At 68.6% G+C, this 54055-nt stretch carries 62 protein-coding genes (2 of these 62 cut by a window edge); 27 read left to right on the plus strand and 35 right to left on the minus strand.

Features of this window, described 5'->3' with window-relative positions; translation table 11 throughout:
• Together ACLKM7_RS02630 and ACLKM7_RS02635 are read left to right on the plus strand one after the other, a co-directional pair.
• A protein-coding gene (locus ACLKM7_RS02630; RefSeq protein ID WP_436445463.1) for a hypothetical protein crosses the window boundary here: on the plus strand, positions 1–784 show its 3' portion. 3074 nt of this gene lie to the left of the window's left edge; the window shows 784 of its 3858 coding nt (coding positions 3075–3858); its start codon lies off the left edge, out of view; its stop codon occupies positions 782–784.
• A 45-nt stretch (positions 785–829) separates the two neighbouring features.
• Positions 830–2713: an alginate lyase family protein gene (locus ACLKM7_RS02635; protein WP_436445464.1), complete on the plus strand. Its 1884-nt coding sequence runs from the start codon at positions 830–832 to the stop codon at positions 2711–2713.
• Positions 2714–2776: 63 nt separating this feature from the next.
• Here ACLKM7_RS02635 and ACLKM7_RS02640 read toward each other — a convergent pair whose 3' ends face one another.
• From ACLKM7_RS02640 to erm, 5 genes are all read right to left on the minus strand, one after another.
• Complete coding sequence (locus tag ACLKM7_RS02640; protein ID WP_436445465.1) at positions 2777–3178, minus strand: PPOX class F420-dependent oxidoreductase; 402 nt, start codon at positions 3176–3178, stop codon at positions 2777–2779.
• Between the two features lie 26 nt (positions 3179–3204).
• On the minus strand, positions 3205–3960 hold the full coding sequence (locus tag ACLKM7_RS02645; protein ID WP_436445466.1) for an NUDIX hydrolase: 756 nt from the start codon (positions 3958–3960) through the stop codon (positions 3205–3207).
• A 65-nt stretch (positions 3961–4025) separates the two neighbouring features.
• Positions 4026–4580 carry an NYN domain-containing protein gene (locus tag ACLKM7_RS02650; protein ID WP_436445467.1) on the minus strand — a complete coding sequence of 185 codons (555 nt, stop codon included), beginning with the start codon at positions 4578–4580 and terminating at the stop codon, positions 4026–4028.
• A gap of 61 nt (positions 4581–4641) precedes the next feature.
• Positions 4642–4986: a DUF2200 domain-containing protein gene (locus tag ACLKM7_RS02655; protein WP_436445468.1), complete on the minus strand. Its 345-nt coding sequence runs from the start codon at positions 4984–4986 to the stop codon at positions 4642–4644.
• A gap of 40 nt (positions 4987–5026) precedes the next feature.
• A complete protein-coding gene (gene erm / locus ACLKM7_RS02660; RefSeq protein WP_436445469.1) occupies positions 5027–5806 on the minus strand; it encodes a 23S ribosomal RNA methyltransferase Erm in 780 nt (259 codons plus the stop codon).
• A 301-nt stretch (positions 5807–6107) separates the two neighbouring features.
• Here erm and ACLKM7_RS02665 point away from each other — a divergent pair, with 301 nt between their 5' ends.
• Positions 6108–6461 (plus strand): nuclear transport factor 2 family protein, encoded by a 354-nt coding sequence (locus ACLKM7_RS02665; RefSeq protein WP_436445470.1) that lies wholly within the window; start codon positions 6108–6110, stop codon positions 6459–6461.
• A 16-nt stretch (positions 6462–6477) separates the two neighbouring features.
• Here ACLKM7_RS02665 and ACLKM7_RS02670 read toward each other — a convergent pair whose 3' ends face one another.
• From ACLKM7_RS02670 to ACLKM7_RS02680, 3 genes are all read right to left on the minus strand, one after another.
• Positions 6478–6855, minus strand: a complete 378-nt coding sequence (locus tag ACLKM7_RS02670) for a nuclear transport factor 2 family protein (protein WP_436445471.1) — start codon at positions 6853–6855, stop codon at positions 6478–6480.
• Between the two features lie 275 nt (positions 6856–7130).
• Positions 7131–7673: a VOC family protein gene (locus ACLKM7_RS02675; protein WP_436445472.1), complete on the minus strand. Its 543-nt coding sequence runs from the start codon at positions 7671–7673 to the stop codon at positions 7131–7133.
• Positions 7674–7722: 49 nt separating this feature from the next.
• A complete protein-coding gene (locus tag ACLKM7_RS02680; protein WP_436445473.1) occupies positions 7723–8580 on the minus strand; it encodes a helix-turn-helix transcriptional regulator in 858 nt (285 codons plus the stop codon).
• A 100-nt stretch (positions 8581–8680) separates the two neighbouring features.
• On the opposite strand from ACLKM7_RS02680, the gene ACLKM7_RS02685 reads away from it, so the two are divergent.
• Positions 8681–9448, plus strand: coding sequence for an SDR family oxidoreductase (locus ACLKM7_RS02685; protein WP_436445474.1), 768 nt, complete (start codon positions 8681–8683; stop codon positions 9446–9448).
• A 33-nt stretch (positions 9449–9481) separates the two neighbouring features.
• Positions 9482–9814 (plus strand): nuclear transport factor 2 family protein, encoded by a 333-nt coding sequence (locus tag ACLKM7_RS02690; RefSeq protein ID WP_436445475.1) that lies wholly within the window; start codon positions 9482–9484, stop codon positions 9812–9814.
• 40 nt (positions 9815–9854) lie between these two features.
• On the opposite strand, the gene ACLKM7_RS02695 is transcribed toward ACLKM7_RS02690, so the two are convergent.
• Positions 9855–11009 (minus strand): hypothetical protein, encoded by a 1155-nt coding sequence (locus ACLKM7_RS02695; protein WP_436445476.1) that lies wholly within the window; start codon positions 11007–11009, stop codon positions 9855–9857.
• 66 nt (positions 11010–11075) lie between these two features.
• Between ACLKM7_RS02695 and ACLKM7_RS02700 the strand changes: the two genes are divergently transcribed.
• Entirely contained in the window at positions 11076–12092 is a 1017-nt protein-coding gene (locus ACLKM7_RS02700) for a LacI family DNA-binding transcriptional regulator (protein ID WP_436445477.1), read from the plus strand.
• Here ACLKM7_RS02700 and ACLKM7_RS02705 read toward each other — a convergent pair.
• The 5 genes from ACLKM7_RS02705 to ACLKM7_RS02725 are packed head-to-tail and all read right to left on the minus strand — an operon-like array spanning position 12080 to position 17075.
• Positions 12080–13063, minus strand: a complete 984-nt coding sequence (locus tag ACLKM7_RS02705) for a ribokinase (RefSeq protein WP_436445478.1) — start codon at positions 13061–13063, stop codon at positions 12080–12082. The genes ACLKM7_RS02700 and ACLKM7_RS02705 overlap by 13 nt on opposite strands.
• Positions 13060–13896 (minus strand): carbohydrate ABC transporter permease, encoded by an 837-nt coding sequence (locus ACLKM7_RS02710; RefSeq protein ID WP_436445479.1) that lies wholly within the window; start codon positions 13894–13896, stop codon positions 13060–13062. The genes ACLKM7_RS02705 and ACLKM7_RS02710 overlap by 4 nt, the downstream gene beginning before the upstream one ends.
• Positions 13893–14840: a carbohydrate ABC transporter permease gene (locus tag ACLKM7_RS02715; RefSeq protein WP_436445480.1), complete on the minus strand. Its 948-nt coding sequence runs from the start codon at positions 14838–14840 to the stop codon at positions 13893–13895. Before ACLKM7_RS02715 ends, ACLKM7_RS02710 begins: the two co-directional genes overlap by 4 nt.
• Positions 14841–14842: 2 nt before the next feature.
• Complete coding sequence (locus ACLKM7_RS02720; RefSeq protein ID WP_436445481.1) at positions 14843–16138, minus strand: sugar ABC transporter substrate-binding protein; 1296 nt, start codon at positions 16136–16138, stop codon at positions 14843–14845.
• Positions 16139–16190: 52 nt separating this feature from the next.
• The gene (locus tag ACLKM7_RS02725; protein WP_436445482.1) at positions 16191–17075 is read right to left on the minus strand and encodes a nucleoside hydrolase; all 885 of its coding nucleotides are present in this window, start codon (positions 17073–17075) and stop codon (positions 16191–16193) included.
• Positions 17076–17247: 172 nt separating this feature from the next.
• On the opposite strand from ACLKM7_RS02725, the gene ACLKM7_RS02730 reads away from it, so the two are divergent.
• The 5 genes from ACLKM7_RS02730 (at position 17248) to ACLKM7_RS02750 (ending at position 22028) form a co-directional block, all read left to right on the plus strand.
• Positions 17248–18387, plus strand: a complete 1140-nt coding sequence (locus ACLKM7_RS02730) for a hypothetical protein (protein ID WP_436445483.1) — start codon at positions 17248–17250, stop codon at positions 18385–18387.
• A 9-nt stretch (positions 18388–18396) separates the two neighbouring features.
• Positions 18397–18993 (plus strand): DUF1697 domain-containing protein, encoded by a 597-nt coding sequence (locus ACLKM7_RS02735; RefSeq protein WP_436445484.1) that lies wholly within the window; start codon positions 18397–18399, stop codon positions 18991–18993.
• Between the two features lie 111 nt (positions 18994–19104).
• Entirely contained in the window at positions 19105–19524 is a 420-nt protein-coding gene (locus ACLKM7_RS02740) for a YciI family protein (RefSeq protein ID WP_436445485.1), read from the plus strand.
• A gap of 25 nt (positions 19525–19549) precedes the next feature.
• Complete coding sequence (locus tag ACLKM7_RS02745; RefSeq protein WP_436445486.1) at positions 19550–20791, plus strand: RNA polymerase sigma factor; 1242 nt, start codon at positions 19550–19552, stop codon at positions 20789–20791.
• 37 nt (positions 20792–20828) lie between these two features.
• Entirely contained in the window at positions 20829–22028 is a 1200-nt protein-coding gene (locus tag ACLKM7_RS02750) for a saccharopine dehydrogenase family protein (RefSeq protein ID WP_436445487.1), read from the plus strand.
• Positions 22029–22119: 91 nt separating this feature from the next.
• On the opposite strand, the gene ACLKM7_RS02755 is transcribed toward ACLKM7_RS02750, so the two are convergent.
• The 3 genes from ACLKM7_RS02755 to ACLKM7_RS02765 form a co-directional block, all read right to left on the minus strand.
• Positions 22120–23148, minus strand: coding sequence for an NADPH:quinone reductase (locus ACLKM7_RS02755; protein ID WP_436445488.1), 1029 nt, complete (start codon positions 23146–23148; stop codon positions 22120–22122).
• A 139-nt stretch (positions 23149–23287) separates the two neighbouring features.
• Positions 23288–24127, minus strand: coding sequence for an ADP-dependent NAD(P)H-hydrate dehydratase (locus tag ACLKM7_RS02760; RefSeq protein ID WP_436445489.1), 840 nt, complete (start codon positions 24125–24127; stop codon positions 23288–23290).
• On the minus strand, positions 24111–24833 hold the full coding sequence (locus tag ACLKM7_RS02765; protein WP_436445490.1) for a histidine phosphatase family protein: 723 nt from the start codon (positions 24831–24833) through the stop codon (positions 24111–24113). Before ACLKM7_RS02765 ends, ACLKM7_RS02760 begins: the two co-directional genes overlap by 17 nt.
• A gap of 334 nt (positions 24834–25167) precedes the next feature.
• On the opposite strand from ACLKM7_RS02765, the gene ACLKM7_RS02770 reads away from it, so the two are divergent.
• The 4 genes from ACLKM7_RS02770 (at position 25168) to ACLKM7_RS02785 (ending at position 27956) form a co-directional block, all read left to right on the plus strand.
• Positions 25168–25740, plus strand: a complete 573-nt coding sequence (locus ACLKM7_RS02770) for an alternate-type signal peptide domain-containing protein (RefSeq protein ID WP_436445491.1) — start codon at positions 25168–25170, stop codon at positions 25738–25740.
• A gap of 64 nt (positions 25741–25804) precedes the next feature.
• Positions 25805–26401, plus strand: coding sequence for a hypothetical protein (locus tag ACLKM7_RS02775; protein ID WP_436445492.1), 597 nt, complete (start codon positions 25805–25807; stop codon positions 26399–26401).
• Complete coding sequence (locus ACLKM7_RS02780; RefSeq protein ID WP_436445493.1) at positions 26398–27324, plus strand: hypothetical protein; 927 nt, start codon at positions 26398–26400, stop codon at positions 27322–27324. Before ACLKM7_RS02775 ends, ACLKM7_RS02780 begins: the two co-directional genes overlap by 4 nt.
• 14 nt (positions 27325–27338) lie before the next feature.
• On the plus strand, positions 27339–27956 hold the full coding sequence (locus ACLKM7_RS02785) for a signal peptidase I (RefSeq protein ID WP_436445495.1): 618 nt from the start codon (positions 27339–27341) through the stop codon (positions 27954–27956).
• On the opposite strand, the gene ACLKM7_RS02790 is transcribed toward ACLKM7_RS02785, so the two are convergent.
• Together ACLKM7_RS02790 and ACLKM7_RS02795 are read right to left on the minus strand one after the other, a co-directional pair.
• A complete protein-coding gene (locus ACLKM7_RS02790) occupies positions 27925–29937 on the minus strand; it encodes an acyltransferase family protein (protein WP_436445496.1) in 2013 nt (670 codons plus the stop codon). The genes ACLKM7_RS02785 and ACLKM7_RS02790 overlap by 32 nt on opposite strands.
• 76 nt (positions 29938–30013) lie before the next feature.
• The gene (locus tag ACLKM7_RS02795; protein WP_436445497.1) at positions 30014–30631 is read right to left on the minus strand and encodes a M15 family metallopeptidase; all 618 of its coding nucleotides are present in this window, start codon (positions 30629–30631) and stop codon (positions 30014–30016) included.
• Positions 30632–30718: 87 nt separating this feature from the next.
• Here ACLKM7_RS02795 and ACLKM7_RS02800 point away from each other — a divergent pair, with 87 nt between their 5' ends.
• Positions 30719–31378 (plus strand): response regulator transcription factor, encoded by a 660-nt coding sequence (locus tag ACLKM7_RS02800; protein ID WP_436445499.1) that lies wholly within the window; start codon positions 30719–30721, stop codon positions 31376–31378.
• A complete protein-coding gene (locus ACLKM7_RS02805; RefSeq protein WP_436445500.1) occupies positions 31375–32481 on the plus strand; it encodes a sensor histidine kinase in 1107 nt (368 codons plus the stop codon). The genes ACLKM7_RS02800 and ACLKM7_RS02805 overlap by 4 nt, the downstream gene beginning before the upstream one ends.
• On the opposite strand, the gene ACLKM7_RS02810 is transcribed toward ACLKM7_RS02805, so the two are convergent.
• From ACLKM7_RS02810 to ACLKM7_RS02830, 5 genes are all read right to left on the minus strand, one after another.
• Positions 32465–32950 (minus strand): VanZ family protein, encoded by a 486-nt coding sequence (locus ACLKM7_RS02810; protein WP_436445501.1) that lies wholly within the window; start codon positions 32948–32950, stop codon positions 32465–32467. The genes ACLKM7_RS02805 and ACLKM7_RS02810 overlap by 17 nt on opposite strands.
• A gap of 112 nt (positions 32951–33062) precedes the next feature.
• Positions 33063–34025 carry an NAD(P)-dependent alcohol dehydrogenase gene (locus ACLKM7_RS02815; protein WP_436445502.1) on the minus strand — a complete coding sequence of 321 codons (963 nt, stop codon included), beginning with the start codon at positions 34023–34025 and terminating at the stop codon, positions 33063–33065.
• A 53-nt stretch (positions 34026–34078) separates the two neighbouring features.
• Positions 34079–34573: a metallophosphoesterase family protein gene (locus ACLKM7_RS02820; protein WP_436445503.1), complete on the minus strand. Its 495-nt coding sequence runs from the start codon at positions 34571–34573 to the stop codon at positions 34079–34081.
• A 130-nt stretch (positions 34574–34703) separates the two neighbouring features.
• On the minus strand, positions 34704–35282 hold the full coding sequence (locus ACLKM7_RS02825) for a hypothetical protein (protein WP_436445504.1): 579 nt from the start codon (positions 35280–35282) through the stop codon (positions 34704–34706).
• A 23-nt stretch (positions 35283–35305) separates the two neighbouring features.
• Positions 35306–36451: a zinc-dependent alcohol dehydrogenase gene (locus tag ACLKM7_RS02830; RefSeq protein ID WP_436445505.1), complete on the minus strand. Its 1146-nt coding sequence runs from the start codon at positions 36449–36451 to the stop codon at positions 35306–35308.
• A gap of 208 nt (positions 36452–36659) precedes the next feature.
• On the opposite strand from ACLKM7_RS02830, the gene msrB reads away from it, so the two are divergent.
• Together msrB and msrA are read left to right on the plus strand one after the other, a co-directional pair.
• A complete protein-coding gene (gene msrB / locus ACLKM7_RS02835; RefSeq protein ID WP_436445506.1) occupies positions 36660–37136 on the plus strand; it encodes a peptide-methionine (R)-S-oxide reductase MsrB in 477 nt (158 codons plus the stop codon).
• Positions 37133–37693 (plus strand): peptide-methionine (S)-S-oxide reductase MsrA, encoded by a 561-nt coding sequence (gene msrA, locus ACLKM7_RS02840; RefSeq protein ID WP_436445507.1) that lies wholly within the window; start codon positions 37133–37135, stop codon positions 37691–37693. The genes msrB and msrA overlap by 4 nt, the downstream gene beginning before the upstream one ends.
• Before the next feature lie 164 nt (positions 37694–37857).
• Here the strand turns inward: msrA and gnd are convergent, their stop codons facing one another.
• The 5 genes from gnd to ACLKM7_RS02865 form a co-directional block, all read right to left on the minus strand.
• Positions 37858–38943: a phosphogluconate dehydrogenase (NAD(+)-dependent, decarboxylating) gene (gene gnd / locus ACLKM7_RS02845; RefSeq protein WP_436445508.1), complete on the minus strand. Its 1086-nt coding sequence runs from the start codon at positions 38941–38943 to the stop codon at positions 37858–37860.
• Between the two features lie 121 nt (positions 38944–39064).
• A complete protein-coding gene (locus tag ACLKM7_RS02850; RefSeq protein WP_436445509.1) occupies positions 39065–39598 on the minus strand; it encodes a hypothetical protein in 534 nt (177 codons plus the stop codon).
• A gap of 96 nt (positions 39599–39694) precedes the next feature.
• Positions 39695–41395, minus strand: coding sequence for an ABC1 kinase family protein (locus ACLKM7_RS02855; RefSeq protein ID WP_436445510.1), 1701 nt, complete (start codon positions 41393–41395; stop codon positions 39695–39697).
• 51 nt (positions 41396–41446) lie between these two features.
• Positions 41447–42010, minus strand: a complete 564-nt coding sequence (locus ACLKM7_RS02860) for a PadR family transcriptional regulator (RefSeq protein WP_168911311.1) — start codon at positions 42008–42010, stop codon at positions 41447–41449.
• A gap of 81 nt (positions 42011–42091) precedes the next feature.
• Positions 42092–42700: a GyrI-like domain-containing protein gene (locus tag ACLKM7_RS02865; protein WP_436445768.1), complete on the minus strand. Its 609-nt coding sequence runs from the start codon at positions 42698–42700 to the stop codon at positions 42092–42094.
• Positions 42701–42830: 130 nt separating this feature from the next.
• On the opposite strand from ACLKM7_RS02865, the gene ACLKM7_RS02870 reads away from it, so the two are divergent.
• Positions 42831–43085 (plus strand): hypothetical protein, encoded by a 255-nt coding sequence (locus ACLKM7_RS02870; protein WP_436445511.1) that lies wholly within the window; start codon positions 42831–42833, stop codon positions 43083–43085.
• A 13-nt stretch (positions 43086–43098) separates the two neighbouring features.
• Here the strand turns inward: ACLKM7_RS02870 and ACLKM7_RS02875 are convergent, their stop codons facing one another.
• Complete coding sequence (locus ACLKM7_RS02875; RefSeq protein ID WP_436445512.1) at positions 43099–44517, minus strand: dihydrolipoyl dehydrogenase family protein; 1419 nt, start codon at positions 44515–44517, stop codon at positions 43099–43101.
• Between the two features lie 153 nt (positions 44518–44670).
• Between ACLKM7_RS02875 and ACLKM7_RS02880 the strand changes: the two genes are divergently transcribed.
• The 6 genes from ACLKM7_RS02880 (at position 44671) to ACLKM7_RS02905 (ending at position 49716) form a co-directional block, all read left to right on the plus strand.
• Positions 44671–45495, plus strand: a complete 825-nt coding sequence (locus tag ACLKM7_RS02880) for an ABC transporter ATP-binding protein (protein WP_436445514.1) — start codon at positions 44671–44673, stop codon at positions 45493–45495.
• Positions 45492–46166, plus strand: a complete 675-nt coding sequence (locus tag ACLKM7_RS02885) for an ABC transporter permease (protein WP_436445516.1) — start codon at positions 45492–45494, stop codon at positions 46164–46166. Before ACLKM7_RS02880 ends, ACLKM7_RS02885 begins: the two co-directional genes overlap by 4 nt.
• Positions 46163–46888, plus strand: coding sequence for an ABC transporter permease (locus ACLKM7_RS02890; protein ID WP_436445517.1), 726 nt, complete (start codon positions 46163–46165; stop codon positions 46886–46888). Before ACLKM7_RS02885 ends, ACLKM7_RS02890 begins: the two co-directional genes overlap by 4 nt.
• Positions 46889–46916: 28 nt before the next feature.
• Positions 46917–47825, plus strand: coding sequence for an ABC transporter substrate-binding protein (locus tag ACLKM7_RS02895; protein ID WP_436445518.1), 909 nt, complete (start codon positions 46917–46919; stop codon positions 47823–47825).
• A gap of 375 nt (positions 47826–48200) precedes the next feature.
• Positions 48201–48404 carry a cold-shock protein gene (locus tag ACLKM7_RS02900; protein WP_026059428.1) on the plus strand — a complete coding sequence of 68 codons (204 nt, stop codon included), beginning with the start codon at positions 48201–48203 and terminating at the stop codon, positions 48402–48404.
• A gap of 241 nt (positions 48405–48645) precedes the next feature.
• Positions 48646–49716 carry a fatty acid desaturase family protein gene (locus ACLKM7_RS02905; RefSeq protein WP_436445770.1) on the plus strand — a complete coding sequence of 357 codons (1071 nt, stop codon included), beginning with the start codon at positions 48646–48648 and terminating at the stop codon, positions 49714–49716.
• Here the strand turns inward: ACLKM7_RS02905 and ACLKM7_RS02910 are convergent.
• A complete protein-coding gene (locus ACLKM7_RS02910) occupies positions 49701–50105 on the minus strand; it encodes a hypothetical protein (protein WP_436445519.1) in 405 nt (134 codons plus the stop codon). The two genes, ACLKM7_RS02905 and ACLKM7_RS02910, sit on opposite strands and share 16 nt — an antisense overlap.
• Positions 50106–50314: 209 nt before the next feature.
• On the opposite strand from ACLKM7_RS02910, the gene ACLKM7_RS02915 reads away from it, so the two are divergent.
• The gene (locus tag ACLKM7_RS02915) at positions 50315–50770 is read left to right on the plus strand and encodes an SRPBCC family protein (protein WP_436445521.1); all 456 of its coding nucleotides are present in this window, start codon (positions 50315–50317) and stop codon (positions 50768–50770) included.
• Between the two features lie 63 nt (positions 50771–50833).
• On the opposite strand, the gene ACLKM7_RS02920 is transcribed toward ACLKM7_RS02915, so the two are convergent.
• The 4 genes in view from ACLKM7_RS02920 to ACLKM7_RS02935 are tightly spaced (at most 57 nt apart) and all read right to left on the minus strand, a layout consistent with a single transcriptional unit that may run on beyond the window.
• The gene (locus ACLKM7_RS02920; RefSeq protein WP_436445522.1) at positions 50834–52057 is read right to left on the minus strand and encodes a family 1 glycosylhydrolase; all 1224 of its coding nucleotides are present in this window, start codon (positions 52055–52057) and stop codon (positions 50834–50836) included.
• Positions 52058–52112: 55 nt separating this feature from the next.
• The gene (locus ACLKM7_RS02925; RefSeq protein ID WP_436445524.1) at positions 52113–53015 is read right to left on the minus strand and encodes a carbohydrate ABC transporter permease; all 903 of its coding nucleotides are present in this window, start codon (positions 53013–53015) and stop codon (positions 52113–52115) included.
• The gene (locus ACLKM7_RS02930; protein ID WP_436445526.1) at positions 53015–53956 is read right to left on the minus strand and encodes a carbohydrate ABC transporter permease; all 942 of its coding nucleotides are present in this window, start codon (positions 53954–53956) and stop codon (positions 53015–53017) included. The genes ACLKM7_RS02925 and ACLKM7_RS02930 overlap by 1 nt, the downstream gene beginning before the upstream one ends.
• Before the next feature lie 57 nt (positions 53957–54013).
• Positions 54014–54055, minus strand: partial view of an ABC transporter substrate-binding protein gene (locus ACLKM7_RS02935; RefSeq protein WP_436445528.1) — the end only. It continues 1290 nt past the right edge of the window; the window shows 42 of its 1332 coding nt (coding positions 1291–1332); its start codon lies beyond the right edge, outside the window — the gene reads right to left on this strand; the stop codon is at positions 54014–54016.

The raw sequence follows: 54055 nt of genomic DNA on the forward strand, positions 1-54055 counted from the left end.
TCTGCGCCTCGCGATCGGCGCCTCGGATCCCGAGTCGGGCGTCGACAGTCTCGAGGTCGCGTTCGACGGCGAGGCCGTGACACCCGATGCCGCGATCGACCTCACTGGGAAGGCCGGGAGCCACACCGTGAGCGTGCGGGCCGTGAACGGGGCGGATGCCGCGACCGAGGCATCCATCACCGTCTACGTCTACGCCGACACGAGCCCGGTCTCGGCGCCCGGCCGCGGCACGCTGTCGAACACCAGCGGGCACGCGTACGGACTGCACGACGGTGCCTATGACGTCGTGATGAATCTCTGGTGGGGCACGCCCGGCGCGGCGTTCCGGCTCTACGAGAACGGCGTGCTGATCGCGACCGAGGTGCTGGAACCTGCCGTGATGTCGCAGACCACCGGTGCGAGCTTCACCGGCAAGCCGAATGGCACCTACGTCTACACGGCTGAGGTCATCAACGCCCGCGGCGTGACGGCCACCACGTCGACGACCGTCAAGGTCGTGCACGCGGCGCCCGCAACGCCCGTGGTGAGCCACGACGACTGGGACCGCGACGGCACGTTCACCGCGATGGCGAACCTCTGGTGGGGCACGAACGCGACGTCGTACCGGTTCGAACTGGACGGCGCGGTCGTCGGATCGGGAGACCTCGCGGCGAACACTCCGGACGCGCAGCGCGCCTGGGTCGCGCTGCGCGGCGTGGCCCCCGGCACGCACACGCTCGTCGCCGTGTTCGCCAACGCGAACGGCGAGACCGCGTCGAAGCCCGTGACCGTCACGGTGCGCTGAGGCTCACACGACCCGCAGAACGACCGGACGAAGGAGAGGGAAACGATGACGAAGAACCGATGGCGATCTTCGATCGCCGCTGCCGTGGCGATCGCGCTGGTGGGGTTCGCTCCTCCGGTGATGGCGCAGGCCGACGAGGCGACGACGTTCGGCGACGGGTTCGACACGCTGTCGAGCGCGTGGGCGCAGGCGGCCGGCAGCTGGCAGGCGTCCGGCGGCGCGGCTCGCGTCGTGACGCCGGGGTCGACGCGCGGCTCGGTGCTCGCGCTCGTCGACTACGGGCTCGAGCCGACGAGCTCTGCCACCGCCACGTTCCGCACCGAAGGCGGCGGCGAGTCCGCGTGGGCCGGGTTCACCGTGCACCGTGCAGGCACGACCGACGACTACACGCAGTCGGGTTACACGATCCTCGTGCGCAACAACGGCGAGCTCGCCGTTATCGAGGCGGCCGGCAACTCAGCGGTCACCTATCACGGACGCACCGCCACCGACGCCCGTCCCGGTGCAGACTGGGTGACCGTCACAGCGCGGCTCGACGGGGAGCAGCTGAGCGTGAGCCTCGGCAATGCGGTCGCGCCGACGCTCACCGTGACCGACGGCACGTTCGCATCGGGAGGCTTCTCGCTCGCCGCTCATCGCGACGTGCGGATGGTGGTGGACGACGTCGAGCTGACAGGCGTCAGCGAGCGCGAAGAGCCCGCTCCGGCCGACTGCGTCGCGTGGTCCGGGGAGCCGTCCGCCGAGAGCGCCCGCGGAACGGTGCTCAACGACGACGCACGGCTCGACACCGTCGCCGAGCGGGTCCGCAAGGGCATCGAGCCTCAGGCGTCGGCGTTCCCGCGGCTGATCGACGAGGCGGACGCCGGGCTGCAGCGCGCCCCCGCACCGCCCGAGACGTTCTTCGTGCCGTTCTTCTACAACAACCCGACGGCGCACCGCGCCGCGCGGGACGGCCTGCAGAACGACGCCAACACGGCCTACCAGCTCGCCCTGGCCTACCGGCTCACCGGCGATGCGCGCTACGGCGCGCACGCGGCCGCCTTCATCGACGCGTGGACGGGGACGGTCGAGTGCGTTCGCACGAGCGAGGACTCCGCCCTCGCCTTCAGTTACCACTTCCCCGCGTTCGTGCTCGCGGCCGAGTTGCTGCGCGGAACGGACGCCTGGCCGGCCGAGAGCGAGGCGGCGTTTGCGGGGTTCCTGCGCGAGACGGCGCTGCCGATCGCCAGCTCGATCCTGCATCGCACGAACAACTGGGGCAGCTGGGCGCTCGAGCTCACCACCGTCGGCGCCGCCTACCTCGGCGACGCCGCGGGCGTGCAGGCGGCCTACGACCGGGCCGTCGAGCTCGTCGAGCATCAGATCGACGCGAACGGCCACATGCCGGAGGAGGTCACGCGCAACAACGGCGTCGGCGACTACGGCATCTGGTACACCCACTTCTCGCTTCTGCCGCTCATGCTCGTCGCCGAGACGCTCGACCTGCACGGCTACGACCTGCACTCGTACGTCAACGCTCACGGCACGGGACTGCAGGATGCCGTGGAGCAGGTGAGCGGATGGGTCGCCGACCCCGCATCCTTCCCCTACTACGCGGGGGATGTCGCGAAGCTGGCGAACGTCCGGACTATCGACTACCTGCGGGCGACCGGTGTGATCGCGCACAGCATGAGCTACTTAGAGCTGGCACAAAACCGGTATCCATCGGACGCGCTCGAGCAGCTGCTCGCCGAAGAGGGTGCCATGACGACGATCCACTCTGCGCCGTACCTGAGCCTCACGCACGGCGGACTGCTGGATCCCGACAAGGCGCACCCCGGCAAACCAGGGGTCCCCGGCAAGCCAGAGCACCCTGGCAGACCGGGAGGGTCGGCCCATCCGGGCGGTCACCCCGGGAACGGCGGTCCCGGGGGCCATCGAACGCGCTGATCAGCGGGGCCGACGAGGGAGCGGATGCCGCGGGTCGCGGCATCCGCTCGTTCGTTCTCTGGACTACTGCGTGGTCGCGCGCTCGATCGACATGACGAGGATCACGCGGTCGGCCTTGTCGCGCGGCGGCGTCGTGCTCGGATTGCCGTAGAGATTCTGCAGCCGGACGTAGAAGGCGCCCTCGGGATCGGGGATCACCTCGACCAGCTTTCCGGCGACCTCGAGATAGTGGAACGGGTTGTCGGGGTCGAGGATCGACAGCGACATGGAGGGGTTGTGCTGCAGGTTGCGGTACTTCTGGCGGTAGTTCGTGTGCGTGAAGCGGATGTGTTCACCGTCGAACTCGAACCACATCGGGTTCACCTGCACGGTGTCGTTCGGGCGGACGGTGCCGAGGTGCCCGTACACAGCGAGGTCGAGCAGATGGCGGCGGCTGGCGGGGACGATCTCGTCAACAGAAGGCATGAACCCATCCTGCCGTGGCTCGCGGGTCAGTCGGGCAGCGCAAGAGGCAGCTCGCGGGTGTCGTCCCACGGCTCGGTCCAGCCGAGGCGGTCGAACAGGCCGTCGAGCACCATCCCGGTGAATCCCCACACGAGGTGCTCGCCCACCCTGGTGCCTTGCGCATCGAAGCGCGGCACGAAGAAGCCCGGACCCCGCCATTCCTGCCCGTCCCTGCGGATCACGGTCGCACCGCGATTCGCAGGGTTCAACAGGTCGGCGACAGGAGCCCGGAACACGTCGGCGGACTCGGCCTCGTCGACGACGCGGACGGGTGACGGATGCCGCCACCACGCCAGCACTGGAGTGACCAGGTGCAACGAGTACTCGAGGGGGATGTTCTCGAGCGTGCCGAGCACGTCGACGCCGGACGTGTCCAGCCCGGTCTCTTCCCACGCCTCGCGCAGTGCGGCCGCCACCGGCCCGTCATCTCCGGGGTCGAGTCGTCCTCCGGGGAAGGCGACCTGACCGGCGTGAGACCGCAGAGTCGTCGCGCGCGCGAGCAGGAGCACGTCGAGGTCACGTGAGACCGCGGTGGCTTGCGCGTCGTGGTCGCTCGGCAGCGAGTCGAGCACGCCGAAGAGGATCAGGACGGCCGCGGGCCTGGCATCGGCCGGCGTGGGCAGTCCGGCGAACGCCTCGAAGCCGTGGGTGCCGGGCGCCGACGCGGCCTGGACCACCGCCGTCAGCTGGTCCCGGGCACTGCGCTGATCCCGGGCGGTCTGAGGACGAGCATCGGCGGGCACCCGTTCAGGCTAGCCCCGGTCGCAGACACCCCGGGCGGCACGGCGGCTCGGAGTCCGCGCATCCGTCATCTGAGGAACTCGGCGGGATCGAACTGGTCGATCGGAATGACGCGCACCCGCGGCAGCGGGGCGTCGAAGGCTTCGGCGTCGTACTCGATGTCGAAGAACTCGACGCCCGGCAGCCCCGCGAACTCGCTGCTGCGGAACTCGTGGAACGCGATCAGTCCGACGCGACGCTCGCCGTCGGCGAGTCGTGCGACATCTTCGACGAAGTCACGGTCATGACTGACGAGTACGACGTCGCCCTCGCGTCCCGCGAGCTCACGAAGCGTGCGCTGGATGGCGATGTCGACGATCTTCTCGTCGGCGGGGCCCGACAGCGGCACCGGCTGGTAGCCGAGCGCGAGCAGTGCCTGCACGAACGGCATCGGCAGGTGCGAGCTGGCATTGAGGAAGAACAGCCCGCGCGCCGGCTGGTTCCACCGGTCGGTGACGAAGCTGAGCAGCCGATCCCAGCGAGGCCGTTCCTCGGGCTGCGGCCGGCGGCCGAGGATCTGCCCGCCAAGCGTCGCGTCGATGTTCTCGCCGTCGACGAGTACCCAGCTGATCCGCTCCGCCATGTTCCGCCCCGCCCTGCGCCGACTCGCTCGCCGGTGCGTTCCCGACGGTATCAGCACGGGTTCAGGCGGCGCGCAGCACCTTCTCCATCGCCTTGCCCTTGGCGAGCTCGTCGACCAGCTTGTCGAGGTAGCGGATCTTCTGCATGAGCGGATCCTCGATCTCTTGCACACGCACCCCGCACACGACGCCCGTGATGAGCGAGGCGTTCGGGTTGAGGTGCGCATCGGCGAAGAAGTCCTCGAATGTGGTCCGCTCGGCGATGTGGCGCTGCAGCTCGGCCTCATCGAAGCCCGTCAGCCACTCGATCACCTGGTCGAGCTCTTCCTTCGAGCGCCCCTTGCGTTCCACCTTCTCGATGTAGAGCGGGTAGACCGAGGCGAAGCTGATGCCGAAGATGCGGTGCACGCGGCAAGCGTACTTCGCAGCGCGGACGATCTCACCTGCCCTACCTCGCTCCCGCGCCTGCCCCGACCGTCGCCCACAGCGCGGCCCACTGCTCCGGCCGCAGGTCACGGGGCAACGCATGGTCGGGGACTCCGATCTCTCGCAGCGCCGCCCGCGCCCGTGCCCGGCTGATGGCGTTGCGCTGCTGCACGATCGATGCCAGTCCGCTCCCCCGGCCGGTGAACATCTCGCGCACGAACCCGTCATAGGCTCGCCGCTGGCGCGGGTCGATCAGCGGCGAGCCCCGCCGCGTGATGCTCAGGATGCCGCCGTCCACACTGGGCATCGGGGTGAAATGACGTGCCGGCACGCGTCCGTGGAGAACGAACTCGAACCACGGCGCGGCTTGCGCGGTCATCATCGTGCCACCGCCGACGCCCGCGCGCTTGCGCGCCACCTCCCACTGCGTCAGCAGAATGGCGTGACACCACGCTCCGTGCGACAGCAGGCGCCGCATGATCGGTGTCGTGAGGTGATACGGCACGTTGCCGACGACGACGGGGCGGTCCAGCGGATGCCGCAGCGCATCGCCGTGCTGCACGCGAGCGTGCGGGAGCCGCTGCCGAAGCCGCTGCACGCGGCGCTCGTCGATGTCGATCGCCTCGAGGTCGCGTCCGAGGCGGGCCAGCGGGATGGTCAGCGCACCGTCGCCCGCGCCGATCTCGAGGATCGGCCCACGGGTCGCGGCGACGAGGTCGACGATCCCGTGGATCGTCGAGCGGTGAGTGAGGAAGTTCTGGCCGAGTTCGTGTCGGCCGCCGTGAGAGGAACGGTGACGCATGAGGGCGCTCCAGAGAAGAAGGATGGAGCACCCCGGCGCACGCTGCGTGCGGCGGTGGTTCGGGACGGACGATCGTCAGAGGACCGTGGATCCCGACCATGTCGGAGGGGCGCGCGACCCGGGGTGCGAGGACTCCCGGGACGACGGCGCGCTGCGCGGGTTACCGCGAGGTCGCCGTCAGGCGCGGCGGTCGCGGATGTACCAGGCGCACGCCATCATCGGCGCGCTGCACAGAGTTCCCATGCCCACGATTCTAGAGGAAGGTCTGGCGAGCGTCCGACCCCCGGAGTAGAACCGAGGCATGACCAAGGCAAGCGACTGGCTGAACGGCTACATCACCGCCTGGACCTCGAAGGACGAGACCGATGTTCGTGCGATCTTCAGCGACGACGCGGAGTACTGGTTCCGGCCCGACGACGACTCCCCCGTGATCGGCATCGACGCGATCGTCGAGATGTGGCGTGACCCCGAGCCGACCGAGCCGGTGCACGACCTCGATGTGCTCATCGAGAACGATGAGCTCGCCATCATCAAGGGCAGCGTCGACTACCCCGGTCACGAGCGCTACTCGAACATGTGGGAGGTGTGGTTCGCCCCGGATGGGCGCGCGAAGAAGTTCGTGGAATGGTTCATGACTCCCCGCAAGACGGAGTGACCGCAGCCGTCACCGGTCATTCCGCCTCGGGCACGGGCGTCTGCTGGTACAGCGCGAGCCGCCACTGGTCGCCCTGGCGCACGTACACGCTCGTCATCGCGCCGACGAACGCGGGGCCGCCGGCCGCACGGAACGCGCGCCCCGTGTAGACGAGGGCTGCGGTATCCGGCGCCATCTCGACCACGCGTTCGTCCGTCATCTCGAAACTGTTCCACGACGGGGCGTCACGCAGCGACGCCACGACGCCGTCGCGGTCGCGGATCGAGCCGTCGGCGAGCACCATCACGCCGTTCTCGGTCATGATCCTGCCGTAGAAGGCGTCGCCGGTGCCGTCGCACAATGACGTCCAGCCTGCTTGCTCGAGGCGCAGCAGTTCGGTGATGTCGATGGTCATACTCCAGGGTCGACCGATCGAGCGCCGCCCCGCAAGGGGTTGACGGATGCCCGGCCGATCGGCTCAACGGTCGCGGTGATCGAGTTGATGGTCCCGGTGGGAAGCCCGCCCACCGGGACCATCGCGCGGTGACAGGAGGCTGCCAGCGACCCGAACGCCGATGCTCGACCGTCCCGCGTGTGTTGCTCTGCAAGCGTACGGAGGGGACGCAGGAACGGTCCGACCATTGACTTGCGCCCGCGCGAACTGCTAGGCCGCTGCGTGCACGATGCCGATCAGACGCGAGGATCCTTCAACGACGCCATCGCCTCCACGAGTGTCGAGTGGATGTAGTCGAGCTCGGGACTCGTGAAGGACTCCCAGGACTCGCCTTCGTCCACCTCCTCTTCCCCTTCCGCGTCTCCCCATGCCTCGGCGCCATCGGTGACGGCGGCATGGCGGTAGACCCACCAGAGGTTGGCCTGCGGGTCCTGGAATCGGGAGAAGACGTCTCCGAAGAACTCCGTGGGCTTTGTGATCACTTGCGCGCCGAGCGCTTGCGCGCGGCTCAGTGTCGCTTCGACATCGTCGACATAGACCCGATTGAACGCCGGGGTGAAGGGCCAGTCCTGCTTGCGGTCCGCGATCGTGATCATCGAGTCGCCGATGTGGAGCTCGGAGTGCAGGACCAGCCCGTCTGTGTCGAGGGTGCGTGCCTCGGATGCTTCAGTGGCACCGAAGACCTCGGTGACGAACGCGATCAGGGCGGTGGCGTCTTCGGTCATTATGAACGGGCTGACGGTGTTGGATCCGGCGGGGGCGGCGGGCACAGCGGTCACGACTTCTCTCCTTCGTCGGCGTGTACGTTCACCCTGGCGGTGAACCCGGTCATCGGCTGTCCGCGTTCCGCGCGAACTGCTGCGTGCCGAGCACACCGAGGAGCCGGATCTTGTCCTCGTCCTCGCTTCGCGGCTCCGGCGTGAGGACGAGGAGCGCCTGCGCACGGTCCTCGGTGAAGAGCACCTGACAGTCGACCTCGATCGCGCCCACTTCGGGGTGGATCAGGACCTTGTGGTCGGCGAAGCGCTGGGCGACCTCCTGCCGGTCCCACAACTCGCGGAACTCGGCACTGCGTTGGATCAATTCGGCGACCAGTTCGCCCGCGCGCGACTGCGGGCCCATCACTCCGATGGCGGCGCGCAGGCCCGCGACCTGCGCGCGGCTGTGCCGCGAGTGATCGTTCTCGGGGTACCGGCGCCGCTCGGTGCCGGGGTGCACGAACCAGCGGTACGGCTCGTACCGGTCCCATCCGGTCGCGCCGACGTTGTCGCCGAGCAGGGCCGCGGCGAGCGCGTTCTGCACGAGGGTCTCGCCGAGGTTCGAGATCACGAGCGCCGGAGTGTCCGAGAGCCGATCGAACACACGCCGCAGAGCCGGTGCCACGTGGCCGGACGAGCTGAGGCGGTCGGGAACCGCGTGGCCGGCCATTCGATAGAGATAGTCGCGCTCGTCCGCGGTGAGCCGCAGCGCCCGGGCCAGCGAGGCCAGCATCTGCGTGCTCGGCTGAGGACCGCGCTGCTGCTCGAGCCGCGTGTAGTAGTCGGTCGACATCAGCGCCAGCTGCGCCACTTCCTCGCGGCGCAGGCCCGGCGCGCGCCGTCGCGGTCCGGCGGCGAGCCCGACGTCAGCGGGCTGCAGCTGTTCGCGGCGCGTGCGCAGGAAGTCGGCGAGGGCTTCGCGATCCATAGGTCCATCATGGCCGCGCCGAGGCGCGGCATCCAGGGACTCCCGCTCCCCCGATAAGCGCTCTCTGCCACGCGGCGCGCGAGAGCCGAACACTCGAAGCATGCGAATCAACGGAAACACCATCTTCATCCCGGGAGCCACCAGCGGAATCGGCCTTGCACTGGCCGAGCGCCTTCACGATGCCGGCAACACCGTCATCGTCGGCGGCCGTCGCCGTGAACTGCTCGCCGAGATCGCGCAGCAGCATTCCGGCATCGACACGATCCAGATCGACACGACGGATGCCGCCTCCATCGCGGCGGCCTCGGCCGAGGTGATCGCGCGCCACCCCCAGCTCAACGTGCTCGTGACGATGGCGGGCATCATGCGCCTGGAGGATTGGACCGCTCCCGCCGGCTTCGTCGAGACCGCCGAGGCGACGGTGACGACGAACCTGCTCGGCCCGATCCGGCTGATCGGCGCCTTCATCGAGCATCTGCGTGCGCAGCCGGATGCCACGATCATGACGGTCTCGTCGGGGCTCGCTTTCGCGCCGCTGCGTGTCACGCCGACCTACAACGCCACGAAGGCCGCCATCCACATGCTCAGCGAGTCGGTGCGGCTGCAGCTGGCGGGAACGTCGGTGCGAGTGGTCGAGCTCGAGCCGCCGTCGGTGGCCACCGATCTCATGGCCGGTCAGCGCGAGAGCGCGTTCGCGATGCCGCTCGACGAGTTCGCCGACGAGGTCATGCAGATCCTGCGCGACGAGCCCGACGCGACCGAGGTGCAGGTGGAACGCGTCAAGTTCCTGCGCTACGGCGAGGCTCGCGGCGACTACGCGAACGTGGTCGCGACGCTCAATGCCCACGACCCGCACGCCGCAGCGTGAGAGCACAATGAGACACAAACGAGAGGACCGATCATGACGGCACCCGATCTTCCAGACCCGGTCCAGCAGTTCGTGGACGCGATCAACTCCGCCGACACCGACGGCTTCGTCGCGGCGTTCACCGAGGACGGCTTCGTCGACGACTGGGGTCGCGTGCTGCGTGGCCACGACGGCGTGCGCAGCTGGGCGGGTTCGGATGCGATCGGCGCAGGCGCGCGCATGGCCGTGCTCTCGGCATCCGTCGACGGCAGCACCGTGCGCATCCACTTCGACTGGCGCAGCGACGTCTTCAACGGCGAGTCGGACGGGATCTTCGAACTCGACGGCGACCGCATCGGCGGATTCACGATCCCACCCGTGCACTGAAAGTGGCGGGCCCGCCGCGCCACCCGCGGAGGGCCCACACTCAACTGAGCACGCCGGCTGGGGTCGTGCCCGTCAGCGGGCCCGCGTACGTCCTCGGCTCAGGATCTCGGATGGCCCCCAGAGTGGACCCCTGCCAGCCCGGCGGCTCGAACGAACGGTAGAGCGCGGGTAGGGCCTCGCGCAGCGCACGCTCGTACTCATGCGGATCGTCCCGCACGAAGACGGTCGCATTGGGCTGTGTCTCGGTCGCGTCGAACGTGTAAAGGCCCGTCTGGTGCGAGCGCACGCGACAGGGCACCTGCTCGTTGCGGATCCGAACCTCCCCCTCGACGACGGCTTCCTCGCCGACGATCGCGAATGATCCGTCGACACGACGCACCAGTGCCGAATCCGAGACCTCGATCCAGGCCGCCGTCTCCCACACGGCGTGCCGGCGCCCGTACACGCGCTCCGCAACCTCGAGCGGCGGGTCCTCGTCAAGCGCACGGAGGAAGTCGATCCGGGTCGAGACTCCGAGCCCGTAGAGCAGGTAGCGGCGCAGCGCGGGATGCAGCTCGGCGATCCACTCGAGGTCGTCGAACCACCACAGCGTGTTGTGGGCGCCGTACGAGAAGCAGTCGACCTCGGTCGCACAGGGATACAGCGCGAGGGGCAGCCCGGCGTCGACGAGTCGGATCACCGCGATCGGATCAAGATAGACGTTCCACTCGAGGTAGTCGAGCGAAGTCGAACCCGCGCTCAGGTGGATCTTCGCCACCCTGCTGTGGAAGAGATCGGGATCGCGGTTGAACGCCACCGCGATCGGCCGCGCCGAGCCGAAAGACATGATGTGCACGGGCTCGTCCGAGAGACGCAGTGTCTCGAGCAGCAGCTCGGGTCCCGCCTGCTGGAATGCCGGGACATCCCGCATCTGGTCTTCCGCGAAGCGCATGCGGGCGAACGGCGAGATCCCGTATGGCACACTGCGCCCGAAGAGCGCGTTCAGCTGCGCGATCGGAATGACGCCCGGCTCGCGCGGTCCCGGGTAACCGGGCACGCCCTCGCGCACCGATTCCCGCTTCTCAATCGAGACGTCGAGGACGATCGCGCGCAGGTCGATGCGGTCATAGCCGAACGGCAGCAGCAGGTCGAAGTTGTCGCCCGGGTCCTCCGGTGGCTGGTACAGATCGGTCACTACGATCACGGGAGTAGGCATGAGGGTAATCTACTCGAATAGAATGGCTCCGTGAGAGCCCCGATCCGGCGAAGAGAGGACCGCGAAATGACGACAGACGCTGCACGCGACACGGTCCGCCGGGCGGCCACGCGCTCCGACGTGGCGCGGCTGGCCGGCGTGAGCACCGCCGTCGTGAGCTACGTCATGAACGACGGCCCGAGGCCCGTCGCGGCGGCCACGAAGGAGAAGGTCCTCGCGGCGATGAAGGAGCTCGATTACCGGCCCAACGCGGTGGCGCGTGCGCTACGGCTTCGCCGCGCCCAAGCCGTCGGCCTGGTCGTTCCGGACGTGAGCAACACCTATTTCGGCGCGCTCGCGCGGGAGCTTTCGGATCGCGCCTTCACTGCGGGCTACGCACTGCTCCTCGGCGATTCCGACAACGACATCGTGCGAGAGCGCGCTCAGATCGAATCGCTCGTGAGCCACCAGATCGACGGGCTCATCGTCGTGAGCCTCGAGCCCGACTCCGACGCCGACGTCGAAGGCACCCCGATCGTCTATCTCGACCAGCGCAGTCAGCCGGGGCAGCGTTCTGTGATCGTCGACAACGAAGGGGGCGCGCGCGCAGCCGTCGAGCATCTCATCGGTCACGGGCGCCGTCGCATCGCCCACCTCGGCGGTCTCTCGGGCGCTCCGGGCGCCGACGAGCGCCGACAGGGGTGGGAGGCGGCGTTGACAGAGGCCGGCCTTCCCGCGGACGACAGCCTGCTCGCACACAGCGACTACAGTCGCAGCGCCGGACGTGAGGCCGCCCTCGGGCTTCTCTCTACGGAAGAGCTCCCTGACGCCGTGTTCGTCGCTTCGGACGCCCAGGCCCTGGGCCTGCTCGCGGCCGCGCGCGAGCGCGGTCTGCACGTGCCCGACGATCTCGCCCTCGTCTCATTCGACGGCACGGACGACGCCGTCTTCAGCGACCCGCCGTTGACAGCGGTCGAGCAGCCGATCCACGACATCGCCAAGACCGCGTTGCGCGCAGTCCTGCAACCCGAGGCGGGACCGCTCCACGAGCGCGTCGGAGTGCGCCTTGTGATCCGCGAGTCCTGCGGCCCTCACAACGCCTGATCGGCGCCTTCCGGCATGGCGGCGACGCGCGGCCCGGCGGCCGCCGCTCGCGCTGCACGCCAGTCCGCGAGCTCGGCCGACGTGGGGTAAGACGACTGCGTTCCCCGGCGGGTCGCTGCGAACGCGCCGACGTCTGCGGCGTTCTCCGCCGCCTCGCGTAGCGAGGCCCCGCGCGCAAGCGACGCGACGAGCGCCCCCGTGAACGCATCGCCGCACCCGCTCGTGTCGACGGCTTCGACGACGGGGGCGGCCACGTCGAAGGTCTCTCCCGTCGTGGCGTCGTAGGCCAGTGCGCCACGAGCGCCCCGCGTCACGACGAGATCGCTCCCACCCAGGGCATCGCTCGCCGGGGCCAACGCGTGGGGGGTCGCCGCTGCGCCTGCAGCCAGCATGACCAGCTCGCCTTCGTTCACCACGAGAAGCGAGCGTGGAGCGAGCATCGTGGGCCGCAGCCGGCGCACCGGTGACGGATTGAGCACGAGCAGCGCGCCCGCGGTCTGCGCGAGACGTGCTGCGGCCTCGACGACCGCGTCGGCGACCTCGAAGCCGGTCACCACGACGCGCGGACCGTCGGCGGCCCGATCCACGGCGTCCGGCGTCAACGCGAGGTTGGCTCCGCCGCTCACGACGATCACGTTCTCGCCCGCGCCGTCGACGAGGATGATCGCCTCGCCCGTCGGCTCATCCGTGCGCACGATCGCCGATACGTCGACGCCGTCCGCCTCGACCGCGCGCAGCACGCTGTCTGCGGCGGCATCGCGCCCGACCGCACCGATAAGCTGCACCGCGGCACCCAGCCGCGCCGCCGCTACCGCCTGGTTGGCACCCTTTCCACCGGGCGAGCGGAGGAACCCGGCTGCGTGAACCGTGACACCCGCCGCCGGCAGCTCCGGAACGTCGTAGGTGCCGTCGAGGTTGAGCGAGCCGACCACACAGATCCGCCCGACCGCTGCTGCGGCATCCGTCGTCATCCCTTGAGTCCTGTCGTCGAAAGCGACTCGGTGTACTGCTTCTGGAAGAAGAGGAGCAGCACCATCGGGATGATACTGAGCACGAACGAGCCGGCAAGGATCTGCCCGAGATCCACCGTGAACAGCGTGCTGAGATTGGCGAGTGCGATCGGCGCGAGCTGTCGCTCCGGGGAGGTGCCGATCAGCAGCGGCCACAGGTACGCCTGCCATTGCGAGAGGAAGAGCATCATCCCGGCACCGATCAACGCCGGCTTCGACAGCGGCAGAGTGATGCGCCACAGCGTGCCGAACCGCCCGAGCCCGTCGACCTCGGCTGCGTCCATCAGCTCCGACGGAATGCCCATGAAGAACTGACGGAGCACGAAGATCGCGAACCCGTTCGCGAGGGCGGGAAGCACGAGACCCGCATACGAGTCGGTGAGGCCCCACCCCTGGAACAGCCCCGACAGCGGGATCGCGACGGCGTCGAAGGGAATCATGGCTACCAGGATGACGAAGCTGAAGACCAGACCCCTGCCGCGGAACTCCATCGTGGCGAGTGCGTAGCCCGCCGGGATCGCGATCGCCAGACCGAACAGGATGGTGAGCCCCGCGACGAGGAAGCTGTTGAACAGGCCGACCAAGAAGGGCCCCGAAAGCAGCGCCTCGTAGTTCGTCGCGTCGCCAGCCACCGGCACGAAGGCCATCCACGACAGCGGCGCCATGTAGTCGACATACGTGTTGCCAGGCCGGGTCGACGAGACGAAGACCCACCACAGGGGCAGGAACACCGAGATCGCGGCCAGCGCGGCGGCGAGCGTCAGCAGCGCTGTCGCGCCTCGCGAGCGCTTCATCCCTTCTCCTCCCTGAGCAGTCGGAACTGGATGACGACGATGATCGACAGGATCAACATGAGCACCACGACCTCCGCCTGTCCGACGCCCACATCGCCCAGCAGGTACGTGCGGTTGTAGATGTCGTACATCATGAGATTCGTCGACCCGTTCGGACCGCCCTTGGTGAGGAGCTGAACCGGTGCGAACAGCAGGAAGGAGCCGACTGTGCATGCGATCAGCACGAATGCCATAGGTCGCTTCAGCAGAGGCAGCGTGATGGAGAACAGCCGACGCCACCACCCGGCGCCGTCGAGTGCGGCGGCTTCGTACAGCGAGCTCGGGATGTCTTTGAGGCCGGCGATGATGAAGATCATCCAGTAGCCGAGCGCGCCCCACGTGACCATGATGCCGATCGAGAAGGCCGCCTGATTCGCCGACGTGAGGAACGGCTGCGGTGGCAGCCCGACGAGTTCGAGCAATGCGTTGACGAGTCCGTCCGGCTGCAGCGCTGTACTCCAGATGAGCGCGACGACGGCGCCCGGGACGGCAGCCGGAACGAAGATCATCGAGCGCCAGAGTCCGACCAGAGGCAGCTGCTGCACCGTGAGCAGCGCGAGGGCCGTCGACAGCACCACGATCACGGGGTTCAGGATGAGGTTGAACACCAGTGTGACCACCAGGACCGAGTAGAAGCCCGGGTCGGTGAAGAGGTAGACGTAGTTCGCGAGTCCGTCGAAGCTGGACTCGCCGGTCGCGAGCGAGACGTGCTGGAAGCTCTGCGACACCGCGCTCACGAGCGGCACGATCCGCATCGTGATGAGCGCAATGAGCGCAGGTGCGAGCATCGCGAACGCGACCAGAGTCGTGCGGCGACGCCGTCGCCTGCGCTTCGCGGCGACCGCGGCGGCGGGCTGCTTCTCGCCCACTGCCGCGGTCTCGGTCCTCTCGAGATGTGCGGTCATCGTCACTTCAATCGCGCGATCTGCGCCGAGATCTCCTCGTCCGCCTGGGCCGCGCGGGTTGCGGGGTCGGATCCGTTGCGAATGTCGGAGAACAACTGACCCGCGCCCGGCTCGAAGACGCTGTAGCCGACGACCGCCGGCCGGTGCACCGCGTTGTTCTCGAGCTGATACTGCATGATGTCGCCGAACGGAGCTGTTGCCTCGCCGGCCGATGCGCTCATCTGCTCGACGTAGTCGGCGAACGCCTCCTTGTTGGTCGGGGTGATCCCGGCCACCTCAGCCGACAGCGCGTTGCCGGTGGGGTCGATCGTCATGTACCGCAGCAACTCCTTCGCCGCCTCGACGTTCGCGGACTTCGCCGAGATACCCACCGACCACGAGTCGGTCGACGTGGCCGGTTCTCCGCCCTCGAAGTACGGCGCAGGTGCCACGCCGTAGTCGATGTCGCCGGCGTTCGCGACGCTCACCCCCCATGGACCCGAGATGATGAACGCCGCCTTTCCGGTCTGGAAGAGCGCGCCGTTCTTGTCGTTCGTGATTCCGCGCGGCGCCAGTCCGTCCTCGAAAAGGTCGTGGTACCAGGTCAGCGCCTTCTGCCAGCCTTCGTTCGAGAAGTCCACGTTGCCCTCGGCGTCGATCCCATCACCGCCGCCGGCCGACGCGCCCACCATCTGCAACTGGTAGTAGGTGTCCCACTGGTCGAACAAGAATGGGTACTCGGCGGCGCCGGCGTCCTTGACTTGCTGCGCGGCTTCCGTCAGCTGCTCGTATGTCCAGGGCTGGCTGGGATCGCTGCTCGGCGGCTCCACGCCGGCCGCCGCGAGCAGATCAGTGTTGTAGTAGAGAAACTGCGAGGTGGTCCACGGCTCGAGCGCGTAGAGCTTGCTGTCGACCTCGCGCGCAGTGACCATGTCTTCGCTGACGGCCGCGGCGACGGCATCCTCTCTGAGATCGCTGATGTCGGCGAGATAGCCCCGGTTCTGCCAGTCGAGCACGGCCCCGCCGGCATCGACGACCATGAGGTCGATGTCGCCGCCACCCTGCCCCATGCGCTGGTTGATCGTGCTGGTGTACTGGGCGTACGGGATGTTCAGCTGCTTGACCGTGATGTCGGGGTTCTCCTTCTCGAAGCCCTCGATCAACTTCGCCCACGTCTCGGATGGGTCGGCATTGGCGAAGGTCAGCGTGATCTTGCCGCCGTCGCTGCCGCTGCTCCCGCCTGCGGCGCATCCGGCGAGCGCCGCCAGGGTGACGGCCGCCGCGCTGACCACCGCTGCTGCGCGTGTCATGCGATTCATGTGTCTCTCCTCTTTGAGTGGTACGGGATTCGGGTGAGTTCAGGTCGGGGGTTCAGCCCGCGATCGCGGGTGAGGCAGCGGCCCCGGCGAGAATCCGCTGCCTGATCTGAGACGCGACGGCGGGCACGTCCATGTCGGTCACGATGCAGTGCCGGCCATCGGTCGACGGCGTGAACGACGTGACGCCGTCGTCCGCGACGGTGATCGTGCCGGTCTCGAACGCGAACAGCTCCGGACGCAGCACCGCCAGGACGGCAAGCGGATCGTGCGGCACGTTGTAGTCCTGCGCGGCGAACTCCCAGAACCGCTGCATCTCGGCGGCGAGGAGCTCACCCAACGCGCCGGCCGACGCGATGAGGTCGAGATCCGCGTGCTCGAGGCGGACGCGCTCGGTCTGCTCCAGTCCGATGACGGTGACAGTCGCGGTCGATCCGAACGTGAGTTGCGCAGCGGTGACGTCGCAGCGGATGTTGTGCTCCACGATGCCGCGGGTGAACTCTCCGCCCATCAGGATGATCTCTGCGATGCGTGCACCCGGCTCCTGCACCGCGGTTGCGACGTTGGTCAGCGGCCCGATCGCCACGACGCGGTCCGTCGCGGCGAGCTCACGGACGGCGTCGCCGCCAGCGGTGAACGCGTGGAGGTCGAGGTCGTCGATCGTCGAGCCTTCGTGTCCGGGCCACCACACCTCGCGACCCGACAGCGTTTCGGCGAGCCCGGGAACGATCCGCGGCGCGGGTCGTCCCGCTGACGCGTACGCCTTGGAGGCGATGCGCGCGCGCAACTCGACATCGCCGTAGACCGTCGTGACCAGCGGCACCTCCGCCTCGTCCGATCCCAGGATCAGAGCCAGGGCGAGCAGGTCGTCGACATCCGTGCCGATGTCGGTGTCCAGCGCGAAAGAGGTCGTCCGGAGCGGTGCGGGATCGCTGAGCAAGATGGCCTCGGTTTTCTCGACCCGAAGGTCGTCGTGAAGTGCGGTCTTCCGGCACACTACTCGTGTAGATCGTCATAGTGCAACCAAAAATCTACTCGAATAGAGAACGACTTCCGTCGTCGAGTTTACTCGTGTAGATTTCGCCCAAACCCACCGCCGAAGGAGGCCGAGGATGAAGTTCCCGAAGAAGCACGCCGTGACGTTCGCCGTGAGCGTCACCGCGCTCGCGATTCTTGCCACGGGTAACGCTGCCGTTGCGCAGGACGCACGTACCCCACCGCCAGAGCTGCAGTGGGATGCGTCGTCGCTCGCAGCTGTCTACGACCCGCCCGCAGGGTTCTACGCCTACGCGCCGTCCATCATCCGCGAGGGAAATACGGAGTGGATATGGACGTGCCACAACCACGAAGAGCGCGTGATCGAAGATCACATCTATATGACCAAGCGGGTGGACGGGGTCGTGACGGAGTCGCGATCGGTGCTCCAGGCCTCTCCCGCTCCCGCGTGGGACAGCTTCCACGCGTGCGATCCCAGCGTCGTCGCCGGCAGGTTCGAATACGGCGACACGGTGTATCGGTACGCGATGTTCTACCTCGGCAACGACCTCGACGCGAGCGCGCACAACCAGGTGGGCGTCGCGTTCGCCACCTCACCCGCGGGTCCGTGGGTGAAGTACCCCGAGCCGCTCGTGACGTCTGCCCGAGTCGACCAGTGGGGCGCCGGCCAGCCGACCGCCATCGCGATGCCGGGCCAGCCCGGAAAGGTCCTGCTCGGCTATACGCGCGGAGACACCTCGACACGCGCCTACGTCAGCACCGTGGACCTGAGTGACGTCGATGGGCTCAGCGTCTCGGAGCCCGTCCTGGTGCCCACCGCCGGGCTCACCGGCGCCGACGGCAGCGACGACTACCTCAACGGCTTCGACATGGCACTGACCCGCAACGCCAAGGACGTCGTCGTGGTCCGCGAGCAGCACCCCTACCCACTGGACAATCCGTGGTGGATCGGGCCTGCCGTGCAGGTCGACCTGCTCTCCCTCGAGAACGTGCTGGCCGGCATGGGTACGTGGAAGCCGCTGGGCGACATCGACGAAGCCCTCACCGGGTTCGCGCGGAACCACAACGCGGGCCTCGTGCGCGACCGCTCCGGACGCCTCGTGAGCCCGCACGGGGTCGAGGTCGTCTTCACCGACTCGTGTTCAAGCCTGCCGACCGTCGACAACCCCGACTGGTCGCAGGCGACGTGTGACTCCCTGTACTCGTATGACCTCTGGTCGATCTCGGCCGAATGGGACCGCGGTCGCGGACATTAGCCTCCGCCGATGGCTTCGCTGCGGGGCACGCGGCCTCGGAGCGAAGCCGCTGTCGGTCCCGCCGGGTACCGTCGGGGCATGCGCTGCGTCGCGTTCCTTCGAAACGTCAACCAGGGTCAGCGGGGTCACCCTTCAACCGCCGACATTCTGGCGGGGTTCGCCGATGCCGAATGCCCCGACGCGGTGCCGTTCCAGAGCAACGGCACCGTCGTGTTCGAGGCCGACGACCCCGACGAGGTGATCGAGACCGTGGTGGCAGCGATCGCCGCCCGGGCGGGGCTGGAGCGTGACGGGTTCTGGCTGCCGCTCGAGGAGCTCATCCGCGTCGTCGACGCTCACGGGGCGGCCGGCGACCCACGCCGGTTCGAGTTCACGGTCCACGGCGGCGGCATCATCGACATCGGAGATCCCGGAGTCGTCGAGGCCGCCGCCTACCGGCGCTGCGAGATCGTCGACTCGGGCTCCGGCTGGACCCTCACACGCAACCAGCGCGAGGGGGAGGGCAATGCCACCCCGGTGATCGAGCAGCTGACCGGCGGCCGGGCGTCATCCCGCGGCCTTCCGACGCTCGTGCGTCTCGTGGACCGCTTCGCACCGGAATCGTGAGATCGCGGAGAAGATTCTCGACGCCATGTCGATTTCGCTCTCGCCCGTTCGACGCGATAGTGAGAAGGAGCGAACGGTTCCTTCAGCGGGAACCGGAACAAGGAGCGAACAATGAAGCACATGCTGATCATGCGGGCGACGGAGCAGGCCGTCGAGGACTACGAGAACATGGATTTCGAGGCCATCATCAACGCGATGGGCGCCTACAACGAGTCCATGATCAAGGCCGGCGTCCTCGTCGCCGGCGAGGGGCTCGCTCAGGAGGCCGGCTACGTCGTCGACTTCGCCGGCGAGACGCCGATCGTGAGCGACGGCCCTTACGGCGAGGTCCACGAGCTGTTCAACGGGTTCTGGATCATCCAGACCGCAACACCCGAAGAGGCGCTCGAGTGGGCCAAGCGCGCGCCGCTCACCGCCGGCAACAAGCTCGAGGTGCGCCGAGTGACCGACGAAACCGACTTCGCCGGCTTCGAAGGCAACGAGTACATCGAGAAGGAGAAGGGCTGGCGGGCCGAGCTCGGCACCGAGTGAGCTCCGACCGGAACGGGTAGGAATCATGAACGACACCCGGCGCACGGTCGAGGCCGTCTGGCGCATCGAAGGACTTCGGATCGTGGCATCCGTCGCCAAGATGACCGGCGACCTCGGCCTCGCCGAGGATGTCGCCCAAGAGGCGCTGCTCGAAGCTCTCGGCTCGTGGCCGAGGGACGGCATCCCCTCCAATCCGGGGGCGTGGCTGACCGCGGTCGCAAAGCGTCGCGTGATCGACGCGTGGCGGCGCCGCGAGAAGCTGGACGACCGCTACGCGGCGATCGCGCACACGCTCGACGAGGCGACCGACGACGAGTGGCAGCCGATCGACGACGACGTCATGCGCCTCATCTTCACCGCGTGTCACCCGGCGCTGTCGCGTGAATCGCAGGTCGCGCTGACCCTGCGGGTCGTCGCCGGTCTGTCGACGGAAGAGATCGCCCGGATGCTGCTGACCACGGTCCCGACCGTGCAGGCCCGCATCACCCGGGCCAAGAAGTCTCTCGCCGCCGCGCGCGTGCCGTTCGAGACGCCCGATCCGGCCGAGTGGAAGGCTCGCCTGTCGGCAGTGCTCGGGGTGGTGTACCTCGTGTTCACAGAGGGTTACGCCGCCACCGGCGGCGACCGGTGGGTGCGTCCGGACCTGGCCGACGAGGCTCTGCGCCTCGGCCGGATCGTCGCAGGCCTCCTCCCGCGCGAGCCCGAGCCCTTCGCGCTCGTGGCGCTCATGGAGTTCCAACGCTCGCGCTTCGCCGCGCGCGAGACCCGGACGGGCGAACCGGTGCTGCTCGCCGACCAGGACCGCTCACGATGGGATCGCGGTCAGATCCTGCGGGGCGTCGAAGTCTTGAAGAAGGCGGATGCCGCAGCCGCCGCACGCGGCATCGGACGCGGCTCGTACGCGCTGCAGGCCGCGATCGCTCAGTGCCACGCGGTGGCGCCGAGCGTCGAAGAGACCGACTGGCATCGCATCGTGCTGCACTACGAAGTGCTGGGCCGCCTCGCTCCCAGCCCGATCGTCGAGCTGAACCGCGCGGTTGCGGTGTCGATGGCGTACGGCCCAGCCGATGCCCTGCCGATGGTCGATGCTCTCGAGGCCTCCGGCGAACTGCGGGGCTCGCACCTCGTACCGAGCGTGCGCGGCGAACTGCTCGCGCAGCTCGGCCGGGTGGACGAGGCTCGCTCGGAGCTGCTGACGGCGGCCGGCCTGACCGCGAACACCGCTCAGCAGAAGGTGCTGCGCGCGAAGGCCGACGCGCTGCGCTGAGCGCGGGCATTCGGCGCCGCACGTACGCTTGCGTGCCATGGGCACCAACGACCGCGACTACGACATCGTCCTTCTGGGCGCGTCCGGGTTCGTCGGCAAATTCACCGCTCGGCACCTGGCGCAGTCCGCACCCGAGGGCGCGCGGATTGCGATCGCCGGCCGCTCCACCGCACGCCTGAAGGACGTGAAGCGCGACCTCCGTGCCGACTGGCCGATCTTCGAGGTCGACACGGCAGACGACGCGGCCGTCGCCCGCCTGGCGGCGTCGACGTCGGTCGTCGCCACGACCGTCGGCCCGTACCTGCGCTACGGCATGGGCGTCGCCTCCGCGTGCGCTCGCGCGGGCACGTCATACGCCGACCTCTCAGGCGAGAGCATCTTCGTCGCGCGCAGCATCGAGCGCAATCACGACGATGCCGAGATGAGCGGCGCCAGGATCGTCCATTCCTGCGGCTTCGACGCGGTCCCCTCCGACCTCGGCCTCGGTCTGGCTCACCAGGCAGCCGGCGGTGTGCCGATCGTCGCCGCGACCCTGCGGGTGCGGTCGCTGCGCGGCGGCGTCAGCGGAGGGACCATCGACTCCCTGCGCCAGCAGATGAAGGAGGCGAAGACGGATGCCTCGGCTCGCAGCCTCATCGGCAACCCTTACGCCCTCACGCCGGGGCCGTCGGTCCGCCTTCCCCGCCTCAGCGGCACCGGTTGGGGCAGGGCGCGGGGTACGTGGCAGGTGCCGTTCGTCATGGGCGCGTACAACCAGCAGATCGTGCAGCGCAGTAACTACCTGAGCGGCTGGAGCTACGGCCAACTGATGCAATATCGCGAGGTCATGGCGACCGGCCGGGGGCTGGCCGGGTTCGCACGAGCGGGAGCAATCAACGTCGGGACGGCGGCCCTTGTCGCCGGGTTGGCGTTCCCGCCGACTCGGGCGCTCCTCGACCGGGTTCTGCCCGCGCCGGGCACCGGGCCGAGCGCCGACGCGATCGATCATGGCAGTTTCGTTCTCGACATCGACGTCTACCCCGTCGAGGGTCTGCCGGTTCGCACGCGGATCGCGGCTCCGTTCGACCCCGGGTACGGCGGAACGGGCGTCATGCTCGCCGAGTCGGCGCTGAGCCTCGCGTTCGACGACCTCCCCGACCGCGCAGGGGTGCTGACCCCGATGGTCGCGATGGGCCGGTCACTGGCGGAGCGCCTGCGTGCGCACCGCTTCACGCTGGACGTCACCGTCCTGAACTGATCAGCGCGAGCGAGCCGGCGGAGGGCAACGTGTCAGGCGGGCGGCGAGCCGGAGTCAGAGCGCGACGAGCTCCAAGGGAGCGACATCCTCCTCAGCGGTTGTCGCCCGAGACATCGATGAGCACCTTGCCGACGGCACCGTTCTGTACAGCGTCGTGAGCCGCCGCCGCCTGCTCCAGCGGGAACCACGTCAGCGGCAGCCCCGCCTGCTCCCCGACCTGAAGTGCGCCGTCGCCCAACGCGGCGGTGATGTCTTCGGCCGCGGCCGACAGGGCCGCTTCCCCCACGGTGTACATCAGCAGCCCCTGCATCCGCACGTTCTTCGAGATGGTCGGCCACACCGGGATGGCGGCATCCCCGCCGCCATCGGTGGCGTAGTAAGCGATCGAGCCGTGGTTGGCGACGACCTGTCCGTCGAGATCGGCGTTCTGCGCGATCGACACCTCGACGATGTGGTCCACGCCGTCGGGCGCGAGCGCGGCGATCTGGTCGGCGGCATCCGTGTCGCGGTAGTTCACGATGTGGTGCGCACCCGCGGCTCGTGCGAGAGCCGCCTTGTCGTCGCTCGAGATCGTCGCGACGACGGTCGCACCGGCCCAGACCGCGAGCTGGATCGCGGCGTGCCCGACGGCTCCCGCTCCCCCGGCGACCAGCACGACGCGTCCGTCCAGCGACCCGGGCGACAGCCGCGCGGGCCCGAACTCGTGAACCGTGAGCGCGCGGTGGGCCGTCATCGCCGGCACGCCCAAGCTCGCGGCGACGTCGAACTCGGTCCTCTCGGGCAGCTTCACGGCCCGCTCGGCAGGAACCACCGTGTACTCCTGCGCGGTGCCGGTAGGGCGCTGATGCTGGGCCAGGTACAGCCATACGCGGTCGCCGACCGCGAGTTCACTCACGCCGTCGCCGACAGCGTCCACCACGCCTGCGCCGTCCTGATTCGGCACGATCTCGTCGAATGCCAGGGCGGCCCCGGTTCTTGCCCGCGCCTTCCAGTCCGTCGGGTTGACACCTGAGACGGTGACCTTCACGCGCACCTCCCCAGGACCCGGGTTCGCGGGCACACGCTCCTCGAGAGAGAGGACGGAGGAGCTGCCGGCGCGGGAGTAGACGATCGATCGCATACGAGTGACCAACTCGTCCGCCGCTGCCGGCATTTCCGATCAAGGTCGAACACGTCACATCGGCGCGCGATCGGCATCCCACGCAGCGCCGAGCAGACCGGGCCGAACGAGACCGGGGCCGGCCTCCGCATCCGTCCCATCAGATCGCGACGTCGCGCACGGCGAGTGGCAGCTCCCGCGCCAACTCCCGCGCAAGGAATCCCAGGCCGAGGCGCGCGCCCAGCAGCCGTCCCGCGCGCCCGTGCGCCCACGCACCCCAAACTGCAGCCTGCGCCGGCTCGACTCCTCGAGCGGCGAACCCGGCGATCGCGCCGGCGAGCACGTCTCCGCTTCCGGACGTCGCCAAGCCTGCGTCACCCTCGTCGACGCGCCATGTGCGCGCGTCCGGATCGGCGATCATCCCGTAGCAGTTCACCACCGCGTCGAAACGGCGTGCGATCTCGCGCACGTCGTCCTCATGGTCGTCGAGGGGGCGCCCGAGCAGGATGCCGGCCTCCTCCTTGTTCGGGTTCAGTACGAGGGTCTCCGGCAGAGCGCTACGATCCACGTCGCCGAGGATTCCCAGGGCGAACGCGTCGAGGACGAGGAGCCGGGGACCCACTGCGGCGACGGCGAGCAGCGTGGCGCGGGTCTCGGCGGCGTCGGAGAATCCGGGGCCCACGAGCACGGCGTCCGCTGACGCGATCTTCTCGGCCAGCTCGCCGTCGAGCGGATCGTCGGCATCGTCGGGGAGGGCCACGATTCCCGCCTCGGGCAGCGCGATGCCGACGTGGGCGTCGATCGACTGCGGCACGGCGAGCGCCACCCGTCCGGCGCCCACGCGAAGCGCGGCTTCGCCCGCCAGCAGCACCGCGCCGGGCGACGCGCGCGAGCCGCCGACCACGACCAGATCGCCGCGCGACTTCTTGGAGTCGCCGGGATCGGGCAGACCCCAGCCCCGCAGGAGCGCCCCGGTGACGCGCTCAGGCCGGCTCGACATCGGGACTCCCCGGGTGCGCGGTGACGTCGGCACCTTCGCGCTGGAGGTGTGCCACGTCGGAGAATTCGACGAGCTCCCAGCCGGCGTCCGCCCGCACCAGGTGTGTGACCGACGCGTTGAGCACGGTGTGCTCGCCGGCGAACGCCAGCAGCTCCTCTTCGCCCAGCGGAAGCAGCACATACAGCAGCAGCATCACTACTGCGTCGTGCGCGACCATCATCGTGCTCTCGCCAGGGCCTTCGAGCACCTCACGCAAGAAGGAGCGCAGCCGAAGCGCCACATCGGCCCAGGATTCGCCGCCGGGCGGGCGGTGGTAGAACTTGCCGAGATGTTTGCGCCGCGCCATCTCGTCGGGGTGACGGCGTGCGACGCCCGTCCGGGTGAGCAGATCCAGGATGCCGAGCTCGCGGTCGCGCAGACGCTCGTCCACGAGCACGGTCGTCTCGCCGGATGCGGCGAGGGCGAGGGCCAGCGTTTCGCGCGCACGCAGATACGGCGACGCCCAGTACGTGTCGATCGTTCCCCGCCGGCCTGCCAGCCACTCGCCGAGTGCGGCCGCCTGCTCGCGGCCGGTGTCGGAGAGCGGAACGTCCGCATCGCGCGCGTCGAGAGGAATGACCTCCAGCCCTTCGATCTCGGCTCTCGTCGCGGCGACGTTGCCGTTGCTCTCTCCGTGCCGCACCAACCACAGTTCTCTGACCGCCATCCCCTCAGGCTATGGAGTTCCGGTGCCGCAGGCACCCGGTTGACACGGGTGTCCCCGGCCCGACAACGCGGGCGACTCGGGATGACTCGTCGCGGGCGCTTCGCGGCACGCGGCGTCTGAGCGAGATCTTGCGCTGTTCTTGCGCTTCGGATGGAACCGCTCCCATACCCCCGCTGATCTTGTCGTGATCTTGCGCCAGCCCTGTCTGTGACTCGACGGAGCGTTGCGGTGGGGGTCCAAGACTGAGAACGTGCCCGGCGCCACCCCAGCAGCCTTCTCGTCGGCACCTCCGTACTCCCACCACAGCGGGCTGTGCCCGCGGAAGGACATCACCATGAAGAAGATCGTCAAGGCCTCGATCGCCACCACCGCCGGCGTCATCCTGCTGCTCGGCGGCGCAGGGACGTTCGCCACCTGGAACTCGTCCGCAACCGCGGAGGGCGCGTCCATCGTGGCGGGCAACCTCGTCGTCGAGAACTCGGCCACCCCGGCCACCTGGACGGCCAACGGCGCACCGGTCTCGATCGCCTCCTACCGCGTCGCCCCCGGCGACGTCCTCACCTACACCACGACCATGAAGGTCGGTGCGGAGGGCGACAGCCTGCAGGCGACCCTCGCGCTCAGCGAGGCGTCGATCGCGCCGGCCGACGCGACCGAGCCCGCGGACGTCGCGCTGGCCGGCTACCTGACCGAGTCCGCCGTCCTCACCGCGTCGGGAACCGGCATCACCGGCACTGGCCCCACGTTCACGGTCGCCCCCGGCGCCGGTGCGGTGAGCCAGGACGTCACCGTGACCGTCACGATCACCTTCCCCTACGGCGACACCGTGGGCGGCAACAACGACGCGATGAACGGCGCCGTCACTCTCGACGCCCTCACCGTCAGCCTCACCCAGAACACCAAGTGACGACGAAGGGCTCGCCTCCCACGGGGCGAGCCCTTCCCACGCACACCACAGAAGGGGAACCCGCATGAGCCGCCGCGACCGCCGCCACGCTGCACAGCGCGAACCACGCCGCACCTCGGCGCCGGTACGACTGCTGCTCGGCGCGCTCGGCACCGCCGGTGCGATCGTCCTGGGCGTCCTGGCCGGCGGGGGAACCTTCGCCGCCTGGAGCGTGGCGGCACCTGCCGCGGCGGCGACCACACTGCACACAGGATCGGCGAGCCTCACCACGACCGGCCTGCAGTTGAACGCGACCGGGCTCTACCCGGGCCTCACCACATACGCCCCGACGACCGTGCGCAACACCGGCACGACGCCGCTCGCCTTGGCTCTCGACCCCGCCGTGGGCCCCGCGACCCCGACCCCGTTCTCAGCCTCGGTCGTCATCTCGGCGGCACAGGTCGCCTCGGCCGGCGATTGCACAGCCGGACGCGTTCCCCCCGGCGTTACGACGCGCGTGGGCGCAGGTGCCGCCGCCGACCTCCGCGTGACTCTGAGCCCCGGGGCGTCCGCCCTCCTGTGTATCGGCATCGGGATGCCGCACGACGCACCCGCCACGGCGGCCGGCGCCGCGGCATCCGCTCTCGCCCTCACCATCTCGGGAACGCAGGTCCGGCCATGATGCGCCCTCGGATCCCCGCAGCGGTCGCCGCCCTCGTCACCCTTGCGGTGCTCGGCGGCTCGGGCGCCGCTGTCGCCGGGTGGACGGCGAGCGCCTCAGTCTCGGCGTCGGCCTCGTCGACCACGATCGCCACCGCCATCGAGCAGACCGGTGCGCTCAGCACGAGCTACCGCTACGGCGGCACGACGTCCACCGCTGCGGCCGGCCAGCTGACGATCCGAAACAACGGCGGGGCCCCCCTGTCGTACACCCTCACGGGCAGCGTCGCCGGGCACGCGACACTCGCCCAGAAGACCACCCTCCGACTGTGGACGGGCACGTGCGGCGCGACCGCGCCATCGGGAGCAGTCGTCACGACTCTCGCCGACACGGCGCCCGCGTTGCCGGCCGCCGCCCGCACGCTCGCTCCCGGCGCTTCTGTCGTGGTGTGTGTGTCGACGCAGGTCGAGGGAGCCTCCAACGCCACGCTGCAAGGGCAGAGCGTCACGGCGAAGTTCGCTGTGACGGGCGCCGTCGGCACCAGCTGGACGACGTCGGCGACCGCCACGGCGGTGACCCAGTCCGTGTACCGCCTGGCTGCGGCCGGCACCCCGACCTGCGCCGCTGTTCCTTTCACCAACGACGTCAGGCTGACGTGGAGCGCCCCCGCCAATCGAGCGGATACGACGACATCCCTGTCATACCGCGTGTACGACACCGCGTCGGGGGCGACCATCGCCACGGTGAGCAGTGCCGGCACGACCGTCTCGGCGGTGCTGAGCGGCCACTCCATCGGCTCGAACGGTCCTCATGCCCTCGCCGTCGAGGCGAAGGAGACGACCGGCTCCGGCACCACCGCCCCCGGCAGCGCCACCGTCAGTGTGACGCGCTCCACCGGCCTTCTCGATCCTCTTCAGCTCTTCCCCCGGTACCACTGCTCATGACTGCCTCCACTCCAATGACAACCACCGCCGGCGTTCTGATTCCCGCCGCCCCCCGCCTTCGCGCAGAGCTGCGTCGTCGCAACGAGGGCCAGAGCCTCCTGCACTACCTCGCCGTCTCGCTCAGCGCATCCGTACTGGTGCTGCTTCTCGGGATCGCCGTGGGCGTCATCGGGCTCCCCACACTCGTCGGGGGCAGTGCCATGACCGTGCTCACGCAGTCGATGGAGCCGGGGCTCCCACCGGGGACCCTCGTCGTCATCCGTCCGACTCCCGTCGACGACATCCGGGTGGGCGATGTCGTCACCTACCAGATCCGCTCCGGCGAGTCGGCCGTCGTGAGCCACCGCGTCACCGCCAAGACCTACACCGACGGCGAGCTGACGTTCGTGACGAAGGGCGACAACAACGACGCCGTCGATCCGGAGCCGGTACGCGAGGTGCAGATCCGCGGAACGCTCTGGTACAGCCTCCCGCTGCTGGGCTGGGTCAACAGCATCCTCAACGGCGCGAACCGCACCGTCGTCCTCGCGATCGTCGCGGGTGGACTCTTCCTGTACGCCGCCGTGTCGGTGGCCGGGGCGATCCGGGATCGGCGCCGGGCTACCGCGTCTGCTCCAGCAGCGGACGGATAGCCTCGCCGAGAACGTCCGCGAGGTCGGCGCTGAACTCCGCCGTCATGTGGTGCGAGTCGCGGTAGACCAGCGTGTTGCCGATGATCGGCGGACACCAGTCGTCGTCGCACAGATACTCGTTCAGGTCGATCAGCGGGATTCCCCGGCTCGCGGTCGCTGAGACCTGGGCCTCGCGCGACGCACCCTCGAGCGCCCGATCGCGCGGTTGACCGCATGCTTCGGCTGCCGACAGGTTCGCTGACAGGCACGGCGCAGGGTCTTCGAGCATGTCGGGAGTGTCGGCGAGCACTGTCACCGGCGCCTCGATCGCATCGATCGTGCGCCCCCACGCGGCATCCCACATCGCCGGTTCATCCTCCACGTCGGGTGCGAGCTCCGCGTCCGAGAACGTCGCGAGCAGCACCAGGGCCGGCTGAGAATCGTTGATGCGCTCGATCACGGCCTCACGCCATTCCGGGCATTGCGGATACGGACTGCCCTGCCGCAGCGTCTCGATGTCGGCGGCCGGACACGAGCTCTTGGTGTGCACCTCGACGGCATACCCGGCCTCGGCCGCGAAGCCCTCGACCGCGGGGAACCAGTGCGCCGCGTGGGAATCGCCGAACAGCACGATGCGCGGAGCGTCGACGTCGCCGTAGACGCAGCCTTCGGCATCCGTCACCCCCGTGCCGCGGTTGCACCCGTCGTCATAGATCTCGGGAAGGCTCTCGCGCGCCTCGCGCAGCTCGGGCGCGAGATTCTCGGGCACGTAGTCGGTACCGCGCGGCGAGTCCACGATGACCGTCTCGGATGCCGCCCGCTCGACGTTCAGCGGACGGGTGTCGGCGAGCGCGTACGCACCGGTGGCGATGCCGAGGCACGCCACCGACCCGGCAGCGGCGCCGATGAGGGTCAACCGCGCACGGGCTCGTGTGAGCACGGGCGCTTTGCGCACCGGATCCTCGACGTACCGGTGCAGCAGCCACGCCGCCGGCACGCACACGGCGGCGATGAGGAGTGTCGCCCACAGCGGAAGGCGGCCCGGCATCGCCGCCTCGGGCAGCACGAGCGCAGGCCAGTGCACGAGATAGAGCGAGTACGAGATCGCCCCGACGAACACCATCGAGCGCGTCGACAGCATGCGGGTGGGTCCGCCGGCCGTCTCGCCGGCCGCGATGACGGCGGCCGTTCCCAGCACCGGCAGCGCCGCGGCGGCACCGGGGAAGAGCGTCTCACCCGAGAAGAAGACGACGGATGCCGCGACCGCCGTGATTCCCGCCCACCCGAGCAGCGGCGCGAACCGCTCGGGCACCGCACGTGCCCGATGCTGCAGGACGACCGCGACGATGCCTCCGACGCCGAGCTCCCACGCGCGCGTCGGCAGCGAGAAGAACGCCCACGGCTGCGACTGGAACGTCAGCCACACGCACAGGGCGAAGGAGGTCACGACAACGGCGACCAGCACGCCCGTGAGGGCCCGCCGAGTGCGGATCAGCGCCCACGTCAGCGCGAGCAGCGCCGGCCACAGCAGGTAGAACTGCTCCTCGACGCCGAGCGACCAGTAGTGCTGGAAGAGCGAGGGTGTCGACACCTCAGCGAGATAGTCGGCGTCCGCCGCTGCGAAGAAGTAGTTGGGCACGTACAGCGCCGTCGCCACCGCCCCCGCCCACACGTCGCGCATGAGCAGCGGCGGATACCAGATGAGCGCCGCGATGACCGACAGGATCAGCACCACGAACGACGCGGGAAGGATGCGGCGGGCCCGGCGCGCGTAGAACTCGCCGAAGCGCAGCTTGCCGTGCCGCTGCAACTGGTCGAGCAGGTGCGAGGTGATCAGGAAGCCCGAGATCACGAAGAAGACGTCCACGCCCACGTAGCCGCCGGGCAGGAACGGGACCCCGGCGTGGTAGAGCAGCACCGCTCCGACCGCGACCGCGCGCAGTCCCTGAATGTCGGCCCGGAAGCCCGAGTGGTCGGGCTGGGCACCTACTCGCTCTCCCACGACAGCCAGGGTAGGCGGGCAAGGTTAATTCCGGGATCCCCTTGACGAGAAGGCCCCGAGACGCCAGGGTCGGCGGTCAGGCCGCGGCATCCGGCTTCATGACCGGGCACACTCCGCCCGGCTGAGTCGCGAGTTCGAAATGCCAGCGCTCGTTCGCGTAGGTCTGGCAGATTCCGTACCGCGCACCGTGCTCGATGAGCCACAGCTGCGCGTCGAGCGGCACGATGTCGACGGCGTCGCCGGTGACGTGGCGAGACTTGTCCGGCCTGGCGACGTACTGGCCGGCGATGTCCTCGTCGCCGTAACGCTCGACGGCATCCTCGAGCAGCCACAGCTGGTACTCCGCGCTGCGCCAGCCGCTCGTCACCTGGAACGACGGGATGCCGTCGGCCACGGCATCCGCCTCCGCCTGACGCAGCGCGGCCAGGAGCGCGGGGTGCAGTCGTGCGATCGCCGGGACGTGGTCGTCGGCGAGCGTGACGACCGTGCCCTCGGGGATATGCCCCGCTTGGGTGGTGAGCGCCGACGTGGTTCCCGCCGAGGCGGTACTCACCTGCACGAGCACGGTGGCCAGGGCGGCCAGAAGCGCTGCGACGCACACGCCGAGCGCGACGACGGTGAGGCGACGAGCTCGGGACGACGACTGCCGGGTCGGCAGGACAGGTGCGGGCGAGTCGAGGACGGGATGCGACATGCTTCCCATCCCACGCGGGCGCACGTTGCCGCACCGTACGCGAAAACTCATATCTCGGCGATATGCCGTGCCGCCTAGGCTGGGCGCATGCGCGTGCTGATCGTCGAGGACGAGCTCTACCTCGCCGAGGCGATCCGCGACGGGCTGCGCCTCGAGGCGATCGCGGCCGACATCGCGGGCGACGGCGATATGGCGCTGGAGCAGCTGTCGATCAACAGCTACGACGTCGTCGTGCTCGATCGCGACATCCCCGGGCCGAACGGCGATGCGATCGCCCGTCACCTCGCGGGCGAAGCGGAGAGCCCCCGGGTGCTGATGCTCACCGCGGCCGACCGGCTCGACGACAAGGCAACCGGGTTCGAGAGCGGTGCCGACGACTATCTCACCAAGCCTTTCGCACTGCGCGAGCTCGTGCTGCGACTGCGCGCCCTCGGCAGAAGGCCGGCGGCCGGGACGCCTCCGATCGTCGAGGTCGCCGGCGTGCGCCTGGACCGGTTCCGCCGCGAGGTGTTCCGCGGCGGTCGCTACGTCGCCCTCACGCGCAAGCAGTTCGCGGTGCTCGACGTGCTCATGACCGCCGGTGGCGGTGTCGTGAGCGCCGAGGACCTGCTCGAGCGGGCGTGGGACGAGAACGCCGATCCGTTCACCAACGCCGTCCGCATCACGATCTCGACGCTGCGCAAGCGCCTCGGCGAACCGTGGGTCATCGAGACCGTGCCGGGCGTCGGATATCGGATGAGCGCGTGACGACGCCTGGGCAGGAGCGCCAGTCGGGTCTGTCGGTACGGATCAAGCTCACCCTGAGCTACGCCGGGTTTCTGGTGGTCGCCGGCTTCGCGCTCTTCGCCGTCGGGTTCCTGCTGCTGCGCTTCGTACCCGAAGGCGCCGTCTACGTCGTCGGCGGCGGCGCGGCACCCAACCGTACGAACCTGCTCGAGGTGTTCATCCGCTACACCTGGTGGGCGATCGGCGGGCTCCTCGTGTTCGGACTCGTCGGCGGCTGGCTGCTCGCCGGCGTGATGCTCCGCCCGCTCGACCGCATCACGGATGTCGCCCGCCGCGCCCGCGACGGGCAGCTGGCACAGCGGGTCGGTCTCCCTGGACCGCGCAACGAGCTCACCGAACTCGCCGACACCTTCGACGCGATGCTCGATCGCGTGCAGCACACCATCGACGAGGAGCGGCGCTTCGCCGCGAATGCCTCGCACGAGCTGCGGACCCCGCACTCGATCATCCGCACGATGGTCGAGGTGGCTCAAGCCGACCCCGAGGGCCGCGACGTCGATGTCGTGCTGCAGCGCATCGGCACCACCAACGATCGCGCGATCGCGCTGACCGAGGCCCTGCTCATGCTTGCCCGGGTGGGCCGGGGGTCGGCGCTGGAGACCGACTCGGTGGATCTCGCGGCGGTCGTGGCCGAGTGCGTGGACGACGAGCGGGCGGATGCCGAGGCCCGCGGCATCCGTCTCGACACGGCGCTGGCGCCCGCTGTCGTGACCGGCAATCGCGCACTGCTGGCGCAGCTGGCGGCGAACCTCGTACACAACGCGGTCGTCCACAACAGCGCCGTTCAGAACAGCGCCGGCGGCTGGGTGCGTGTCTCGGTCTCGGCCTCGCCCGCCGCGCTCGTCGTCGCGAACAGCGGGGCCGTGCTCGACCGCAGCGTCGTGGCGACGCTGACCGAGCCCTTCGTCCGCGCCGCAGGGCGCACCCGCAGCGGTGACGGCCGCGACGGGGCGGGCTTGGGCCTTGCAATCGTGGCCTCGATCACGCGCGCCCACGGCGGATCGCTCGACCTCACCGCTCTCCCCGAGGGCGGCCTTCAAGCGCGCGTCACACTCCCGCGCTGACGCGCTCATCGACGCGTGCACTCGATCGACGGCGAGCACGCAGCACGGCGGCGCCGATCAGCCGCGGGACCGTGACGAGCAGCACACCGATGGCGCCGCCGACGGTGTTCCACAGCACGTCTGCGGGGTCGGGCACTCGGCCGGGGATGGAGGCCTGCGCGTACTCGACCGACGCCGACAGTGCGAAGCCGGCGAGGATCGCGATCGGCCATAGCCTGCGGCTCAGCAGCAGCGCGATCGTGGCGCCGAGGGGTACGAACAGCAGCGTGTTGAGCACTTGCTCCGAGTCGCCTGCCGGGATCCACCTCACGACTGGCTCGGCGACCGCAACCGCGACCTGCAGGAACGCGCGACGCGCGGGCGCGGCGATCGACGGCGGGGCGAGCGTGAGGATGGTGATGACGGCGGCGACCAGCCCGGCGACGAGAAACCGGATGCCGGTACGACGGGTCGTGGTGATGTCGGTCATGAGAGGCCCTTCCGGACGGCGTCGGGTACAGCCGGCCTGGGTCCAGTCCACGCGAGGCGATGTTGCGTCAGCGTATGCGCACCGGCTGCGCGGATGGCCCGGGTGAGCGCACTCAGTCCGATCTCACCGCGACGACGACCTTGCCGAGCGCCCTGCCCTCACCGTGCCAGGTGAGCGCGGCGGGCACCTCGTCCAGACCGAAGACGCGGTCGATCCGCACGGTGATCTCACCGCTCGCGCACTTGTCCGCCACCGACGCGAAGTGGACCGGCCCCTGATGAACGAACAGCACGCCCAGATGCGCGCCCGTCGCCGCCCCCAGGAGCGGGCCGACCGTGAGCATGCGCACGAGGGTCCGCGCCGTTCCGCCGACCATGACGCAGCGCCCGTGCTTCGCGAGCGCACGCCGATACGCGAAGATCGAACGCCGCGCGACCAGATCGACGATCACGTCGTAACGGCCGCTGCGAGTGAAGTCCTCACGCCGATAGTCGATGACCCTCTGCGCACCGAGCTCGCGCAGATAGTCGAGCTTGCCGGCGTTGTCGACCGCGGTGACCGCCACACCCTTCGCCACGGCGAGCTGGATCGCCAGCGAACCCGAACCTCCGCCGGCGCCGTTGAGCAGCATCCGCGATCCTGCTTCTGCGAGGGCTACTGCACGACCGGCGATGGCTCCCGCCTGCGGGATCGCGGATGCCTCGGCGAAAGACAGCCGCGAGGGCTTGGCAGCGAGCGCGGTCTCGGGCACGGCGACGAACTCCGCGAACCCACCGCTGCCGGTCGACAGAGTGTCGCCGAACACCTCGTCACCGATCGCGAAGCGAGTCGCTCCTGGCCCGAGGGCGACGACGCGGCCCGCGATGTCGGAACCCAGGACCTGTTGGCGCGGACGCCGAAGCCCACCAATGCGCGCGTACGCGGGCGAGCCGTGGAGGTTCTCCCAGTCCGAGAGATTGATCGACGTCGCGACGACCTCGACGAGCACCTCACCAGGGCCTGCGACAGGTGTCGGCAGGTTGCGCAGCTCGAGCACCTCCGGGCCGCCGTAGCGCTCATACACAACGGCTCGCACGCGTTCACCTTACGAACACGCTGACCCGGGCGCCAGCCCGTCGAGAAATCGGCTCAGAGCGGGAGCAGCTGCACGTCCCGGAGGGCACCGTCGTCGGTGAGCGCGGTCATCATCGTGTGGACGGGCTGCCTGCGGCGGTCGGTGGGCGAGCCCGGGTTGAGCAGTCGCATGCCCCGCGGCGTCGTGGTGTCCCACGGGATGTGGCTGTGGCCGAACACGAGCACGTCGATGCCCGGGAACGCGGCATCCATCCTCATCTCCCGGCGCTGGGCAGGACCGGTCTCGTGGATCACCGCGAACCGCACGCCCTCGATCGTTCTCTCCGCGATCTCGGGCAGCCGTGCGCGAACATCGGCGCCGTCGTTGTTGCCGTGCACGCCGAGAACCGGCGCGTGCTCCTCGAGTTCATCGAGAACGGATGCCGCGACCCAGTCGCCCGCGTGGATGACGAGATCTGCGGCATCCGCCTCGCGGAGCACCGCCGCAGGAAGGCGCCGCGCGCGCCCGGGGATATGAGTGTCGGAGATCAGGAGCAGCCGCGTCGCCATGCCCTGATTCTCGTCGCTGACAGCGCTGGACCGACAGGCGTACGTTCAGCTCATGTCAGCGGCGCGACGTCGGGGACGCACCGCGGCGATTGTCCGGCGAGCAATCGCCCGACGTCTCGCCCCCTGCGGGTCAGCCTCGCCGAGACGCCGGCCGTACGATCGCGCGGCCGGCCTTGAAGACGAGGACGCCCGCCAAGACCCAGGGACCGACCACCAGGATCGGGTCCAGCCACGCGTGCTTCAGGTCCACTCGGCCACGACCGAAACGTGACGCGAACGGATGGCGGCCACGCTCCCCCAGCACTCCGGACTGGGTGATGGGATCATCCGGTCGCCTCGTGAACAACGATTTCACGTGCGCGCTCGCGGCGTCGATCCGGTCCCCCGCCACGAGCAGCAGCCAATGCGCGGCTTGACCCTCGCTGTACTTCTCGTAGGCGTAGCGACGCACCTTGCCGGCTACACCTCGAAGCGGCTGCGCCGTGCCGAACACGGGTGTGAGGCGCTCGTGTTCGAGCGAGCGCTCGCGCGGGCGGTAGGTGTTCTGCTGCTGGGGAAGCGCCCAGTGCGCACCGGTCGAGATGCCCGGCTGCTCGCGCGGAAAGGCAGGTCGATCGGCGGCGTCGAGGTCGGCGCCCCAGCCCGGGATGCGGGCTCGGAGTTCCTCCGAGCTCGGCGTTCGTCCGGGTTTGTTCGCGGTGTACGGCATGGGTTCTCTCCTTCACCAGGTCGTCAGGCCGCCGGTGTGATGACCGGCTTGATGATGTCGTCGAGCTTCGACGAGAACACGTGATAGCCCTCGGCGATCTCGTCGAGGGGGAAGCGGTGGGTGATCAGCTCGCTCGGCTTCACGTATCCGGCACGGATGTGCTCCAGCAGCCGCGGCCACTGCCGCTTGACCGGTGCCTGATTCATGCGCAGCGTGAGCCCCTTGTTCATCGCATCCCCGAACTTCACGGCACTGAACAGCGGGCCGTAGGCACCCATCACCGAGACCGTACCGCCCTTGCGAACGGAGTCGATCGCCCAGTTCAGCGCGACGGGTGAACCGCCCTGCATCTTGAGCTTCGCCGAGGTCACGTGCTGGAGAACATGGCCGTCGGCCTCCGCACCGACCGCATCGATGGCGACATCCGCCCCCAGTCCGTCCGTCATCTTCTTGAGCTCGCGCACCACGTCGCCCACCTGCCCGAACGCGACGGTCTCGGCGAACGCGAACTCCTCGGCCTTGCGCAGTCGGTAGTCGAGGTGATCGACGACGATCACGCGTCCGGCACCCATCAGCCAGCACGACCGCGCCGCCGCAAGGCCGACCGGACCCGCGCCGAACACCACCGCCGTATCGCCCTCGACGATGTCGGCGAGCTGCGCCCCGAAGTATCCGGTCGAGAACGCATCAGTGAGCAGCAGCGCATCCTCGTCCTCGATGTCGTCGGGGATCACGGCGGGCCCGACATCCGCGAACGGCACGCGCACCATCTCGGCCTGGCCCCCGTCGTAGCCTCCTGTCGAGTGCGAATAGCCGTAGATGCCTCCGATCGCCGTGGCGTTCGGGTTGACGTTGTGGCAGTTGGAGAACAGCCCGCGCGCGCAGAAGAAGCACGAGCCGCAGTAGATGTTGAACGGCACCATCACTCGATCGCCGACCTTGAGGTTCTGCACCGAGCCGCCCACCTCCTCCACGGTCCCGATGAACTCGTGCCCGAACGTGTGCCCGATCCGGGTATCGGGCATCATGCCGTGGTAAAGGTGCAGATCCGACCCGCAGATCGCCGCGAGCTCGACCCGAACGACCGCGTCATTCGGGTGCTCGATCTTCGGCTCGGGCTTGCTCTCGACGCGGAGCTTGTACGGTCCGCGGTACGTCATCGCTTTCATCCATGCCTCCAAATGGTGTCCACGACACCATCGCCGCGCGACGCGAGATCGAGGAGGGGGTTGCGCACGGCGTCACGACCTGTCACGCCTGCCGTGGTCCACGAGAACTCAGAGCGCGCTCCCAGGTTCGCGGGACCAAATGGGAACCGGCATCCGTTCTCTCCTATGACGCCGCAGCCAGCGTCGTCGCCTGAGGAGGAATCCCGAAGTGAAGAGCACCGACTACCGCACCACCCCTGAGGCGCTGAGCCGCCTCACCGATCTCCAGTTCAGCGTCACGCAGGAGGACGGCACCGAGCCTCCCTTCCGCAACGCGTACTGGAACAACCACGAGCCCGGCATCTACGTCGACGTCGTCTCGGGGCAGCCCCTGTTCTCGTCGCTGGACAAGTACGACAGCGGCACCGGGTGGCCGAGCTTCACCAAGCCCATCGACACAGATGCCGTCGCCACCAAGACCGACTGGAAGCTGCTCTTGCCCCGCACCGAGGTGCGGTCATCGGGCGCCGACAGTCATCTCGGCCACGTCTTCCGTGACGGACCGCGGGATGCCGGAGGACTGCGCTATTGCATGAACTCGGCCGCCCTGCGCTTCATCCCCGCCACCGACCTCGTCACCGAGGGTTACGGTGAATACCGCGGACTCTTCGAGCCCACCACGAACGACCAGGAGCACGCATCATGACGAGTGGACCCACCGACACCGGAGCCATCACCCAGAACCCCGACACCGAGACCGCCGTCCTGGCTGGCGGCTGTTTCTGGGGAATGGAGGATCTCATCCGCCGCCAGCCCGGCGTGCTCGACACGCGCGTGGGCTACACCGGTGGCCAGAACGACCACGCCACCTACCGCAATCACCCCGGCCACGCCGAGGCCGTGGAGATCGTGTTCGACCCGACCCAGACGTCGTACCGCGACATCCTGGCGTTCTTCTTCCAGATCCACGACCCCTCGACCCTGAACCGTCAGGGCAACGACATCGGCACCAGCTACCGCTCGGCGATCTTCCCGCTCTCGCCCGAGCAGGAGCGGGTCGCGCGCGACACCATCGCCGACGTCGACGCGTCGGGGCTGTGGCCGGGCAAGGCCGTCACCACGATCGAGCCCGCCGGCCCGTTCTGGGAGGCCGAGCCCGAGCACCAGGACTACCTGATCACATACCCCAACGGCTACACCTGCCACTTCCCGCGCGCGGGATGGGTGCTGCCCAAGCGCGAGGACGCCTCCGCGACGGCGTAAGGACGCAAGAGAACGGATGCCGCGACGCTGCCGGGTCGCGGCATCCTTCGCATATGCACTCCGTCACCTCACCGAGGACCGTTCGCCGCCCTCACCGGCGGCGGTGTTGCGGCTTGTCGCCTGGGACCGCCGGCGGTCCGTCGCACCGACCCCGGACGCGACCGCTACTCGCCCGCCGTCTTGGACTGTCCGTGTGAGGACGACTCGGCCTTCTCGCCACCGGCCTCGAGCACGTCGCCCGCCGGGAGCTCCTGGTGCCCGCCGAACTGCAGGCGCATCGCCGACAGGATCTGGTTCGCGAACTGGTCCTCGTCGCGCGAGGCGAACCGTTCGAAGAGGGCTGCCGCAAGCACCGGCGCCGGCACGCCGGTGTCGACTGCGGCCTTGACGGTCCATCGGCCCTCGCCCGAGTCCGACACCCGACCGGCGAGCCCCTCGAGCGTCGGGTTGCCCTGAAGAGCGGCAGCGGTGAGGTCGAGCAGCCACGATGAGATCACCGAACCACGCCGCCAGAGCTCGGCGACCTTCGGCGTGTCGATCGTGAACTGGTAGAACTCGGGTTCCTCCAGCGGGGCGATCTCGGCGGAGTGCTCGGCCTGCGTGATGCCGGCGTCGGCATGCTCGAGGATGTTGAAACCCTCGGCGAGAGCCGCCATCACGCCGTACTCGATGCCGTTGTGCACCATCTTCACGAAGTGCCCAGCCCCCGAGGGGCCGCAGTGGAGGTACCCGAGCTCTTCCGGCGCCGGATCGCCGGATCGACCCGGCGTGCGCGGCACGTCGCCGCCACCCGGTGCGATCGTCTTCAGAATCGGCTCGATGCGCGTGAACGCCTCGTCCGGTCCGCCGACCATCAGGCAATAGCCGCGTTCGAGCCCGAAGACGCCGCCACTCGTGCCGATGTCGACGTAGTGGATGCCGGTGTTCTTGAGTTTCGCCGCCCGCCGCACGTCGTCGCGGTAGTTGGAGTTGCCGCCGTCGATGAGGATGTCGCCGGGATCGAGCACGGCCGAAACTTCGTCGACCACCGTTCCGGTGAGTCCGGCCGGGATCATGAGCCAGATCGCCCGCGGCGCCTCGAGCTTCGCAACCATGTCGGCCAGGCTCGTCGCGCCCACCGCGCCCTCGCCGGCCAGGGTGGCCACGGCATCCGGATTCACGTCGAAGACGACGCATTCGTGACCGTCTCGCATCAAGCGCCGCACGATGTTGGCGCCCATCCGGCCCAGTCCCACCATTGCCAGTTGCATCTAAACCGCTCCTCGTCTCACTCGGCTTCCGTTGCGCGCACGTCGCCGCGCAGGCCCACGGTCGCAGTCTAGGGAGCGGAAGCGTTCCGGCGGCGGGCTCCGGGCGACGGCTGGAGACTCGTCAGGCCGGGAGGCGCCCACCCGAGGCGCGAACGAGGGCCTGCAGCCCCCACGCGATCAGGCCGCAGACGACGCCGGTGGCGAGGCCCGTCGCGAGGCTGCTGATCGTGCCCGCGCCGCGCAGCACGGCCTCTTCGAGACCGGGAGCGAGCACGCCTTCCAGCGCACCGCCGAGACTCGGCGGATCGTCGCCGAAGACGGCGCCCCACGAGAGGTTGTGGATGAGAGCGAGGGCGACACCCAGCAGACCGCCGGCGACGAAGAGCGACACCAGCGGGCGACGAGACCAAAGCATCGCGACGACGACCCAGATGACCAGCGGCAGCACTGCGAGCGCCGTGTTCGCCAATGACCCGGGCTCGACCAGGCCGATGTCGTGCGCGATGATGCGGGGCACGGCGAGCGCTGTCAGACCCATGATCACGACGAGCGGCAGGCCCAGCCCGCGGGAGGAACGGCGCACGCCGGTCGTCGGCGCGGGTCCCGTTGCGCGGGCTGCCGGTGCGGAGGCAGAGGGATGCTGCGGAGAAGACATGCCTCCGACGCTAAGAGTCCCGCGGGCCACGCCCCAGCCCGCTGACCCGAAAGCTCGACGGGGGATTTCCCCCGTGTCGGGTCTGGGATCGCGCTCTCAGCCGAGAGGGCCGCGCCGTGCGGCCCAGCCCGCGAACAGCGCGTGCAGCAGCGGGATCACCGAGCCCGCCATCAGCACCGTGCCGAGGACCTGCTCGTCGGCTCGCAGCACCGTGCCGCCGATCAGCAGCCCGGCGAAGAGCACTGCCGAGATCACGCGGCGACCCGTCCGTTCCAGGCCGCGGATGCGCTGATCGAGCCGAGGGGTGTCGACGGTGAGCCGACCCTCCTCGATGCGCGTCACGACGTCGTCCAGGCGGCGCGGCAGTCGCACCATGACCCCCGCGATCGAGAGCGCCTCGCGCGCGAACGCCCTGACCGTGTTGCCGCTCTCGTCGCGCAGCAGCTGATCGGCGTACGGCTCGACGGCATCCCACATGTTGAAGGCCGGATCGAGCGAGCTGCACATGCCCGATGTCAACGACACGGTGCGCACGATGAGGAGGAAGTTGTCGGGCAGCTGGAAGGGCATCGCCCGCACCACATCGCCGAACTCGATGGCGAAATCGCGGAACTCGCGAGGATCCACCTTCTGAAGCTCGGCGAATCCCATGCCCCCGAAACGGGCGAAGAGGGCGGTCATGGCACGTTCGAGCTCGACGGTGTCGGCGGAGGGCAGCAGCAGTCCGACCTCGCGGATGCTCTCGACGAGCTGGCGGCCGTTGCGCGCCGCGACCGCGATGATGAGCTGCCGCAGACCCTGGCGCAGCGAGTCGGGCACCTCGCCCATCATCCCGAAGTCGATGAACGTCAGGGTCCACGGCCGGGCCGCGGCATCCGTCCCTGCTGCCCGCGGCGTGACGAAGATGTTCCCGGGATGCGGGTCGGCGTGGAAGAAGCCGTCGACGAAGAGCTGGTCGAACATGACCTTGGCGAACTCGGCCGCCACCTCGGACGGGTCGATGCCCGCGGCCCGCAGCCCGGCGAGGTCGTTGATCTTGATCGCGGTCACATCAGAGAGGGTCAGCACGCGCTTTGTGGTGCGCTCCCACGCGATCTCAGGAACGGTCACGCGTGCGTCGTCCGCGAAGTTCTCGGCGAACCGCTCGGCGTTGCGTGCCTCGTGGAGGTAGTCGATCTCGAGCATGCTGGTGTGGGCGAACTCCTCGATGAGCGCCGGCAGATCGACGTGCTCCCGCACCACCGCGACGCGGCTGAGCCAGCGCGCCACCTTGCGCAGCGCGGCGAGATCGACATCGACGATCTCGTCGATCCCCGGTCGCTGCACCTTCATGACGACGTCGGCGAATCCGGCTTCCGCTGCGTCTGCGGCCGACAACCGGGCGCGGTGGGCTTGACCGAGGGATGCCGCGGCAAGCGGCGTCGGGTCGACCCACTCGTAGGCGACGTCCAGCGGGACGCCGAGCTCGGACTCCGCGAGCCTACGGATGGCGCCGAACTCGACGGGCGGAACCTCGTCCTGCAGGCCCTCGAGCTCTTTCGTGATCTCGGGAGGCAGCACATCCAGCCGCGACGACATGTACTGGCCGACCTTGATCATGAGGCCGCCGAGCGATACCGCGAGCGTATGGAAGCTGCGCGCGACGCCCCGCAACCGGCGGGCTCGGCCCCGCGCCGCGAGTCCCGAGAGTCCGATGCGCGGCAGGAAGAGCTCGAACCACCACGCCTGCGCCATGTACAGCGCCGCGAAGCGCAGGATGCGGCGGTAGCGGGCGCGCGAACTGCCGACGTCGGGCATCGAATCTCCTAGATCCCCAGGGGACCGCGCCGACGTGCCTGGCGCATCCGGTCAGTCCTGAGCGAGGATCGAGTAGAGCTTACGACGGGCTTCGTCCAGCACGTCGACGGCCTGCTGCACCTGCTCGGGGCTGCCGCTGCTCGCCACCTGAGCCGTGGCCTGTGCGAGCTTCGCCCCCGCCTTGGGCAGCGCTGTGGCGCGCGCGGAGTCCCGCGCACCGGCCGCCTCCCACGGAGCGGAGGTCCCTTCGGCTGCGGCAGCTTCGGCACGACCAGCCTCGGTCAGGGAGTAGGTCTTCTTGCCGGCGGACTCCTCGGCGACGATGAGTCCCTCGTCGGCGAGCATCTGAAGTGTCGGATACACCGAGCCGGGGCTCGGCTTCCAGGCGCCCGCGCTGCGCGTCTCGATCTCTTGGATGATCTGGTAGCCGTGCATGGGCTTTTCGGCGAGGATCGCCAGAACCGCCGCCCGGACATCGCCGCGGGCCATGCGCGGCGAGAACTTCTGCTCGAACGTCTCGCGCAGCTGATCCATCGCCTCCCACAGGCCACCGGGCAGCCCGGACCCCTGTCCCCTGTGGCGCGGACCGAACTGATCTCCTGTGAAACCGCTCATGACGACCTCCTTGAACGAGTGCCTGCCGATACCTCGACGATACATAGCGATATATCGTTCGGCAAGGATCTCGGCGAACTGTCAGGTGACGGCATCCTCCACCGGCTGCCGCAGGATGGTCCGCAGCTTCGCGGGATCGGTGCGCCGGATATCACTGAGATAGATCTCATGGTGCTTGCCGGTCATTCGCAACCCGTTGGTCGGGATGAACGCGTCGTGCATCTCGGCGAGCACGGGCCCCTCGTCGTCGAACGGCCCGAGATGGAGAGTCTGCACGCAGCGCCCCTCGTCGAGAGTGCTGAGCCGGACCCGTTCGATCGCCGGCGCCTCCGACGCTGCGGCGACGGCGCGATCGAAGAGCTCGTCGGTGATCCAGTCGGGCACCATATTCAGCGCCGTCCAGTCCCACTGCGATTTGTCGCGATCGGTGGTGAACGACGACATGTCGGCGGACCACCACAGCGCCTCGAGCGGCATCACGACGTAGTCGCGGTCGAGTTCCCGTTTGCTGAGGAACTTGAGCTTGTATGCCACCGGGAAGATCGTCGAGATGGCATCCCCATAGGTCTGCGTGTTCGGGTCGCCGTGACCGTCGATCATGAGGTATCGCAGCGGCGGAACGTCGATGATGTCGAACACGCCGCGGCGGGCGGAGTACGCGGCGAGCTCTTTCTTGAAGTCGGTCTTCATCACCACCGCCCCCTCGTCATTCGCCGGCGAGGTCGTCGTTGAGCTCGGACTCGCTGAGCGCGTCACCGGGCACCGGAGGACGGAACACCTCATTGGCGGGGAACTCTGGCACCTCGACCTCCTCGGGCTCATGCCCAGTGCGCTCGAGAATGTCGACATCGTGATCGAGGTCGATCTCGGCAGCCTCGGTGTCGCGAGATGCAGGCAGATGAACGGGCATGAATGGCTCAGCAGTCGACATGCGCGCATTCTCGCATCCGCCTCGAGCGCATGGGTGAACGCCACGGCGGACCGCCGTCGCAACCGTGTCACGCCGCTCGCGCGCAACGCGGCGCATCCGGCCATGGTGGTGAAGGAGGGGCCCTATCCGGCGCCGCCTGCGTGACGCAGCCTGCGGCTCAGCGGCCCCAGGCCTCGAGCCAGCGCACCCACACCTCGCTGAGCGTCGGGTACGAGGGCACGGCGTGCCACAGCCGATCGATCGGCACTTCGCCGACGATCGCGATGGTCGCGGCGTGCAGCAGCTCGGCGACATCAGGTCCCACGAAGGTGGCACCGATCAGCACTCTGCGCTCCTCGTCGACGATCGCACGCGCCTGGCCGCGGTAGTGATCGGCGTGCGTGCTCGCCCCCGCGACCCAGGACAGGTCGTAATCGAGGACGCGGATGCCGATGCCGGCGGCGCGAGCGGACGCCTCGGTGCGGCCCACCGCTGCCACTTCGGGGTCGGTGAACACCACCTGCGGCACCGCGGAGTGGTCCGCCGTGGCGACATGCGCACCCCACGGAGCATCGTCGACCTCGCGTCCGAGCGCCCGTGCCGCGATGACATCGCCCGCGGCCCGCGCCTGGTACTTGCCCTGGTGCGTCAGCAGTGCCCGATGATTGACGTCGCCGACGGCGTAGAGCCAATCGACGCCACGCACCCGCAGGGTGTCGTCCACCTCGAGCCAGGCTCCGGGCTCGAGCCCGACCGCCTCGACGCCGAGATCCTGGGTGCGGGGCACGCGCCCGGTCGCGACGAGCAGCTCGGCCGCGCGCACCTCGGTTCCGTCCGACAGCGACACCACCACATCACCGGTGGCCGTGCGCTCGACGCGCGCGACCTCGACGCCCGTGCGGACGTCGGCTCCGGCATCCGTCAGCGCCTGCTTCACGGCCTCACCCGCGAACGCCTCGACACCGCCCAGCAGCCCCGAGCGGGCGATCAGGGTCACGTCGGTGCCGAACGACGCGAAGAGTGTCGCCATCTCGCTGCCCACGACGCCGCCCCCCAGGATGGCGAGGGACGCGGGCACGTTGCGCACGCCCGTCGCGTCGCGGCTCGTCCAGGGCTGCGCCTCGCGAAGGCCTGGCACATCAGGAAGAAGCGCGGCGGAGCCGGTGCTCACAGCGACCGCGTGCCGGGCGATCAGTATGGTCTCACCGCCGTCGGCGTCGGTCACCGTGACTTTCCGCTCACCCGAGATCCGGCCGTGGCCACGCACGAGATCGATCCCCGCGGACTGGAGCCACTCGACCTGCGACGCGTCGTTCCACTCATGCACGATCGCATCGCGCCGCTTCAGCGCGGCAGCGATATCGAGCCGACCGGTCACCGCCTGCGCCGCTCCCCCGACATCGCGCGCAGCGCGAAGCGCGGACCCGGCTCGCAGCAGGGCCTTCGACGGCATGCACGCCCAATACGAGCACTCCCCTCCGACGAGCTCGCTCTCGACGATCGCGACCGACAGGCCTCCTTGTACCGCCCTGTCGGCGACGTTCTCACCGACGGGGCCTGCTCCGATGACGACGAGATCGTACTCGCGGGTGCTCATAGGCCAACGGTAGCGGGACGTGCAGACCCCGAGGGCGGTGCTCGCAATCCGTCACGCGGACTGCCACGAACCATCTCAGGGGCGTCACGATGCGTCGATTCCGGCCCGATGTCGGCGACCTGTGGTTTTCTGGAATCCCGCCGAAAGGACAGCATGGCGATCGAATTCCGGGCGGTCTCGAAGCGATTCGGCGACGGAACCCTCGCTGTCGACGACTTCAGCCTCGTCATCCCCGCCCACAAGACGACCGTCTTCGTCGGCTCCTCAGGATGCGGCAAGACAACGCTCCTGCGCATGATCAACCGCCTCGTCGAGCCCACGAGCGGGCACATCACCATCGACGACGAGCCGATCGCCGACCGTGACCCGGTCAAGCTGCGACGGGGCATCGGGTACGTGCTGCAGAACGCGGGCCTGCTGCCCCACTTCTCGGTGATCGACAACATCGCCACCGTCCCGGTCCTCTCGGGCGTGCCCCGCTCCCGGGCGCGGGAGCGAGCTCTCGAATTGATGGATGTCGTCGGCCTCGACCGCGCGCTAGCCCCGCGCTACCCCAGCCAGCTGTCCGGCGGCCAGCAGCAGCGCGTCGGTGTCGCACGCGCACTCGCGGTCGATCCCAACATCCTGCTGATGGACGAGCCGTTCGGCGCCGTCGATCCGATCGTGCGCAAAGAGCTGCAGACCGAGACGCTGCGGCTGCAAGAGGAGCTCGACAAGACGGTGGTGTTCGTCACGCACGACATCGACGAGGCGTTCCTGCTCGGCGACCAGGTGGTGATCCTGGAGAAGGGTGCGCACATCGCGCAGGTCGGCTCACCGAGCGAGATCATCGAGAACCCGGCGAGCGCCTTCGTGGCGGAATTCATCGGCGCCGAGCGCGGCGCGCGCGCCCTGCATCGCAAGCAGACGGCACGCGGCACCGTGCTGGTCGACGCAGCAGGACGCACGCAGGGGGTGCTCGTGGAGGACTCCGCGTGAACTGGGTTCTCGACAACCTCGATCTGATCGGCGCGCTGACGGTGGACCACCTCCGTCAGAGCAGCATCGCGATCGTGCTGGGGTTCATCGTCTCGCTGCCGATCGGCTGGGCGGCCTTCCGCTACACGAAACTGCGGGGAACCGTGCTCGGGATCGTCGGGCTGCTCTTCACGATCCCCTCCTTCGCGCTGCTGCCGGTGGTGGCCACGGTCATCGGGATCCCGCTCCGGGCGGAGCTCACGCTCATCGTCGCGCTCGCGATCTATGCCGTCGCAATCATGACGCGATCCGTCACGGAAGGCCTCGCCTCCGTCGACGAGACCGCACGCGGCGCCGCGATCGCGATCGGCTATGGACCGTGGCGGCGCTTCTGGACGGTCGATTTCCCCCTGGCCGGACCGGTGATCCTCTCGGGGCTGCGCGTCACGGCGGTCTCCACGATCTCGCTCGCCACGGTCGGCGTTCTCGTCGGTGTGCAGAACCTGGGCTACCTCTTCACCAACGGATACCAGCGCCGCATCCTGGCCGAGGTGCTCGCCGGCGTCGTCGCCGTCGTGATCATCGCCCTCGTCATCGACCTGCTGCTCATCATGCTGGGCCGTGCGCTCATGCCGTGGGCACGGCGCACGCGAGTACCGCCGGCGCGACGACCGCGGGCGGTGACTGCATGAACCTGTTCGCCGACGCCCTGGCGTGGATCTTCTCCCCCCAACGGCTGACCGGATCGCTGCCTCTTCCCGAGGCGATCCTGCAGCATCTGGCGTTCACCTTCTTCTCGGTCCTCATCGCAGCCGTGATCGCCGTCCCCGTCGGCTGGCTCATCGGGCACAGCGGTCGCGGTCGCGAGATCGCGGTGTTCCTATCGGGCGCCGCCCGCGCCCTGCCCGCACTGGGGCTGGTCACCCTGCTCGTGATGCTCATCGGGGTGACGCTCAAGACCGAGGCCGCGATGGCTGCCTTCGTGCTGCTCGCGATCCCCTCGATCCTCGCCGGCGCGTATGCCGGAATCGAAGCGATCGACCGTTCCGTCATCGACGCCGGGCGCGCGATGGGAATGACCGAGTGGCAGATCCTCTTCAAGATAGAGGTGCCTCTTGGACTCTCTCTTCTCATCGGCGGTTTCCGTTCGGCCACGCTGCAAGTGGTCGCGACGGTGACTATCGCCGCCTATGTCGGTCTCGGCGGCCTCGGTTTCTACATGATCCAGGGCATCAACACGAGAAACTTCCCCGAGGTTTTGGGCGCCTCCATCATCGTCGTCGTGCTGGCGCTCGTGCTCGATGGGATCTTCGCGCTGCTCGCACGGTTCGCCGTTCCGCGCACCGACGGCCCTCGCCTGCGGAGCCCCGCCCCTGACCTTGCTCCCGCGCTCGTCACCGAGCCGGCCACCTGACCCCCACCACAACACCGGAGGATCCGAAATGCTCACCACACGCACACGACTGTCGCTCGCGCTGAGCGCGACCGCCGTCGCAGCGCTGGCCCTCGCCGGCTGCGCATCGAGTGACCCGCTCGCGGGCGACGCCGGCGGCGAAACCGGCGATTCGTCGACGATCGTCATCGGCTCGCAGGCCTACTACTCCAACGAGATCATCGCCGAGATCTACGCGCAGGCACTCGAGGGGGCCGGCTTCGAGGTCGACCGCCAGTTCAACATCGGTCAGCGGGATGTCTACATGCCCGACATCGAAGATGGCTCGATCGATCTCTTCCCCGAGTACACCGGCAACCTGCTGCAGTACTTCGACAAGGATGCCACCGCGACGACCTCGGAAGACGTGTACGCCGCGCTGCAGGAGGCTCTGCCTGAGGGCCTGGCGGTGCTCGATCAGTCGTCGGCCACCGACCAGGACTCGTATAACGTCACCGCCGAGTTCGCAGAGCAGAACAGCCTGACCTCGATCGGCGACCTCGCCGGTATCGAAGGACTGGTGCTGGGCGGCGCACCCGAGCTCGAAGAGCGCCCCTACGGGCCGACCGGCCTCGAGGAGGTCTACGGCGTGACCGTCGCGTTCGAGGCGACGGCCGACACCACCGTCGACGAGCTCGTCGCCGGAAACATCCAGGTGGCGAACGTCTACAGCGCCGACCCGCGAATCGAGACCGAGGACCTCGTCACGCTCGAGGACCCCGACGGGCTCTTCCTCGCCTCCAACGTGGTGCCGGTCGTGAACGCCGACATCGCCGACGAGATCGCCGATGTCATCAACGCCGTCAGTGCATCGCTCACCCCTGAGGGTCTCGTTGCGCTGAACGTCCAGTCGACCGTCGACGAGCGCTCCGCCGAGGACATCGCGACCGATTGGCTGGCCGAGAACGGCCTGGACTGATCAGCAATCGCTCTCGCGAGGGTGCAGGGACACCCGTCCCTGCACCCTCGCGGTGCAGAGGGCGACGTGTGCACGGCTCGGCATGCTACGCTGTCGATTGCCCTATCGGGTCACCGCGTCGAAAAGCCTCTGCCTCACTGTGGAGAAGCAGACCGCCTGACGCCCGACCGCCGCAGCACAACCGGCTCCCATCCTCTCGACTTCCGCGCACGAGCATCTGAAGCCGGCGCATCTCCCCGAAAGACTTCTTGACCTTCGTCACCAGACTCGCCGCGTCGCACCCTTCCGCACGCGTGCACCCACTGTCCGTTCCGAACACGTTGGAACGGCACCCCTGGTCGCTCACGCGGCCCGAAAAGTAAAAGGAAAGACACGATGGCCACTGGCACCGTGAAATGGTTCAACTCCGAGAAGGGCTACGGCTTCATCGCTCCCGATGACGGCTCGGCCGATCTCTTCGCACACTTCAGCGCGATCACCGGCGAGGGCTTCAAGGAGCTCCGCGAAGACCAGAAGGTCGAATTCGACGCCGAGCGCGGTCCGAAGGGCATGCAGGCAGCCAACATCCGGCCGCTCTGATCCCCTGATCTCTCGTCAGCCCGGGATGGCATCGCCATCCCGGGCTGACGTGCGTCTGGAAGATGTACGGGGCCTGTCGAGTGCCTGGGAGTCGGGACGTATTCCCGTCGCCCCATGTGAGGGCGCGTAGCCTGGCATAAGCGATCGGCAATTGCCTTTGGCTTCCCGAGGCCAACGCGGTCCCCGATCGAAACCAGGTCCCGTCATCTCCTCCACCACCCTCGAGCCCCGGCTCGGTCCCATTCGTCAGACATACGCCGGAACAGCGGAGTTCCCCCCCATCGCCCGCGCCTACACCGACGTCTCGCAGATCGTGCGCGAGACCGGGCTGCTGCGACGCACCCCCTGGTTCTACGGCATGGTGGGCACCGTCATCGCCCTTGCCTTCGCCGGCTGCGTCGCCGGATTCATCCTGCTGGGCGACAGCTGGTTCCAGCTGCTCATCGCCGCGGCCCTCGGCATCCTGTTCACGCAGGTCGCGTTCCTCTCTCACGAGGCCGCGCACCGGCAGATCCTGTCCTCAGGACCGGCCAACGACCGCCTCGCCCGCATCCTCGGCAACGGCATCGTCGGCATGAGCTACTCGTGGTGGGCCACGAAGCACACGCGGCACCACGCGAACCCCAACCGGGTCGACAAGGACCCCGACATCGAGATCGACACCATCTCATTCCTCGAGACGGATGCCGCGAGCGCCCGCGGGCTGCGCAGGTTCATCACGCAACGACAGGGCTGGCTCTTCTTCCCCCTCCTCATGCTCGAGGGACTGAACCTCCACTTCATCGCGTTCCGCCATCTGTTCGGCCGCGAGCCCGTGAAGGGTCGCTGGATCGAGCTCGGCATGCTGGCCGTGCGCTTCGGCGTCATCTGGACGCCCGTCTTCCTCTTCCTCCCGCTCGGGATGGCATTCGCCTTCCTCGGCGTCCAGCTGGCCGTCTTCGGCGTGTACATGGGAGCGTCCTTCGCTCCCAACCACAAGGGCATGCCGATCATCGCCAAGGACGCCAAGCTCGACTTCTTCAGCAAGCAGGTGCGCACCTCACGCAACGTCTCGGGCGGCTGGTGGGCCACGTGGATGATGGGCGGGCTCAACTACCAGATCGAGCATCACCTGTTCCCGAACATGCCGCGCCCGCATCTGGCCCGCGCACGTGAGATCGTGCGTGATCACTGCGAGACCCTCGAGGTACCCTACGTCGAGACCACCATGTGGAAGTCCTACGGCATCGTGATCGACTACCTCAACCGCGTCGGTCTCGCCGCCCGCGATCCGTTCGACTGCCCGATGGCAGCGACCTACCGCCGCGCCTGACCCCGGCCGGTCTTGCGGCCTGGAAGCAGCAGCCCGGCGATGACGCGCAGGTCGTCTTCGTCCTCGTCGTCCTCGCGCAGATCGGTCAGCAGCGCCCGCACGAGTCCCGCATAGTCGGGGAATCTGTGGCTCGGCCACGCGTCCTCTGCCGACCACATGAGGAACGTGCCGTCCTGGTCGGCGAAAGCGCTGTCGATGCCGCACGACCACAGCGGCACGAGCCCCGGCGACCGCTCGACGAGCGACCACGCAGCGGGATGCACGGACTGTGCTCGATACCGCAAGGCAGGGTGCACCGCCGTGCCTCCCTCGGTCGCGATCGTGGCGATCACGGGAGGCAGCTCCAGTTCGCGGATGGTCGCGGCGAGGGGCTCGTCGATGGCGGACATGCCGACACCCTACGTACCGCGCTGACCCGGGCCGAGCGCAACGGGCGCCGCGACCTGAAACGTCATCGGATGTTCCGGGCCGCGACATCCGTTATCCCGAAGACCCCTCCGCGGTCAAGGGGGTGGGGTCGGACTGCGCCGCCGGAGATGCTGGAGCTCACCGCACGAAGCCCATCCGACGCCCGGCGTCCGGGCGAGAGGAGAGAGCCATGACTCAGATCATCGAGAGCATCGACGTCGACGTTCCCGTGACGATGGCGTACAACCAGTGGACTCAGTTCGAGAGCTTCCCGAACTTCCTCGATGAGGTCGAGTCGATCACGCAGATCGACGACACTCACCTTCGGTGGAAGGTGCGGGTCGGCATGTTCACGCGCGAGTTCGATGCCGAGATCACCGAGCAGCACCCCGACGAGCGCGTCGCGTGGCGCAGCATCGGGGGCGACACCGCTCACGCCGGGGTCGTGACGTTCCACAAGCTCTCCGACACCAGTTCGCGCGTCACGGTTCAGATCGACTGGACGCCCTCCGACGCCCTCGAGCACCTCGGATCCCTCGTCGGCGCCGGCAGCCACGCCGTCAAGAAGGACCTGCGCAACTTCAAGGAGTTCATCGAGAACACCGACCGCGAGACCGGTGCGTGGCGCGGCGACGTCGAGCGCTGATCGCGACCCGCGCAGCTTGAGATTGAGCGGATGCCCCGGACCGGGGCATCCGCTCAATCTCTGTCAGCCGTCGGCGCGACCCTTTCGCGCCAGCTCGAGGAAGACATCGAACGACGCGTTGCGTACACGGTCGAGCGACTGATCGGCTCCACGCACCAGATCCACCAGACCGAACTCGCGGAACCACGCGTCCGGCGACTGGCTGTCGAAGCGATACAGCCAGTCCACGAGCGTGAAGAACGGGAACCACGTGAAGGCCACGATCTCGTGCCCTTCGGAACGCAGCGCCGTGAGCTCGGCAGCCGACTGCTGCAGCCACTCGATCTTCTCTTCCGGTGTGCCCACGAGCGACGACTCGGTGATTGCGATCGGCAGCTGATAGCGAGCGGAGTACGCCTCGACCAGCTCGCGTAGGCCCCCGGCATCCGCACGGACAGGGTCCACGACACCGTCGCGGATCTTCGCCTTCGAGAACCTCGGGTAGTAGTTGACTCCGACCACGTCGGGCGTCAAGGCGTTGTCGCGGAACCACTGCAGCTCCGCGTCGGTGACGCCGTGCGAGGTGAGCCATCCCGTGATCGGGGACTCGGCGGCCACGCGGCCCATGATCAGATCGAGCGCCACGAACCGCCGCTCCTCGAGCAGCTCGCGCGGAAGCGGCGACGTTTCACCCTCGAAGAGGAAGCCGGCGTCCACGTGGACAAAGGTCGGATCGGGATGGACCGCGGCGGTCTCCTGCTGTGTGCGCACCATGCCCCGCGCGAGCTGCATGATGATCTTGACGAAACCGTCCTGCCCCTCCAGGTACGGCGGCCAGGCCGCGTTCTGACCGCACCATTCGGCGTTGACGACCGGTTCATTGAGCGGCGTGAAGTCCGCCCAGACCGCCTGATAGCGTTCCGCGACGGCGCGTGCGTACGACGCCACGCGCTCGGGGTACTCGGCGTTCAGGAAGGAGTTCTCGAGCCACAGTGGCGTCCCATAGTGCATGAGATCGACGATGCAGCGCAGCCCCAGCTGGTGCATGCGTTCAGCGACCCGATCGATCCACGACCAGTCGAACTGTCCGGGCGCGGGTTCGACGAGGTACCACGGGATGCCCCAGCGCAGGAACTCGGCACCGCTCGCGGCGACGAGATCCAGGTCCTCCTCCCAGCGGGAGTAGTGCTGCGTCAGCTCGTACTCGTCGAGCTTGCGGTGCCCGACCCGCTCGTGCGGGATGAATGTGTCTTCGATACCGACGCCGTAGTGCAATCGGTCGTCACCGTACCAGCGGCTGCTGCTCATCACGCGTCCTCGTCTCCGTTCTGTTTGGATACGCCCCGTTCCCGGGCGTAGGGAGTCATTTCAGCCCTGTCGTCGCGATGCCCGCGACGAAGCTGCGCTGGATCAGCAGGAAGAACAGGATCACCGGCACCAACGCGAGGAGCGAACCGGCCATCAACAGGCCGTACTCGACGACATGCTGCCCCATGAACAGGGCGAGTCCAGCCGGCAGCGTCGAGGTCTCGACCTCCGACGACATCACGAGCGGCCACAGCAGGTCGTTCCAGTTGTACTGGAAGTGGAAGAGCCCGAGCGTCAGCAGGGCAGGGCGCGCGAGGGGCATGATGATGCCCCAATAGATGCGCCATTCGGATGCCCCGTCGACGCGGGCAGCCTCTTCCAGATCCTTCGGCAGCGAAAGGAAGAACTGCGTCAGGAAGAAGATGCCGAAGGCGTTCGTCATCCTGGGCACGATGAGTCCCGGGAGCGTGTTCGTCAGCCCCATCCCGTTCAGCATGTCGTAGAGCGGGATCAGCGTGACCTGGAACGGCAGCATGAGCAGGAGCAGGATTCCGACGAAGACGATCCCGCGCCCCTTGAACGGGATGCGGGCCAGGGCATAGGCCGCCATCGAATCGAAGAGGAGCGAGATGACGGTCACGCCGCCCGCGAAGATGATGGTGTTCACGTAGAGACGCGCGAACGGGATTCGATTCCACACGTCGATGAAGTGCTCGATGGTGAGTTCGCGCGGCCACAGCGTCGGCGGATAGGTGACGATGTCAGCCTCGGGCTTGAACGCCGTGAACAGCATCCAGATGATCGGCAGAAGCATCATCAGCCCGACGAGGATCGCCGTCACGGCGAGAAGCCAGGTCGCAGCGCGGTGGGCGGAGGCCCGCGGCGGCCGCTTCGCCGAACGGCCGTTGCCTGCCGGCACCTCGACGTTGCTGGTTCCGGGGAGAGTCGTCACGGCCATCAGTAGGTCACCTGCTTCCGCCGGAGGTAGCCGAATTGGATCATCGAGAGGATGAACACGAAGACGAGCAGCACGAACGATATGGCCGAGGCGTAACCGAAGCGCAGCTCCTGGAAGCCCTCTCGGTAGATGAGCATCACGAGCGTCTCCGTGCGGAAGAACGGTCCTCCGTGCGTCATCACGTAGATCTGGTCGAACGCCTGGAGTGTCGCGATGAGCGCCAGCACGGTGACCAGGAGCGTCTGGTTCGACAGGAGCGGAAGTGTGATGCTGCGGAAGCGCTGCCAGGCACCGGCTCCGTCGAGGCGCGCCGCCTCGTACATGTCGACAGGGATCGATTGCAGCCCCGCCAGGTAGATCACCATGTAAAAGCCGACGTTCTTCCACACGCCGACGACCATGACCGCTGCCATGGCGTAGCGGGGGTCGCTCAGCCATCCCTGCTCGGGAACGATCCCGACGAAGCTCAGCCAATACGACAGCAGACCGATGTTCGGGTCGAGCAGGAATGCCCACGCGATCGCGATGATCCCGAGCGACACGATGAACGGCAGGAAGATCGCCGTCCGCGCGAACGCCCGACCCACGAAGGCCTGATTGAGCATCACGGCGAACAGCAGCGCGAGGATCACCGTCGCCGGGGTCACGACCGCGGCGTACAGCACCGTGTTGCTGAACGCATTCCAGAATGATGGGTCCTGAAACAGCTCGATGTAGTTCTCGAGGCCGATGAACTCGGCTGCCCGGATGAGGTTGTAGTCGGTGAGCGACAGGTACACGGCCTGGATCATCGGGTAGAGCGTGAAGGCGACGAGGATGATCAGCGCCGGTGTCAGGAAGAGCCACGCAGTCAGTGCACGGCGCCCGTTCGCTCGCAGACCGCGCGATCGGCGTGGTTCGACCCCCGGCAATGCGGCGGCCGCGACGGTATCGGTAGTCATCGGGACCCTTTCGCGGGTCGACGGGCGGGCGACCGGGTCACCCGCCCGTCGACGGCGTCACTTGTCGAGCTCAGCCTGGACCTGGGCGGATGCCTCGGA

It is taken from the genome of Microbacterium sp. I2 (assembly GCF_051364985.1).
Taxonomy (GTDB): Bacteria; Actinomycetota; Actinomycetes; order Actinomycetales; family Microbacteriaceae; genus Microbacterium.

Excerpts from the sequence above, each read along its gene's own strand:
- ACLKM7_RS02635 (WP_436445464.1), top strand. The coding sequence starts at position 830 with ATGACGAAGAACCGATGGCGATCTTCGATCGCCGCTGCCGTGGCGATC.
- ACLKM7_RS02640 (WP_436445465.1), bottom strand. The coding sequence starts at position 3,178 with ATGCCTTCTGTTGACGAGATCGTCCCCGCCAGCCGCCGCCATCTGCTC.
- ACLKM7_RS02650 (WP_436445467.1), bottom strand. The coding sequence starts at position 4,580 with ATGGCGGAGCGGATCAGCTGGGTACTCGTCGACGGCGAGAACATCGAC.
- erm (WP_436445469.1), bottom strand. The coding sequence starts at position 5,806 with ATGCGTCACCGTTCCTCTCACGGCGGCCGACACGAACTCGGCCAGAAC.
- ACLKM7_RS02665 (WP_436445470.1), top strand. The coding sequence starts at position 6,108 with ATGACCAAGGCAAGCGACTGGCTGAACGGCTACATCACCGCCTGGACC.
- ACLKM7_RS02670 (WP_436445471.1), bottom strand. The coding sequence starts at position 6,855 with ATGACCATCGACATCACCGAACTGCTGCGCCTCGAGCAAGCAGGCTGG.
- ACLKM7_RS02680 (WP_436445473.1), bottom strand. The coding sequence starts at position 8,580 with ATGGATCGCGAAGCCCTCGCCGACTTCCTGCGCACGCGCCGCGAACAG.
- ACLKM7_RS02685 (WP_436445474.1), top strand. The coding sequence starts at position 8,681 with ATGCGAATCAACGGAAACACCATCTTCATCCCGGGAGCCACCAGCGGA.
- ACLKM7_RS02690 (WP_436445475.1), top strand. The coding sequence starts at position 9,482 with ATGACGGCACCCGATCTTCCAGACCCGGTCCAGCAGTTCGTGGACGCG.
- ACLKM7_RS02695 (WP_436445476.1), bottom strand. The coding sequence starts at position 11,009 with ATGCCTACTCCCGTGATCGTAGTGACCGATCTGTACCAGCCACCGGAG.
- ACLKM7_RS02700 (WP_436445477.1), top strand. The coding sequence starts at position 11,076 with ATGACGACAGACGCTGCACGCGACACGGTCCGCCGGGCGGCCACGCGC.
- ACLKM7_RS02705 (WP_436445478.1), bottom strand. The coding sequence starts at position 13,063 with ATGACGACGGATGCCGCAGCAGCGGTCGGGCGGATCTGTGTGGTCGGC.
- ACLKM7_RS02710 (WP_436445479.1), bottom strand. The coding sequence starts at position 13,896 with ATGAAGCGCTCGCGAGGCGCGACAGCGCTGCTGACGCTCGCCGCCGCG.
- ACLKM7_RS02715 (WP_436445480.1), bottom strand. The coding sequence starts at position 14,840 with ATGACCGCACATCTCGAGAGGACCGAGACCGCGGCAGTGGGCGAGAAG.
- ACLKM7_RS02720 (WP_436445481.1), bottom strand. The coding sequence starts at position 16,138 with ATGAATCGCATGACACGCGCAGCAGCGGTGGTCAGCGCGGCGGCCGTC.
- ACLKM7_RS02730 (WP_436445483.1), top strand. The coding sequence starts at position 17,248 with ATGAAGTTCCCGAAGAAGCACGCCGTGACGTTCGCCGTGAGCGTCACC.
- ACLKM7_RS02735 (WP_436445484.1), top strand. The coding sequence starts at position 18,397 with ATGGCTTCGCTGCGGGGCACGCGGCCTCGGAGCGAAGCCGCTGTCGGT.
- ACLKM7_RS02740 (WP_436445485.1), top strand. The coding sequence starts at position 19,105 with ATGAAGCACATGCTGATCATGCGGGCGACGGAGCAGGCCGTCGAGGAC.
- ACLKM7_RS02745 (WP_436445486.1), top strand. The coding sequence starts at position 19,550 with ATGAACGACACCCGGCGCACGGTCGAGGCCGTCTGGCGCATCGAAGGA.
- ACLKM7_RS02750 (WP_436445487.1), top strand. The coding sequence starts at position 20,829 with ATGGGCACCAACGACCGCGACTACGACATCGTCCTTCTGGGCGCGTCC.
- ACLKM7_RS02755 (WP_436445488.1), bottom strand. The coding sequence starts at position 23,148 with ATGCGATCGATCGTCTACTCCCGCGCCGGCAGCTCCTCCGTCCTCTCT.
- ACLKM7_RS02760 (WP_436445489.1), bottom strand. The coding sequence starts at position 24,127 with ATGTCGAGCCGGCCTGAGCGCGTCACCGGGGCGCTCCTGCGGGGCTGG.
- ACLKM7_RS02765 (WP_436445490.1), bottom strand. The coding sequence starts at position 24,833 with ATGGCGGTCAGAGAACTGTGGTTGGTGCGGCACGGAGAGAGCAACGGC.
- ACLKM7_RS02770 (WP_436445491.1), top strand. The coding sequence starts at position 25,168 with ATGAAGAAGATCGTCAAGGCCTCGATCGCCACCACCGCCGGCGTCATC.
- ACLKM7_RS02775 (WP_436445492.1), top strand. The coding sequence starts at position 25,805 with ATGAGCCGCCGCGACCGCCGCCACGCTGCACAGCGCGAACCACGCCGC.
- ACLKM7_RS02780 (WP_436445493.1), top strand. The coding sequence starts at position 26,398 with ATGATGCGCCCTCGGATCCCCGCAGCGGTCGCCGCCCTCGTCACCCTT.
- ACLKM7_RS02785 (WP_436445495.1), top strand. The coding sequence starts at position 27,339 with ATGACAACCACCGCCGGCGTTCTGATTCCCGCCGCCCCCCGCCTTCGC.
- ACLKM7_RS02795 (WP_436445497.1), bottom strand. The coding sequence starts at position 30,631 with ATGTCGCATCCCGTCCTCGACTCGCCCGCACCTGTCCTGCCGACCCGG.
- ACLKM7_RS02800 (WP_436445499.1), top strand. The coding sequence starts at position 30,719 with ATGCGCGTGCTGATCGTCGAGGACGAGCTCTACCTCGCCGAGGCGATC.
- ACLKM7_RS02810 (WP_436445501.1), bottom strand. The coding sequence starts at position 32,950 with ATGACCGACATCACCACGACCCGTCGTACCGGCATCCGGTTTCTCGTC.
- ACLKM7_RS02820 (WP_436445503.1), bottom strand. The coding sequence starts at position 34,573 with ATGGCGACGCGGCTGCTCCTGATCTCCGACACTCATATCCCCGGGCGC.
- ACLKM7_RS02825 (WP_436445504.1), bottom strand. The coding sequence starts at position 35,282 with ATGCCGTACACCGCGAACAAACCCGGACGAACGCCGAGCTCGGAGGAA.
- ACLKM7_RS02830 (WP_436445505.1), bottom strand. The coding sequence starts at position 36,451 with ATGAAAGCGATGACGTACCGCGGACCGTACAAGCTCCGCGTCGAGAGC.
- msrA (WP_436445507.1), top strand. The coding sequence starts at position 37,133 with ATGACGAGTGGACCCACCGACACCGGAGCCATCACCCAGAACCCCGAC.
- gnd (WP_436445508.1), bottom strand. The coding sequence starts at position 38,943 with ATGCAACTGGCAATGGTGGGACTGGGCCGGATGGGCGCCAACATCGTG.
- ACLKM7_RS02850 (WP_436445509.1), bottom strand. The coding sequence starts at position 39,598 with ATGTCTTCTCCGCAGCATCCCTCTGCCTCCGCACCGGCAGCCCGCGCA.
- ACLKM7_RS02855 (WP_436445510.1), bottom strand. The coding sequence starts at position 41,395 with ATGCCCGACGTCGGCAGTTCGCGCGCCCGCTACCGCCGCATCCTGCGC.
- ACLKM7_RS02860 (WP_168911311.1), bottom strand. The coding sequence starts at position 42,010 with ATGAGCGGTTTCACAGGAGATCAGTTCGGTCCGCGCCACAGGGGACAG.
- ACLKM7_RS02865 (WP_436445768.1), bottom strand. The coding sequence starts at position 42,700 with ATGAAGACCGACTTCAAGAAAGAGCTCGCCGCGTACTCCGCCCGCCGC.
- ACLKM7_RS02870 (WP_436445511.1), top strand. The coding sequence starts at position 42,831 with ATGCCCAGTGCGCTCGAGAATGTCGACATCGTGATCGAGGTCGATCTC.
- ACLKM7_RS02875 (WP_436445512.1), bottom strand. The coding sequence starts at position 44,517 with ATGAGCACCCGCGAGTACGATCTCGTCGTCATCGGAGCAGGCCCCGTC.
- ACLKM7_RS02880 (WP_436445514.1), top strand. The coding sequence starts at position 44,671 with ATGGCGATCGAATTCCGGGCGGTCTCGAAGCGATTCGGCGACGGAACC.
- ACLKM7_RS02890 (WP_436445517.1), top strand. The coding sequence starts at position 46,163 with ATGAACCTGTTCGCCGACGCCCTGGCGTGGATCTTCTCCCCCCAACGG.
- ACLKM7_RS02895 (WP_436445518.1), top strand. The coding sequence starts at position 46,917 with ATGCTCACCACACGCACACGACTGTCGCTCGCGCTGAGCGCGACCGCC.
- ACLKM7_RS02900 (WP_026059428.1), top strand. The coding sequence starts at position 48,201 with ATGGCCACTGGCACCGTGAAATGGTTCAACTCCGAGAAGGGCTACGGC.
- ACLKM7_RS02910 (WP_436445519.1), bottom strand. The coding sequence starts at position 50,105 with ATGTCCGCCATCGACGAGCCCCTCGCCGCGACCATCCGCGAACTGGAG.
- ACLKM7_RS02915 (WP_436445521.1), top strand. The coding sequence starts at position 50,315 with ATGACTCAGATCATCGAGAGCATCGACGTCGACGTTCCCGTGACGATG.
- ACLKM7_RS02920 (WP_436445522.1), bottom strand. The coding sequence starts at position 52,057 with ATGAGCAGCAGCCGCTGGTACGGTGACGACCGATTGCACTACGGCGTC.
- ACLKM7_RS02925 (WP_436445524.1), bottom strand. The coding sequence starts at position 53,015 with ATGGCCGTGACGACTCTCCCCGGAACCAGCAACGTCGAGGTGCCGGCA.
- ACLKM7_RS02930 (WP_436445526.1), bottom strand. The coding sequence starts at position 53,956 with ATGACTACCGATACCGTCGCGGCCGCCGCATTGCCGGGGGTCGAACCA.